Origin of the sequence: Aureibaculum marinum (assembly GCF_003813905.1) — a bacterium.
Classification (GTDB): Bacteria; Bacteroidota; Bacteroidia; order Flavobacteriales; family Flavobacteriaceae; genus Aureibaculum; species Aureibaculum marinum.
The window spans coordinates 57,672-115,342 of the sequence record NZ_RPFJ01000005.1 but is presented as its reverse complement, the minus strand read 5'-3'; the positions used below and the strand labels follow the sequence as shown (position 1 = coordinate 115,342).

49 protein-coding genes (2 of these 49 cut by a window edge) are annotated in these 57,671 nt (G+C 32.0%); 18 read left to right on the top strand and 31 right to left on the bottom strand.

Annotated features, from left to right (window positions below; all coding sequences use genetic code 11):
- From EGM88_RS04395 to EGM88_RS04325, 15 genes are all read right to left on the bottom strand, one after another.
- Positions 1-605 carry the 5' portion of a CaiB/BaiF CoA transferase family protein gene (locus EGM88_RS04395; protein ID WP_123896763.1) on the bottom strand. It extends 547 nt beyond the left edge of the window, so 605 of the gene's 1,152 nt are visible here — the first part of the coding sequence; the start codon lies at positions 603-605; the stop codon falls past the left edge of the window.
- Between the two features lie 4 nt (positions 606-609).
- Positions 610-1,755: a CaiB/BaiF CoA transferase family protein gene (locus EGM88_RS04390; RefSeq protein ID WP_123896762.1), complete on the bottom strand. Its 1,146-nt coding sequence runs from the start codon at positions 1,753-1,755 to the stop codon at positions 610-612.
- Positions 1,752-2,897, bottom strand: a complete 1,146-nt coding sequence (locus tag EGM88_RS04385) for an extracellular solute-binding protein (protein ID WP_123896761.1) — start codon at positions 2,895-2,897, stop codon at positions 1,752-1,754. Before EGM88_RS04385 ends, EGM88_RS04390 begins: the two co-directional genes overlap by 4 nt.
- A gap of 3 nt (positions 2,898-2,900) precedes the next feature.
- The gene (locus tag EGM88_RS04380; RefSeq protein ID WP_123896760.1) at positions 2,901-4,343 is read right to left on the bottom strand and encodes an aldehyde dehydrogenase family protein; all 1,443 of its coding nucleotides are present in this window, start codon (positions 4,341-4,343) and stop codon (positions 2,901-2,903) included.
- Positions 4,344-4,351: 8 nt separating this feature from the next.
- On the bottom strand, positions 4,352-5,116 hold the full coding sequence (locus tag EGM88_RS04375) for an enoyl-CoA hydratase/isomerase family protein (RefSeq protein ID WP_162497542.1): 765 nt from the start codon (positions 5,114-5,116) through the stop codon (positions 4,352-4,354).
- Positions 5,117-5,127: 11 nt separating this feature from the next.
- Entirely contained in the window at positions 5,128-7,056 is a 1,929-nt protein-coding gene (locus EGM88_RS04370) for a CRTAC1 family protein (RefSeq protein ID WP_123896758.1), read from the bottom strand.
- Positions 7,057-7,070: 14 nt separating this feature from the next.
- Complete coding sequence (locus EGM88_RS04365) at positions 7,071-8,918, bottom strand: alkaline phosphatase D family protein (protein WP_123896757.1); 1,848 nt, start codon at positions 8,916-8,918, stop codon at positions 7,071-7,073.
- A 10-nt stretch (positions 8,919-8,928) separates the two neighbouring features.
- Positions 8,929-11,172: a beta-galactosidase gene (locus EGM88_RS04360; RefSeq protein ID WP_238988373.1), complete on the bottom strand. Its 2,244-nt coding sequence runs from the start codon at positions 11,170-11,172 to the stop codon at positions 8,929-8,931.
- A gap of 591 nt (positions 11,173-11,763) precedes the next feature.
- Complete coding sequence (locus EGM88_RS04355) at positions 11,764-12,618, bottom strand: SDR family oxidoreductase (RefSeq protein WP_123896755.1); 855 nt, start codon at positions 12,616-12,618, stop codon at positions 11,764-11,766.
- 119 nt (positions 12,619-12,737) lie between these two features.
- Positions 12,738-13,400, bottom strand: coding sequence for an aspartate/glutamate racemase family protein (locus EGM88_RS04350; RefSeq protein WP_123896754.1), 663 nt, complete (start codon positions 13,398-13,400; stop codon positions 12,738-12,740).
- 2 nt (positions 13,401-13,402) lie between these two features.
- Positions 13,403-14,404 (bottom strand): L-histidine N(alpha)-methyltransferase, encoded by a 1,002-nt coding sequence (gene egtD, locus EGM88_RS04345; protein WP_238988372.1) that lies wholly within the window; start codon positions 14,402-14,404, stop codon positions 13,403-13,405.
- Between the two features lies 1 nt (position 14,405).
- On the bottom strand, positions 14,406-15,554 hold the full coding sequence (gene egtB, locus EGM88_RS04340; RefSeq protein ID WP_123896753.1) for an ergothioneine biosynthesis protein EgtB: 1,149 nt from the start codon (positions 15,552-15,554) through the stop codon (positions 14,406-14,408).
- 219 nt (positions 15,555-15,773) lie between these two features.
- Entirely contained in the window at positions 15,774-15,971 is a 198-nt protein-coding gene (locus EGM88_RS04335) for a hypothetical protein (protein ID WP_123896752.1), read from the bottom strand.
- Between the two features lie 203 nt (positions 15,972-16,174).
- Positions 16,175-16,624: a MoaF-related domain-containing protein gene (locus EGM88_RS04330; RefSeq protein WP_123896751.1), complete on the bottom strand. Its 450-nt coding sequence runs from the start codon at positions 16,622-16,624 to the stop codon at positions 16,175-16,177.
- A gap of 95 nt (positions 16,625-16,719) precedes the next feature.
- Positions 16,720-17,622 carry an AraC family transcriptional regulator gene (locus tag EGM88_RS04325; protein WP_123896750.1) on the bottom strand — a complete coding sequence of 301 codons (903 nt, stop codon included), beginning with the start codon at positions 17,620-17,622 and terminating at the stop codon, positions 16,720-16,722.
- Between the two features lie 171 nt (positions 17,623-17,793).
- On the opposite strand from EGM88_RS04325, the gene EGM88_RS15735 reads away from it, so the two are divergent.
- Entirely contained in the window at positions 17,794-17,937 is a 144-nt protein-coding gene (locus tag EGM88_RS15735) for a hypothetical protein (protein ID WP_162497541.1), read from the top strand.
- Positions 17,938-17,946: 9 nt separating this feature from the next.
- Here EGM88_RS15735 and EGM88_RS04320 read toward each other — a convergent pair whose 3' ends face one another.
- The 4 genes from EGM88_RS04320 to EGM88_RS04305 all read right to left on the bottom strand — a co-directional run bounded on the left by EGM88_RS04320 (position 17,947) and on the right by EGM88_RS04305 (position 21,268).
- Positions 17,947-18,744: a DNA/RNA non-specific endonuclease gene (locus EGM88_RS04320; RefSeq protein WP_123896749.1), complete on the bottom strand. Its 798-nt coding sequence runs from the start codon at positions 18,742-18,744 to the stop codon at positions 17,947-17,949.
- A gap of 5 nt (positions 18,745-18,749) precedes the next feature.
- Positions 18,750-19,211 carry an acyl-CoA thioesterase gene (locus EGM88_RS04315; protein ID WP_123896748.1) on the bottom strand — a complete coding sequence of 154 codons (462 nt, stop codon included), beginning with the start codon at positions 19,209-19,211 and terminating at the stop codon, positions 18,750-18,752.
- Positions 19,211-20,395 carry a pyridoxal phosphate-dependent aminotransferase gene (locus EGM88_RS04310; protein WP_394336873.1) on the bottom strand — a complete coding sequence of 395 codons (1,185 nt, stop codon included), beginning with the start codon at positions 20,393-20,395 and terminating at the stop codon, positions 19,211-19,213. The genes EGM88_RS04315 and EGM88_RS04310 overlap by 1 nt, the downstream gene beginning before the upstream one ends.
- A 213-nt stretch (positions 20,396-20,608) precedes the next feature.
- Positions 20,609-21,268 carry a CBS domain-containing protein gene (locus EGM88_RS04305; protein ID WP_123896747.1) on the bottom strand — a complete coding sequence of 220 codons (660 nt, stop codon included), beginning with the start codon at positions 21,266-21,268 and terminating at the stop codon, positions 20,609-20,611.
- 182 nt (positions 21,269-21,450) lie between these two features.
- On the opposite strand from EGM88_RS04305, the gene EGM88_RS04300 reads away from it, so the two are divergent.
- From EGM88_RS04300 to tig, 4 genes are all read left to right on the top strand, one after another.
- Entirely contained in the window at positions 21,451-22,164 is a 714-nt protein-coding gene (locus tag EGM88_RS04300) for a pyridoxine 5'-phosphate synthase (RefSeq protein ID WP_123896746.1), read from the top strand.
- Complete coding sequence (locus EGM88_RS04295) at positions 22,164-22,931, top strand: alpha/beta fold hydrolase (RefSeq protein WP_123896745.1); 768 nt, start codon at positions 22,164-22,166, stop codon at positions 22,929-22,931. Before EGM88_RS04300 ends, EGM88_RS04295 begins: the two co-directional genes overlap by 1 nt.
- 108 nt (positions 22,932-23,039) lie before the next feature.
- On the top strand, positions 23,040-23,399 hold the full coding sequence (locus EGM88_RS04290; RefSeq protein ID WP_123896744.1) for a phage holin family protein: 360 nt from the start codon (positions 23,040-23,042) through the stop codon (positions 23,397-23,399).
- An 83-nt stretch (positions 23,400-23,482) separates the two neighbouring features.
- Positions 23,483-24,805: a trigger factor gene (tig, locus tag EGM88_RS04285; RefSeq protein ID WP_123896743.1), complete on the top strand. Its 1,323-nt coding sequence runs from the start codon at positions 23,483-23,485 to the stop codon at positions 24,803-24,805.
- 110 nt (positions 24,806-24,915) lie between these two features.
- On the opposite strand, the gene EGM88_RS04280 is transcribed toward tig, so the two are convergent.
- Complete coding sequence (locus tag EGM88_RS04280; RefSeq protein ID WP_123896742.1) at positions 24,916-25,245, bottom strand: hypothetical protein; 330 nt, start codon at positions 25,243-25,245, stop codon at positions 24,916-24,918.
- A 303-nt stretch (positions 25,246-25,548) separates the two neighbouring features.
- On the opposite strand from EGM88_RS04280, the gene clpP reads away from it, so the two are divergent.
- From clpP to dnaG, 3 genes are all read left to right on the top strand, one after another.
- Positions 25,549-26,223, top strand: coding sequence for an ATP-dependent Clp endopeptidase proteolytic subunit ClpP (clpP, locus tag EGM88_RS04275; RefSeq protein ID WP_123896741.1), 675 nt, complete (start codon positions 25,549-25,551; stop codon positions 26,221-26,223).
- 53 nt (positions 26,224-26,276) lie between these two features.
- Positions 26,277-27,515 carry an ATP-dependent Clp protease ATP-binding subunit ClpX gene (clpX, locus tag EGM88_RS04270; RefSeq protein ID WP_123896740.1) on the top strand — a complete coding sequence of 413 codons (1,239 nt, stop codon included), beginning with the start codon at positions 26,277-26,279 and terminating at the stop codon, positions 27,513-27,515.
- Between the two features lie 299 nt (positions 27,516-27,814).
- Positions 27,815-29,794, top strand: a complete 1,980-nt coding sequence (gene dnaG / locus EGM88_RS04265; RefSeq protein WP_123896739.1) for a DNA primase — start codon at positions 27,815-27,817, stop codon at positions 29,792-29,794.
- Here the strand turns inward: dnaG and nadE are convergent.
- Positions 29,791-30,582: an NAD(+) synthase gene (gene nadE / locus EGM88_RS04260; RefSeq protein ID WP_123896738.1), complete on the bottom strand. Its 792-nt coding sequence runs from the start codon at positions 30,580-30,582 to the stop codon at positions 29,791-29,793. The genes dnaG and nadE overlap by 4 nt on opposite strands.
- Before the next feature lie 113 nt (positions 30,583-30,695).
- Here nadE and gldB point away from each other — a divergent pair, with 113 nt between their 5' ends.
- Positions 30,696-31,655 (top strand): gliding motility lipoprotein GldB, encoded by a 960-nt coding sequence (gene gldB / locus EGM88_RS04255; RefSeq protein WP_203229424.1) that lies wholly within the window; start codon positions 30,696-30,698, stop codon positions 31,653-31,655.
- 76 nt (positions 31,656-31,731) lie between these two features.
- The gene (gene gldC, locus EGM88_RS04250; RefSeq protein ID WP_123896737.1) at positions 31,732-32,070 is read left to right on the top strand and encodes a gliding motility protein GldC; all 339 of its coding nucleotides are present in this window, start codon (positions 31,732-31,734) and stop codon (positions 32,068-32,070) included.
- A gap of 57 nt (positions 32,071-32,127) precedes the next feature.
- On the opposite strand, the gene folK is transcribed toward gldC, so the two are convergent.
- Complete coding sequence (gene folK, locus EGM88_RS04245) at positions 32,128-33,261, bottom strand: 2-amino-4-hydroxy-6-hydroxymethyldihydropteridine diphosphokinase (RefSeq protein ID WP_123896736.1); 1,134 nt, start codon at positions 33,259-33,261, stop codon at positions 32,128-32,130.
- Positions 33,262-33,609: 348 nt separating this feature from the next.
- Here folK and sppA point away from each other — a divergent pair, with 348 nt between their 5' ends.
- On the top strand, positions 33,610-35,382 hold the full coding sequence (gene sppA / locus EGM88_RS04240) for a signal peptide peptidase SppA (protein ID WP_123896735.1): 1,773 nt from the start codon (positions 33,610-33,612) through the stop codon (positions 35,380-35,382).
- Between the two features lie 93 nt (positions 35,383-35,475).
- On the opposite strand, the gene EGM88_RS04235 is transcribed toward sppA, so the two are convergent.
- Positions 35,476-36,369, bottom strand: a complete 894-nt coding sequence (locus tag EGM88_RS04235) for an AraC family transcriptional regulator (protein ID WP_123896734.1) — start codon at positions 36,367-36,369, stop codon at positions 35,476-35,478.
- A gap of 189 nt (positions 36,370-36,558) precedes the next feature.
- Between EGM88_RS04235 and EGM88_RS04230 the strand changes: the two genes are divergently transcribed.
- Both EGM88_RS04230 and EGM88_RS04225 read left to right on the top strand, forming a co-directional pair.
- Positions 36,559-37,143 carry a hypothetical protein gene (locus EGM88_RS04230; protein WP_123896733.1) on the top strand — a complete coding sequence of 195 codons (585 nt, stop codon included), beginning with the start codon at positions 36,559-36,561 and terminating at the stop codon, positions 37,141-37,143.
- A gap of 303 nt (positions 37,144-37,446) precedes the next feature.
- A complete protein-coding gene (locus EGM88_RS04225; protein ID WP_123896732.1) occupies positions 37,447-38,031 on the top strand; it encodes a hypothetical protein in 585 nt (194 codons plus the stop codon).
- A 66-nt stretch (positions 38,032-38,097) separates the two neighbouring features.
- Here the strand turns inward: EGM88_RS04225 and EGM88_RS04220 are convergent, their stop codons facing one another.
- Together EGM88_RS04220 and EGM88_RS04215 are read right to left on the bottom strand one after the other, a co-directional pair.
- Positions 38,098-38,964 carry a dihydrofolate reductase gene (locus EGM88_RS04220; protein WP_123896731.1) on the bottom strand — a complete coding sequence of 289 codons (867 nt, stop codon included), beginning with the start codon at positions 38,962-38,964 and terminating at the stop codon, positions 38,098-38,100.
- A gap of 216 nt (positions 38,965-39,180) precedes the next feature.
- Positions 39,181-39,372, bottom strand: a complete 192-nt coding sequence (locus tag EGM88_RS04215) for a hypothetical protein (RefSeq protein WP_123896730.1) — start codon at positions 39,370-39,372, stop codon at positions 39,181-39,183.
- A 309-nt stretch (positions 39,373-39,681) separates the two neighbouring features.
- Between EGM88_RS04215 and EGM88_RS04210 the strand changes: the two genes are divergently transcribed.
- Complete coding sequence (locus EGM88_RS04210) at positions 39,682-39,981, top strand: isoamylase early set domain-containing protein (protein ID WP_123896729.1); 300 nt, start codon at positions 39,682-39,684, stop codon at positions 39,979-39,981.
- Between the two features lie 84 nt (positions 39,982-40,065).
- Here the strand turns inward: EGM88_RS04210 and EGM88_RS04205 are convergent, their stop codons facing one another.
- The 5 genes from EGM88_RS04205 to EGM88_RS04185 form a co-directional block, all read right to left on the bottom strand.
- Positions 40,066-40,890: a thymidylate synthase gene (locus tag EGM88_RS04205; RefSeq protein ID WP_123896728.1), complete on the bottom strand. Its 825-nt coding sequence runs from the start codon at positions 40,888-40,890 to the stop codon at positions 40,066-40,068.
- A gap of 214 nt (positions 40,891-41,104) precedes the next feature.
- A complete protein-coding gene (locus EGM88_RS04200; protein WP_123896727.1) occupies positions 41,105-42,802 on the bottom strand; it encodes a NupC/NupG family nucleoside CNT transporter in 1,698 nt (565 codons plus the stop codon).
- Positions 42,803-42,817: 15 nt separating this feature from the next.
- Positions 42,818-43,420 carry a bifunctional nuclease family protein gene (locus EGM88_RS04195; RefSeq protein ID WP_123896726.1) on the bottom strand — a complete coding sequence of 201 codons (603 nt, stop codon included), beginning with the start codon at positions 43,418-43,420 and terminating at the stop codon, positions 42,818-42,820.
- Between the two features lie 96 nt (positions 43,421-43,516).
- Positions 43,517-44,485 (bottom strand): electron transfer flavoprotein subunit alpha/FixB family protein, encoded by a 969-nt coding sequence (locus EGM88_RS04190; RefSeq protein ID WP_123896725.1) that lies wholly within the window; start codon positions 44,483-44,485, stop codon positions 43,517-43,519.
- Positions 44,486-44,568: 83 nt separating this feature from the next.
- Positions 44,569-45,315 carry an electron transfer flavoprotein subunit beta/FixA family protein gene (locus EGM88_RS04185; RefSeq protein ID WP_123896724.1) on the bottom strand — a complete coding sequence of 249 codons (747 nt, stop codon included), beginning with the start codon at positions 45,313-45,315 and terminating at the stop codon, positions 44,569-44,571.
- Between the two features lie 255 nt (positions 45,316-45,570).
- Here EGM88_RS04185 and EGM88_RS04180 point away from each other — a divergent pair, with 255 nt between their 5' ends.
- Entirely contained in the window at positions 45,571-46,551 is a 981-nt protein-coding gene (locus tag EGM88_RS04180; RefSeq protein ID WP_123896723.1) for a pyruvate dehydrogenase complex E1 component subunit beta, read from the top strand.
- 163 nt (positions 46,552-46,714) lie between these two features.
- Positions 46,715-49,216, top strand: a complete 2,502-nt coding sequence (locus tag EGM88_RS04175; RefSeq protein WP_123896722.1) for a DUF5686 and carboxypeptidase-like regulatory domain-containing protein — start codon at positions 46,715-46,717, stop codon at positions 49,214-49,216.
- On the opposite strand, the gene EGM88_RS04170 is transcribed toward EGM88_RS04175, so the two are convergent.
- On the bottom strand, positions 49,213-53,301 hold the full coding sequence (locus tag EGM88_RS04170) for a two-component regulator propeller domain-containing protein (protein WP_123896721.1): 4,089 nt from the start codon (positions 53,299-53,301) through the stop codon (positions 49,213-49,215). The genes EGM88_RS04175 and EGM88_RS04170 overlap by 4 nt on opposite strands.
- A gap of 238 nt (positions 53,302-53,539) precedes the next feature.
- Here EGM88_RS04170 and EGM88_RS04165 point away from each other — a divergent pair, with 238 nt between their 5' ends.
- Both EGM88_RS04165 and EGM88_RS04160 read left to right on the top strand, forming a co-directional pair.
- Positions 53,540-54,892: a Gfo/Idh/MocA family protein gene (locus tag EGM88_RS04165; protein WP_123896720.1), complete on the top strand. Its 1,353-nt coding sequence runs from the start codon at positions 53,540-53,542 to the stop codon at positions 54,890-54,892.
- A gap of 69 nt (positions 54,893-54,961) precedes the next feature.
- Positions 54,962-57,671: the 5' portion of a SusC/RagA family TonB-linked outer membrane protein gene (locus EGM88_RS04160; protein WP_123896719.1), read on the top strand. It continues 299 nt past the right edge of the window; only the first 2,710 of its 3,009 coding nucleotides appear in the window; the start codon lies at positions 54,962-54,964; its stop codon lies beyond the right edge, outside the window.

The following is a 57,671-nucleotide window of genomic DNA, read 5'->3' as shown; positions in this document are numbered from 1 at the left end:
AGCATACTTACGGATACTTTAGATCCTTCGCCAGTGGTAGCTTTTTTAAGCAAGGCGGCCAAAATGCCCTGTGCCAAATGTGAACCCGATAGAATATCGGCAATGGCCAATCCGACGGGTGTGGGACCGCTACCGGCATTACCGTTTAGCCAGGTCAAACCCGATAGCGATTGTACCAACAGGTCCTGTCCCGGTTTATTAGCCCAAGGTCCTTCCTCTCCATAGCCCGAAATTTCGCCATACACGATTCCCGGGTTTATTTTTTTAATGAATTCATAATCAAAGCCCAAACGTTCTACAACACCCGGTCTAAAATTATGAACCAGAACGTCCGCTTTTTCAATCAATTTTAAGACACGCTGTTTGTCAAGATCTCTTTTTAAATCGGCCTCAAAACTTTCCTTGTTTCTGTTAACAGGAACAAACAAAGGGGATTCGTTGTTTATTTTTAGATTAGCGGCACTCAATTGGCGACCAATATCCCCCGTTTCGGGTTTTTCTATTTTGATTACCCTTGCCCCTAAATCGGCCAACCGTAGAGTGGCGGAGGGAGCCGATAAGAATTGGCTTAAATCTATAACTAAAATATCTTCTAAAGGTTTCATGGGGCTATAGATTAAATTCTTTAATAATTGCTTCTGTATCTTGGCCTACTCTTGGGGCCGCTTTTTTGCTAAAAAGCTTTTTGTCATTCAATCGTATAGGGCAACGAGTGGTGTGTATTTCCTCTCCAGAAGGCAACGGTAGTTTCTGGTCCATTTGCAACACTTTAAAAGCTTCGTGGTTTAAGAGCGTCTCGTAATCAAAAACATCGGAACACCAAATACCATTAGGTTCCAATAGACCCAACCAATCTTGTGTGTTTTTTTGAATTAAAATACCGCGGAGAATATCCATTATTTCATCCCGTTTCCCGTACCAGGAAGTAGGGTCTTTATAAGAATCTAGGGCCGATGTTTTTAAAACCTTTGCTAAATCGGTCAGAGATCCCATTGCCAAGGACAAGTACCCATCTTTTGTTTTATAAACCCCATAAGGGGCACCTAAATAGGCATGTGCATTTCCTTGTTTTGCCCTGTTGGGTTTTTGCCCGTTGTCATATAAATACCCCGTAATAAGTTCAAACTGAATGTCTAATGTCGATTCCAATAAACTTACTTCAACCAAAGCACCTTTATTGGTCTTTGAACGTTTTAAAAGGCTCGCCAAAATTCCATGGGTTAAATGGGTTCCGGTAATTAAATCGGACACGGCGGCCCCAACGGGTATGGGGTTATCGTCTTTGTTTCCGGTCAAGTTGGCGAATCCCGACATGCATTGAATCAACAAATCCTGTCCTGGTTTTTTTACCCATTCCCCTTTTGTGCCATAGCCCGTAACGGTAGCGTACACCAATTTGGGATTGATCTGCTGTACCGTTTTATAGTCCAAACCTATTTTTTCCATCACTCCAGGTCGAAAGTTATGGGTCATTACATCGGCCTTTGCTATTAATTTTTTAACGCGGGCCAAATCTTCGGCATCCTTGAGGTTGGCGGTGTACGACTCTTTGTTTCTGTTTGCCGTATGGAAGACCAAACTGCTTCCGTCCTTGAACAGGTTTTTTAACGCAATTTTTCTACCTGCTTCTCCAGAACCGGGCCTTTCGACCTTAATGACCCTTGCCCCTAGGTCTGCTAGACGTAAACCCGCCGAGGGACCGGCCATGAATTGGGAAAATTCAAGCACCAATATACCTTCCAATGGTAACTTCATAACAGTTCCTTTAAAGATTTAATATAAAGTTCATTGAGTTGGTTAAGAAGCTTTTTAGCATCGCCGCCATTGATCATATATTCCCTAATAGGTGCACCGGCCCTATCTTGAAAATACATATGGCCATGGTAGCGGGGCCTTAAAAAAGCACGATCTAATGCTGGTAAGGTATCCATAAAGAAATTGTCCGTTAGGTCATTTGCCCGTTTGTCGAGCCAAGCCTGTCTATGCCCCGGTTGCCCCCCATTATCGAAGAACACCCCTTTTTGGGTGTTTTCAGAACCTACATACTCCACAAATTTTCCTGCAATTTCCTTGTGCTTGCTATCCGCTGAAATGGCCAAACCGGTTCCTCCCAAGGTGGTAATCAGTTTTTGTCCATCGATGGCGACCATATCGTGGAACTTTAACTGTTTTCGGGCATAGCCTTGACGGGAATAGTTGGTGTAGCCGTAAGCGAACGGACTATGAATGTAGTCATCGGTCAAGGTCATTGCCTCATATACCTTTATGGGGTTGAAGTTGTAATTTTCGGGCTTTATATATTGCCCCAGTTCGCGAAGTAGTTCCAAGGCCTTTATTCCAATTTCTTCTGAAATGACCCGTTCCTTGCTTTGGCAGACATCCTCACCTAACGTGGAGCATACCATATAAAAACTCATCAGCGTATCTTGTGGAATACCAGGAATAGCCACCTTGCCTGTTTTTGATAATTCTATTAAATCATCAAAGGTTTCTGGAAATTTTAGATTCAATTTTTCAAATAAATCTGGTCTGCTTGCTGCGACAGGTGTAGCAGCATCAATAGCCAAGGCCCATTGTTTACCATTGATGGAATAACTTTCGTGGGACTTGCCGACCGAGTTTATTTCCTGATCTTTTAAATAGGCCTCCGACAAATAATCGTTCAAAGGCAAAATGACCTCTGTTCGTGCCGCGAAACCTGTCCAAGGGTGATCAATGATTAAAAAATCGTACCGTTTTGCCAATTGATCTATGGGTTCATCGGCAAAAGCTTGTAGAGATCGCTTTTCCCAAACAATATCCACATCTGGGTTTAATTCTGAAAATCGCTGTGCACAAGCGACTATTGATGTGAAACCTCGACTGTGGTTCCATGTAATGCCTTTAAGTTGTTTCATAATTTATTCGTAACTCATGTAAATTGTTCGTTTTTGTAAGTACTGCTCAATACCATAAACACCGTCTTCCCCTCCGAATCCCGCTTTTTTGTGTCCGGAATGGTAGCCTTGTATGTACCCCACAATAGGTTTGTTTATAAATATGGTCCCGGTTTGGAATTCTTGTATGGAACGCATGATCAATTTGTGGTTTTGCGTATACAAGTATGCCGATAGGCTATCCTCCCGTTTGTTCAACAACTCTTTGGCTTCTTCGTACCCTTTTATTTTTACAATGGGTAGCACAGGTCCGAACATTTCTTCTTGAACCGTTGCCTGCCCGGGTTTAACATCGGTAAGCACGGTAGGTTCGTACCAATTGCCCTTTTCAAATTGTTTTCCTTCAGGACGTTTTCCTCCCAGCACCAAATTGGCACCCTGGGCCAGGTTTTCCTTTACAATATTTTCGATGTGCTCGAGTCCCTTGGGGCTTAAGCTAGGGCCCATATCCACATCGGTCATCGGGTCTCCAACTCTAATTTTTTTGACCCGTTTTATAAGTTTTTCGGTGAACTCGTCTACAATTTTTTCATCTACGAACACCATTTCGTTACAGATACATACCTGGCCGCAATTGGCGTAGCGGGAGATAGCGGCAGCCTCGACGGCTTTGTCGATATCCGCATCTTCCAATACGATAAAAGGGGCTTTTCCACCAAGCTCCAGAACCAAACCTGCAATATTTTGTGAAGCCGCTTTGTAAATGGCCTGTCCCGCTCGTGTACTTCCGGTCATGGAAATTAGTTTTGTAATGGGATTTTCCACCAAATAGGCCCCAACATCATGGCCATAGCCAACGACCATGCCAATAACCCCTTTTGGGAGTCCCGCTTCATGCACGACCCTACAAAATTCCGATGCTGTCACAGGCGTTAATTCGGAAGGTTTTATGACCATTGTGTTACCCGTAATCAAGGCCGGACCGATTTTGCGTCCGATCAAGGCCAAGGGATAATTAAAGGCCATAAGTCCGACCGTAACACCGTAGGGCACTTTGTGGATAGACAGTTGTTCGTTAGGGGCTTCGGAAGGAAAAATGGCTCCTTGGATCCTTCTTCCCGCTTCCGCGGAATAGGTTATATACCTAATGGTATCATCAACTTCATATCGGGCTTCTACCAAGGTTTTTCCTTGCTCCATTACCAATAACTTGGCAAAGTGCTCTTTCTCTTCCTTTAATTTATCGACGATAGCGTACAAATAGTTCGCCCTTTCCTGGGCAGGTAACATTTGCCAGGCAAATTGGGCTTTTTCGGCCGCTTCCAATGCTAGTTGGGTCTCGTCGATAGTACTCGTGTACATGGTAGCAAAGACTTCTCCCGTAGCGGGGTTTTCAACTTCTATTTTGTCGCCTGAACTTTTCTTGATCCATTCACCATTGATATAAGTATGATATATCTTTTCCATTTTTTGAACTATTTATAGGTTGGTTTTCTTCTTTCAACAAAGGATTTTAATCCTTCTTTTGCGTCATCGGTGTCGTATAAGGAGTTGGCCAATTCGGTTTCCAATTGCAATCCTTCTTCCAAAGACATTTCGCTGCCCTGGTAGACTGCTTGTTTTATGGCACTCATGGCCTGTGCAGGACCGGAAGCCAATTTTTCCAAATATTCTGCGGTTAACGTATTGAATTCCGATTCGGGATAGAACTGATGCACCAAACCGATTTCGAAGGCCTGATCTGGAGTTATAGGATCTCCGTTCAATAAAAACTCCAAGGCCCTGCTTAAGTTGATGCGTCGAATCAACCTTTGGGTTCCACCATTTCCGGGCATTAGTCCCAATTTCACTTCGGGCAACCCAATTAAATATTCGGCATCGGAAGCCAATCGTATGTCACAGGCCAAGGCCAGTTCCAAACCTCCGCCCAAGGTGTGCCCGTTTAAAAGGGCAACCGTGATCTTAGGACTTTTTGACAATTTTTCGGCTACCAAATTGGCGTACTTGACCATCTCTTTGTTCTGGTCGGTCGTGTTTTTTTGAAACATATTGATGTCCGCCCCGGCACAAAAGAACTTTTTCAGTTTGCTCTTTATCGCTATTACCTTAACTTCATCATTGGCAACGGCTTCATCAATAATGTCCGCCATTAGCTTCATAAAGTCTATATCGTAACTGTTTGCCTTTGGCTTATTGATTACTATATAGCCTATCCGATTTTTTATTTTTAAACCTATCATTTTCATATGTATTAATTGCCTTTATTTAATTCGTTGGGAATTTGATACGCTGTATTCACATCGATATTTGAAAGGGATTCTCTTTCCCCGTTCCTCCAAATTATTTCGGCAGTTTCTATCTTATTATCCCTACCCAGACCAAAATGGACCATATTCAAAAAGCTTTGGGCGTGCGAGGCACTTCCCGAACCAATTAGTTTGAATTGACTTCCAGAAGCCGTTGTTATCTTTACTTTAGCTCCGTAAGCATCAACCCCCGATTTTGAATTTCCTACCCAAAAGAACACATAGTTATTTTTTGAATCGGTTTTGTTTTGGTAGAGAAGCCATTGGCCATTGTCGTCATCACCGCTTAGAACATCAACCTTACCGTCTAGATTATAATCGAAGGCCGCTCCCATATCACCATGGGCCTTGGCGGGGATGTGATTGGCACCGTGATCGGTAATGGCTTCAAAATGTAGGTTGCCCTTGTTTTTTAAAAGAACGTCTTCCGTTCTTTGGATCAATCCCCCAAAACGATATAGGAAAAAATCGCTAAGTCCGTCGTTATCAAAATCTGCCGTTGTAATTCCCCAGTTATTTTCAAGACTTTCCTTGGGCAGGCTGCTAGAAGCATCTTTAAAATGAGTTCCTTCATTGACCAACAATATATCCGGCACGCCCAGGTTCTGTGGTTCCCAGTCCGGTTCCACTTTGGTAACCCCGATAATCGAGGCCCTAACATCCCAGGCCAAATCCAATTTTAGCAACCATTCCAACCGCCATTTGCCTTCTCCCAAATACCCCAGATACCAACCGCTTTTATCTAGGTTTTCAGGAAAACCCTTTGCTTCGGTCTGGGTTACTTTTTGAACTTCATAAGGCATTTTATATTCGGTTTTCGAGTTACCTATAAACAAGGGAATACGCGGCTTTTCCGGGCCTCTTGGAAATCGATAGAAATCCGATAATTCTATATCGGCATCGGCGTAAAAGGTAATGCCATCATGACTTTTATTGCCTTCGTCCCTTAAATCCAAACGTTTTTCATCTTCGTTGAACGAAATGGAGTTGTTTGCAATTTGATAGTAGCTTTTCCCCCGGGCCAAGTAGTAGTCCATGTCGCCGTCGTTGTCCAAATCGGCCTCGGCAACGGTGCTTACCTGTGCCATGCTTTGCAGATTTTCTGGCAACCATTCTTGGGAAAGATTGGTAAAAGTGAAATCGTTGTTTCCTTTCCAAAATTGGAAAGGGGAGTACGGTGAAAAGGTCAACAGGTCCAATATGCCGTCATTGTTAAAATCTGTAATCAATAAGCGTTCGGCATCAATGTTTTCAAAAACCTCACTTTTTCTGTAGGTAAAGGTTCCGTCACCATTGTTTTCAAACAAAATGTTCCTTGGAATATCTTCATTGACCATCTGTTGGGCGTTAATCTGTAGAAAGTCGAGATCGCCATCGTTATCCAGGTCTATCCAACGTACCGAGCGTCCACGGGCACCCATTTCGGAGAGTCCCGCTTCTTCGGTGGCATCGACAAAATTGCCATTGTCGTTCCTCAATAAACGTTGGGGCTGTGGCGTGGTACCATTGCCACCCCCCAAGGAAATTAAGATGTCCAGATCGCCATCCTTATCATAATCGCCCGCTGCCATACCATGTAAATCCGCTTTGGGAAAAAGTCCTTTTTGCTCTACGAACGTATCGTCTTCCTGTGCCCAGAATAATTGAATCGGCGAAGTATCGTGATTTCCCAACAACAGATCATATTTACCATCATTGTTGATGTCGGCAATAGTTGGCCCCCCATATTTCCAATTGTTTTCGGTTTTTAAGCCCACCTTTTCAGTGACTTCGGAAAACTTTATGGAGGTATCAGCAATACTCGGACGCTCCTTTTTAGAGCTTGTACAGGATATGATTACCAAGAGACAATAGATATATGGCCTTATTTTCATTTTGCGATATCAATTTATTTTATCGTGACATTTATTTCCTTTTTGTTTCGTTTAGCAGCCTTTACGTATTCAAATTTTTTTATGTTGTTGTTTTCACCTACAAGAATGATATATTCACCCTGATGTAAAACTTTTGGTCGATACTCTTTTCCCTTAATTCTAATAGATGAAATCACCTCGCGAGTATATTGTTCCTTAATAGTTACCACTTGGTCCGGTTTAGAAATAACCAATTTGGGTAGTTGATAACCATCCTTTATACTGAAATTATCTTCTTGTGAAATGGTGATTGGCCACCCCGGATATTGTTTGGCATCCGGTTTATGTATATCTACATTTCTTGGCCAACATTCAAAGGTTATTGTTCTTTGTGGTTTGTTATATCTGACAATACCATAACCAGCTGCCCTAGTTGATAAATATCCGCCCTCTTTAATTTCTGGTAATGTAGGATTTGCAACAGCCTTTACGGTAATTTTATTTTTAAATCCATCCAAAAAATCACCTGTATAGTTAGGTGCATTTTTATCCCTGTTTTTACCGGGGGTTTTTGGGTGCCACCATCTTAACCAAAAATTAGCAATGGCCGGAGTCGTAAAATTATAACTTGCATCTCCCCATTTTTCAATTCCCATTTTAGCTACGGCACCTAAATGTGTGTCTCCGGTAATGGTAGGGGAAAAACTTTTTCTAATAACTTTTAAGGCCCTGTTTCTTCCTGCTTGTGGCCAAGCATTGGAATCAAAATCCGCATAAAACTCTTTATCGTATTTTCCTGTATAATTGTCCACCATGGCCAATGCCGTTTGTGATAGAACGGTTTTCATTTCGGCATTTTCCCAATCGGTAGTCCAATCTTCCAAGAATTTTAATTGGCGTTCGCCTAACAAGGTCAACCCGTCTAAATCGAATTTACGGGTATCAATATTCTTATCAAAAATAGCTTCATACGGTCCGTTGGGGAAAATATCGGGATAGGCCTCCGCTAGGGCCGTTAAACCTGATTTGAATTTTCTGTCCTCTAAAATGGCAAAGCTGATACCTCCCCATTTTAAATCGGTATAATAAACCCCTATTCCCTGTTCTATAGGAGTTGGGTCATAAGGATCTGGAAGGTGGCTGGTCTGTGCACGTTCAACCTCTTTAATGTATTCGGCGGGCATATAGTAGCCACCATAAATACCTCTTCTTTCGTCTGTTTTTTTACCACCTTCGCCCCAAAAATTTCCTTGCCCAATATCATGATCGTCGGGAGTTATGATAACAGGGGTGTTTCTAAAAACCTCGCTAAATTCCCTTCCGAATTTTAACCACGCCAAATAATGTTCGTTATGTTCGTACACTTGGTCTCCGGAGAAGAATATTAAATCTGGATCTAACTTTAAGATGTTATTTACGATATCGTCTTTAGGTAAATCACCACCATGCTCTGGATACATAGAATTACAGGTCAATGCTACCAGTACAAACTCATCTTTATCTATTGGGTTCTTCTTGATTATTCCTTCATAAAAAGCTTCATTATTATAAGCTACGCGGTATTTTTTCTCTTTGGTATCATCCCAATTCTCAATTCTAAAAGGGGCAGTGTACCCAGGATAAATAATTTCGGTTTTCGCTTTTTCTACCCATTTACCATTTTCTTCAATCTCTAAAGAGGCATAAATAGGCGTATAGTTTTTAAGTGGATGAAATTGAGCTGTTACTTTTAATGTATTCTCATGTACGGTATACATTGCAAAAGCAATGCGGTCTTTTGGTTGAATGTTATCGGGCAACCTGATAATACTTTCATCTTGGGCATTACTCAAATGGAAGTAAGTAAGCAGTAATATCAATATTATGGATTTAATAGTCTGCATTGTAAAAAGATTATTTTTCTTCTGTTTTTATATTTCCAAACCGTCTCGTATATAAGTTAGAGTTGATTTCCTTGGCTTTTTTGATCATCTCCGGATAAGGGATATCGGTCGTGGAAACAAAGCCCACATTGTAATTTTCGCCGTCATGTGCACGACCTGTAATAGGTGAATCTAAATATTGGAACCAATGGGCCCCGACCAAATAAGGGTTGTCTATGGTAGAAAGGGCATAATCGGCCCACATATTGGCCCTATCCTCTTGGTTTGCGGCATGGACCAAACCGGAGTGGAACAATCCGGAATCGGAGGCTCCCATGTGGTATTCACCAATTAATGTTGGCATGTCTATCTCTTCCAAGAACTTCCAGTATTTTTTGCCGATACCTTCTTTGTAATAGTTGTAGCTAAAAACATCGACAAATTTTGCGGCCGATTTTCTAACCTCGGGCGTTATGCCCCAAACCGCAAACCGGCACCCTAAATACATATGGTTGGGCATGGCTTTTTCGAGGGCATCGTGAACTACCTTAAAATACTTTGTGGCGAAGGTTTCCAGTAAGACCGAAAAATCGGCCAGCATGCCTACGCTAAAATTCTCATGCTTTTTATAGTCTACTCCCTTTTCCAGTTCTTCCCATGAGGTAATATTGGTTTCCCATGATTTGTTTAAATCGGCTATGGATTTATATTTTGATTTTAAGATGGTCATGAATTTTTGTTTTAAGAAACTGTTCATGTCCTTGGATAGGCCGTCCAACACCAACCCATAATGGGTGTTAACCGAAGCCTCGGAGCCCCAGCTTCTTTCATTGTCTATAAAAACACCAACACACCATGGGTTGTCGTTAACTTCCTTGGCCACCACATCGATCGATTTTTTGGCCCTACGCTCAAATTCGGGGTCAAAGGGATCGGGCATGGGCCCCCAATAATCTTGGCCCGAATATACTTTTTGAAAATCACCGATAATCCAACCATTGGCAAAATAGGGCAGTTGGTTTCTGTGATAGAAAGCAGGGTCGATCCAGTTTCCAAAAGAGGTGAACCCCCAATTACGCATTCGGATTTCCGTTACTTCCACCCATTTTTCAAAAAATGAATTCCCATATCTTCTCTCTAGGTTGGCCCTGTAAAAACTATAGGTCTGCCCATGTTGTATAGGCCCTATATGCGATTCTTTTCTATAACTGTAATGTTTGGCCAAAGGACTGTCGTAGGAGGGCAACTCCAGAAACATGTCGTTTCTTAATTTGTTTGCCACATACCCGGTTTTCATAATTTCCAACGGCACTTCAACAATGCCCTTTGAGTCTTCGGGGGTAACATCTTCGGGATCTCTATATTTGATCTTCTCATCGGTATAGTCTATTCCGGTATAGGTGGTAGAGTTGGCCATTCTAACATTGGCCAGCCCTATGGAAAAGAACAAGTAGCCTTCAGGGTCTACCAAGGCCCATTTACCATTATACTTTTCTTTTCTAAAATATCCGGTAGCTTTCAGTTTTGGTCCGTCTTTCCAACCACCATATTGGCTTCTATCGGGCATTAAGGTGTACTCTGCCAACGATTTTAGTTCTTCGTCGGCTATTGCTTTCAGCTCTTCGTCGGAATGTACCTTTATAGGAAACTCCCTTTTTGCATTCTGCCCAAACTTGTCTACGATACCCTTTAGAAAATTAGGGTCCCTTTCCGGACTTTCAACAAGACGGATGTTATCTATTAAAACCGTTTTGTCTTTGAGACCTTGAGATCGATAAAAACTCACTTTCGCCACTTTTGAAAAATCGATTTGATACAACAGACCACTAATTTTCATGTGAATGGCATCCGTTTTCCATGCTGGGGGCGTATCCCTTAAACCACTCTCTATATCCTCTTTTTGAGTGGTGATCTCAAAGAAATAGGAATTGAACTCATTGGGATGGATATTGACGATTCTTCGTGTAGATTGCCCTTTGTCGTTTTCGACCTCGACCGTTATAAAAGAAGATTCACCGTTTAGACTTTTTGCATCGTAAACGAGGCAATATTTTTTATTGGGGTCGATGGACCAAGGTGTTTTTGGGGCAATTACAAATCCTGATTCCTTTTCATCCCCTTTAAAGAAAACTTTTAAAGATTGTTTTCCTCTTGTAGCCTCTTTCGAATCTAATTCTACCTTCGACTTAAAAGTATTTAAACTCTCGTTGATCGTTGTGTTTTCAAAATCATCTAGAATTATTTCGGAATTGTAACCCCAAATTTTATGAGTCATTGGCTTACTCGTTTTATTACACGAAAGTAATAGTATAAAACTTAGAGTGAATGTTAAAAATAATGGTCTTAAATTGGTATAAAATGTTGTTGTTTTAATCATTATTTTAAAAATTATATTATTTAAATTGAGTCTTTTGAAAAAAAATATTTTAGTTTTCGGAGATTAAATTATACAATCTTTTTATGGTAATCATGGAATTATTAAACTAATCTAAGCTTGTATAGTTTTTGTCTAGTAATTTCAAAAGAAATGCCTTGTGGTTAGTGCTTGACTTGACGTTTGATGCGTTTTTTTGCTTGGGATGTTGAGATTTTTTTATTCTGTAATTTGTTATATTTTATCCTTATTTTGGATTTATTATTACTCAAATTTAGAAACTAATTGTTTGTTTTTGTAATAGAAAATTATGCCTTCTATTTCTGAAGATGCAAGCTTTTAAAATGTATAAAGAATTGAGTTTGATTAGATTTGTAGGTGTTTTTTATTAGGGTGTTAGATGTTAAAGTGTAGAAACCCTGATATAACACTACTAAATAGAGTCTATTTTAATTTTTTATATAGGAATTTTACTACTAAAATTCTAATTTGTTATCCTTCTTGAATAGTGTAAGTTTTAATCATTTCAAGAAGAGATTTATGTGGTCTTCCAGCTGCAATTTCAAAATCAGAAGTTACATCGTTAGCACCTTCTTTTATTCCTTGATAAATTCCAGCTATTATTGTTCCCAAAAAATCACCTAAAGCAGCTTTTCTTTCTGTAGCATAATCTTCTACTGAAACCGAATTATAAATAAGGTTGGTGTGATATACTTGATTAATAATATTTGTAAGCTCTTTTTGAGTAACAGGATTTCCTACAAGGTTGTAGGTGTTACTATTGTGCTTATCATTAATAAGTAAATTAGCATAAACAAAACCTAATTCTTCTCTGCTTGTATACGTACATTTGCCTTGGTCAGCACAGTTTCTAATTTCACCTTCTTCAATATAAGTATCTAAGTACTCTAAATCTGGTTCTATATAAATACCGTTTCTACCAATAACCCAGTCTAAACCAGAATTTTTTACATCTTTTTCTGTTTGTCGATTACTCTGAACTATTGGGCTAAAAGCATTGTTTTCTTCAGCTCCAACAATACTTGTGTATACTATTTTTTTTACACCGTTTTGTTTAGCGGCTTCAATTACATTTCTATGTTGTTGAATTCTTTTTTGTGGATTATCCATACCTGAAACCAGTAATACAGCATCAATATCTTGCAACGCTTTGTTAAAATGCTCACGGTTATTATAATCGCCTTCTCTTATTTCTACACCTAAATGTAATGCTTTGCTTGGTGTTCTCGCTATTCCAACGACATTGTCTTTACCAATTTTTGAGATTAAGTTTTTTACTATAGAAGCTCCTAATTTGCCACTTGCTGATGTTACTGCAATTTTCATAATATTTAAATGTATTCTGTTGTGTATATAATAGTATGTATTTTACTCTACAAAAGTGAAAATTTGTTTAGAATTACTGTAGGTGAATCATAGTTTAAAAATGGTAGAAATGAGATAATCTATAAAATACTCTTTATAGCTTCTGTAATTTGAATTTCTGCCATATCTAAAACATTATTACTCGCTGTTTTAAAAATAGATAATTCGGTACATGCCAATACCACAGGGTAATTTTTAGAATATTTAGAAATTATAGACTGATAATTTTTAATCGTTTTTATAGTTTCTGTTTCATTATACACCTGTTTTCGAAATTCATCAATGTTAAACATATCTTCTTTAGAAGGAAGTGTTACTTCAATTCCATTTAGTTTAAAGTTTGAACCAATATAAGTTGATGTCATGGAGTGTAACGAACCGAACAGTACAATTTTAGTCCACTTGTTTTGTGTAAGTTTAGAAGCGGTTAAATGAATTGGATGAATTATTTTTTTATGAATTATTAACCGATCTATGGTTTCATGAAGTGTAATGTTAGGAACTAAAATTTGTTCAATATCTAATTTTTCAATTTCTTTGATGTAATGATGAGTAATTGTGTCTAATTTTTCTGATGGATTAGGTAAAAGTGAATTTATTGTATTAAAATCTGCATTTAATAAAATAAACGGGCAGGTACTATATCCTTTTTTTTGATTATTAAATAATCTATTTAATTCTTTTATGTAGTATAGAGTGGATCTGCTACCAAGTCCAAAAACGGCAAGATTTGTTTTTTTCATTATTAACTTCTTGTAAGGATATAATCAGCAAAGTATGCTTTGCTATCCATAATTTTGTGTTCAATAGTTAATTGAGTGTTTGAAATAATATTTTTTATAATTGAATCATTATATTTTCTTGATATTTCGGTGTGAATTTTTTCACCTTTAGTGAAATTATAAGTTTTCTTTAGTGCTTTTATTTCTACATGTTGATTTTTTTTACTTACAATAAAGCTTTTAGCGATACCTTCTTTTTCGTTGTACTCTGGTTGGTGCTTAAACTGTTTTAAATCAAAATTACCTTTTAGTTCATTATTAATTCTATTTAAAAGATTAAGGTTGAATTTGGCTGTTATTCCTTTATTATCATTATAGGCAGGTAATACTATTTCTTTAGGTTTTATTAGATCAACACCTAATACTAATTTATCTCCATGTTGTAGGTTCTTTCCTAAATTATGAATAAACTGTTTTGCCAATTGGTCGTTCATGTTTCCAATATTTGAGCCTAAAAATAAAATAACTTTAGGCTTGTTACTATTTTTTAATGAAGCTAATACTTCAAAATAGTCGCCTTGTTTTTTCTTTACAGAAACATTTGGGTATGTGCTAGCTAAGTCTTCTTCTAATAAATTTAAGGAGTTTGCTGATATATCAATTGGAAAATAATCAAAAACAAAGTTTTGTTTATCTAATAAATCTAGCAACTTTTTTGTTTTTAAGCCGTCACCAGCACCAAGTTCAATTAGTTCGAAATAAGTATTAGGTTTTAAATCAATAGCATTTATTAACTGTTGGGTTTTATTTTTAAAAATATCTAATTCACTTCTGGTTAAGTAGTATTCAGGTAGATTCATTATTTCTACAAAAAGGGCATCACCTTTTTTATCATAAAAATATTTAGACGGTAGAGTTTTAGGGGTAGAATTTAGGCCTTCAGCAACTTCATTCTTAAATGTTTCAATCATTTTAGAGTTTTCTTTAGGGTAGTTATTAACTCTATTTTTATAGGTTTCAGTCATGTTATTTAGCTAATCTAATTCCAGTAAATTGCCATCTTTCAGTTGGGTTAAAAAAGTTACGATAAGTAGGTCTGCTATGGTTTTTAGATGTGGCAACAGAAGCACCTCTCAATACCATTTTATTGCTCATAAACTTACCATTATATTCACCTAAGGCTCCATTTTCTTTTTTAAAATTAGGATAAGGTAAATATGCACTATTAGTCCATTCCCAACGTTTGCCCCAGTCCATTTTTTGAGATGCAATTTCCCATTCAAATTCCGTCGGTAGCCTCCTGTTTTTCCATTCAGCAAAAGCATTAGCTTCATAGTAATTTATATGACATAAAATGGCGTTTTTATCAACTTTTTGTAATCCGGAAAGGGTATAACAATACCATTCTTCTTCCACTTTATGCCAATACATAGGTGAATTAATTTGATGCCTATTTAGCCATGACCAACCATCGTCTAACCAAAGATTAAAATCAGCATAGCCTCCATCTTGCATAAAGTTTAGATAATCGCCATTGGTAACTAAATAATTATCTATTTCAAAATCATCAATGTAAACCTTGTGAACGCCTAATTCGTTATCATAACAAAAGTTGTTTCCTTGATAACCAATTTCATATATTCCTGCTTTTAGTTTTATGGTTTCTGTTTTTGTATTTTTATCTTTAACAAGATTGTATGATTTATCTAGTAGAGGAAAAATTGGGTTGTGTCCAAACATATATTTAACATCAGTAATCAATAATTCTTGATGTTGTTGTTCATGATTTAATCCTAAAATTATTAAATCTGTTAATTGTTTGTTAGGGGTCCCTTTAAGTAATTGTAGCATATTTGTATCTACATGTTGTCGGTACGCGTATATTTCATCAATAGTTGGTCTAGACATATTGCCTCTGTTGGCTTGCAATATTCTTTTGCCGACATTATTATAATAGCTATTAAATAGAAAGTTATAATCTTTATTGAACAGTTTGTAGTCTTTTACATATTCTTTCAATATGAATTGTTCAAAAAACCATGTTGTGTGAGCCAAATGCCATTTAGGTGGGCTTGCAAACTTAACTACTTGTATTGAATAGTCTTCAGTTTGTAAGTAACTACAAAAAACTGTTGTTTGCTCTCTTATCTGTTTATATATTTCACTAATATTCATGTATTCAAGTCCCTAATTTGTTGGATTCCAAAAGTGGTTTATTTTAATCTGTTTGGCTTTCCAGGTTAACTCTTTCTTTAAAATAATTGCTTAAAGCTACGTAAACTCTATAATATTCGGCTATGTAAACCGCTTTTTTACCTTTTTTTGTTATGATAGTATCATGTAAAATTATATTTTATAATAGATTATCATTGTTAAATAATGGTATTTCTTCTACTATGATTTAGCTTTAATTTCAGCTAATTCTTTTTCAAGTTTTTCAGCTTTTTCTTTATACTTGTGCATGGCTTTTTTAAGTTGCACTACTTTTTTTATTAGCTCATCATCTTCAATGGCTTGATAAGTTATTTTGTTATTATTTTCTTTAAATTTTGATTTTCCTCCACAAGTTGGGCAGCTTGTTACTTGACTCATAATTTTATTTTTTTTAAGTTATTAGTAACTCTTAGTTAAGTTTAATTGATCCTTGTTATTTTAATCGACTATTAAAAAATAACTGATTATTGTAGATTTTGACATTATTATTGGTTGTAGTATGAAAAAAGGGAAAAGTATAATCTAACCTCAATAAAATTGTCTTGTTTACCTTTTTTTAGAGGTTTTATTTTTGATTAAAACTATTCTGGTCTTTTCAAATGATCAATAATTCCACTTCTGAATACTGTTTTTAATTGTCTTTCTGGTTTGTTTTCATAACCAATAATTATAGAGCTATGAACAATCATTTTTTCAAAATCAAAAACTATAGTTAAATAGTCTTTTATACCCGTTTCATGCCAATTTATTAAATAAAGATTGTCTCCAATTTTACGAGAACGATAAGGGATATTAGTATTTCCATTTCCCTTAGTTGGACCAGCAATCCATTCATATTTTGCTTTTCCATGTTTAAACTCCATGTGTATTGCAGTGCCATTTTGGTACTGAAAATTTAAAGTATAACCATCTAAGAAATGTTCAGGTTCTCCGAATTGATATTGATTTTTTTCAGTTGTTTTACTTTGTGAGAAACTATATCCAACATTTAATAAAGCAAGAATAATTAATGTAACCAATTTTATTTTCATTTTTTTCTGTTTTAAAGTTGGGAGCAAAGTTGAAATAATGAGAAGAAAAAAAGTAGGTTAATGTTAGGGAAAGAATGGTAAAAGTAATCCAGAGATTATTTTATAGTCTTTTTAAATTGTTTAGGGGTAATGCCAGTGTGTTTTTTGAAGAACTTTGTAAAATTTGTTATGTCATCAAACCCAACAGCATATCCTATTTCCTTTAAGCTATTATCTGTACTTACTACAGCTCTTTTTATTTCAAGAATCACAAAATTATCAATAAAATGCTTGGCCGTATTAAAGGTGAATTCTTTAACTACTATATTTAGGAGTTTTGGAGATATTGATAACATTTTAGAATAATCTTTTACATTTCTAGTTGCGATGTACTTTTCTTCAACAAGATTTTTAAATTTGGTAAATAATGAATATAATTTATTTTGTAGTAGAAGATTGTTGGTTTGTGAAAGTCGTTCTAATCTAAGTAAGTACAATTCAAGCATTGCTGCTATAATATTTTTTTGTGCATAACTGTTTTTGGTTTCTAATTCAATGTAAAGTTGGGTAATGAAGTCATCATTATATTGGATGCCATTTACAGCTGTATCGGATATGTGATAATTGTAAAGATGTGAGATAAATTTAATGGATGACTTTGAAAAATAATTCAGTACAAATTTTTCTGTAAATAATACTAGATAACCTTTGTATTTAGGATTTTGCTCAAACGAATGTACTTGTCCTTTTGCAATTTTTAAAACTGTACCTTTTTTTAAAGAATAATCTATAAGATCAACTTTATGAGTGCCAACACCATCTGTAACAATCAAAAGTATAAAAAAGTCAATCCTATGTGGTAAATTGGGATTATGATCTAAGCCAGCCTCTATTTTAGCAAATAAAGTAGATAAATTGAGAATTTCAAATTCCTTTTCATCATTATCGCTTTCAAAGGTTATGTTAGGTATGTGATTGTTCTTTTTGACTGTATTTAATTTAGAATTATATAAGCACAATATACAGAATTATTCTAACAGATTTGCTGTTTTTACAGTAAGTAAATTTTATTAATAAGTTTTAAATTAATCAATAAAGGTCTTTCATAAGAAGCTTTCTTTGTTATGTTAAACAATTTTTTTTTGATAGTTTACGTTACTATTTCTAGTAGTTGCTAAACAGACCTAATTATGAAAAAAAGAATTGTTAAAATAAGTATAAGATTTATTAATTATTTGATTGCTTTACCGTTATTAGCTTTATTGCTTTTTACAAATCAGAATGAAGAGATGACCAGATTGCTAACCATATTAAAATCGAGTACAGAAATTTAATAATTTCTTCTAAAAACTCCAATCTTTATAACTGGAATTAGATTCTAATTTTTCTTCAATAGTATCTGGCAAAGTAGGAAAGAAATCTATACCTGTTATAGTTTCTAAGCTGTCAATTGAAACTACAAATTTGTATAGTGGTGCTTTTGACTCTTCATGTGGAACTAAAAAAGCAATGGCTTTTATTTCTGGTTCAGAATAGTCAAGTAAAATTTTGTAAAATTGTTCAGGTACAGCAACTTTTTCTTGGCCAATAGTTTTGAGGTTGTTTTTTAAAATACCACCCGTAACCACAAAAAGTTGTTCGTCTTTATTAGCCCAATATCGAGTTTTTCGTTCTAATCTATTCCAAATGCCACTATTAAAATCACCTTTTTGAGGAGATATATTTGAAGTTAAAAAAGTTTCGTCATAAGCATTTTTAGAAAATTTTCTGTCTGCTGCAGGGCATAAATGTCCTTTTGTATATCCTGAATTTTTATAATTTCTATAGTCTGCCGACTGAGTTTTTACCTTTTTATCTTGAATAAAATAAGGACGTTTTCTATTAGAATTACTTAAATCTTCTTTTTTCAATTCATAAGCCACCCATTCGGCTTGTTCATAATCTTCGTGGTAAGACAAGCTGTAATACTGATGTTTAATTATGGTATTTGTGGTTGATGTAGGTAAGTAATTAAAATCAGAATTAATAACAGTGGTAACATTATCATTATTTCTATCCTTATTGGGAAGAAATAAATAAATGACTGCACTTATTAAAAGTAATAGTAAAAGGTAGACAAAAGGTTTGTTTTTTAAATGCAAAACTTTTAATTTTTAACCCCTAAAACAATTTCTTCAAAATTTTCTGATTTTGTCAAGGTTTTAAACGTAGTTACTAAATCGGCAGGTGGTTGGGTAAGTTTTCTCTTAATTAAATCTAGCCAAGCTCCTAAAACAATAATTTCGGCACTTAAAACACCGTTTTCTTTATAAATTTTATGCAGAAATTTAAAACGTTCTCCGTTTTCTGATAAACCTTCTAGAAATAATTCTATAGTAATGTCTTCACCCATAGTTATTTCTCTGTAAAAAGTGGTTTCTTCTTTGAATAAAATCGGACCAATATTTTCCTTTGAAAATCTAGCCATATCAAATCCATGTTCGTTTAAATAACGAACTCTACTTTCTGCGGCATAGTCATTATAAGCTGTATGTCGAAGGTGTCTATTCGGATCAAAATCAGACCATCTTGTTTTAAAAGAGTATTTAAATGTTTTATTAATTTCCATTAATTTAATACGTTTTTAATTCGCTTAAATGCTTCTTTTAACTCTTCAGTTGATGCTGCATATGAAAGTCTAATGCAATTTGGAGCTCCAAAAGCTTCACCTGTTACAGTGGCTACATTTGCTTTTTCTAAAAGAAACATTGAAAAATCTCCAGCGTTATTAATAGTAACACCATCAATAGTTTTTCCAAAATATGACGATACGTCTGGAAAAACATAAAAAGCTCCTTTTGGTGTATTTATAGATATTCCTTCAATTTCTGATAATAAATCTAATACCAAATCACGTCTTTTATGAAACTCATCGACCATAAATTGAATTTTAGAAACAGGAGCGTTTAATGCAGCAATTGTTGCCCGTTGAGCAATACAATTGGCACCAGAAGTAATTTGTCCCTGCATTTTGGTACACGCTTTGGCAATCCAATCAGGAGCACCCATATAACCAATTCTCCAACCAGTCATGGCAAAAGCTTTGGCAACGCCATTTACAGTAATGGTTCTGTCGTACATACTCTCAATACTTGCAAAACTGAAATTAGGTTGGCCGTAATTAATATGCTCGTAAATTTCATCAGATAAAATGTAAATATTTGGATATTTTTCTAATACCTCTGCAAATGCTCTATATTCACTTTCAGTATAAACTGTACCACTAGGATTGTTTGGAGAATTAAAGAAAATTAATTTTGTTTTTGGTGTTATTGCTGCTTCCAGCTGTTCAGGAGTAATTTTAAAATCTGTTTCAATACCTGAAGGAATTTCTTTGTAAGTGGCTTCTGCTAACGTAGCAATAGCTGAATAACTTACCCAATAAGGTGCAGGCAATAATACCTCGTCCCCTGGATTTAATAATACCATAGCAACGTTTGCAATAGACTGTTTCGCTCCAGTAGAAACTACTATTTGATTTGGGCTATAAGTAAGATTGTTATCTCGTTTAAATTTTCTGCAAATAGCTTCCCGTAAATCTAAATAACCATCAACTGGTGAATATGAGTTGTAATTATCATCAATTGCTTGTTTAGCAGCTTCTTTGATGAAATCGGGAGTATTAAAATCAGGTTCACCTAAACTTAAACTAATAATGTCTTTACCTTGTGTTTTTAGCTCACGAGCTTTTGCTGCCATAGCTAATGTTTGAGAAACAGGCAGATTGTTAATTCTATTTGACAGTTGTTGCATAATTATTAATCAAATTATAAATTAGGTAGCAAAATTAAAAATTAAAATGTAGAAATAGTAGTAAATGTTTATTAATTCATTAAAAGTTATAATTTAAACGAAACAGATTAAAAAGTATAATATTTTATGTAACTACAACGTGTAATTTATAATGTGTAACACGGAATAGAGGTTAGAAGTGTTTGGTGATTAGACTTTGTTTAAATGCTTGTTTTACATATTTAAATACTTTTGCAAATAATCTGACCGCTCTTTCAACGTATTAAGATACTCGTCAAAATGGAAGTTATTTAAAATGCTATAATTGTATCTTCTAAAAGATTGAATGGTGTTATTTAAGTCATGATCACTTATTTTTAGAGTCACTTCAACAAATTCTTTATCTATTTTTGAAATAAAAGCTCCAAGTACTTTTGCATTATTAGATTCTACTATTTGAGAAATTTCACTAAAAGAATAATCATTAACATCCTTAGAAATAACCACAACCGCACCACTTTGATTTAAAAATGGTGTGTTGTTAAAAATATTTAAAATATCAGCCAATTCATAATATCCTAAATACTTTTGTTTGTTAGTTACAACAGGAATAATGGTAGTCTCATTTATTGCAAATATTTTTAAGAGTTCAAACCAGTTGGCGTTCTCTAAAGCAAAAAAAGATTGGATTAGGTAGTAGTATTCAGAAATAGATTGATTATCTTCAATAATAGTTTGAATATCATTTTCAGCAATTAAACCAATAAAATTACCTTCTTTAATTATTGGCAAGTGCGTGCAAGTAAGTGAGTTAAATAATTTTTTAGCATTACTTATTTTGTCTGTAAGTAGTAAAGGTTTTATATCTTTAGATATGTAATTTGATGTATTCATATTATATTGCAAAATAACTAAAATTATACAACAAATACACTAATTTTGTTTTTGTAAATTTTAATAAATAACAAACTGAGCTTATTAACTATGTAAAAGTATGTTGTAACTTCTTATCAACTAAACCTCTGAATGTAAACGGTACAAAAGTTAATGAGAATCAGAAAATTAAAAAAACTATAATGACAAAGTTAAGTGTAAATATTAATAAAATTGCAACTTTACGTAATTCAAGAGGTGGTAATACGCCTGATTTGTTAAAAGTTGCAGTTGATGTTCAGGAGTTTGGAGCACAAGGAATTACAATACATCCAAGACCAGACGAAAGACATATTAGATATAAAGATGCATATGATTTAGTACCTTTAGTTGTAACAGAATATAATATTGAAGGAAATCCTATTCAACAATTTATTGACTTAGTATTGGCTGTAAAACCTACTCAAGTTACATTAGTGCCTGATGCTATTGATGCTATTACTTCAAATGCAGGTTGGGATACTATTAAAAATCAGGAATTTTTAACTGAAGTTGTAGCAGAGTTTAAAAGAAATAAAATTAGAACTTCAATTTTTATGGATCCTGATTTAAAGTTAATTGAAGCTTCAGCTAAAACTGGTACAGATAGAATTGAACTTTATACAGAAGCTTACGCTACAGAATATGCAAAAGGCAATAAAGATGCAATTATTCCTTATGTTGATGCTGCAAAATTGGCAAATGAATTAGGGTTGGGGATAAATGCTGGGCATGATTTAAGTCTTGATAATGTAGAATATTTTGCTGATAAAATCCCTAATTTATTAGAGGTTTCTATAGGTCATGCGTTAATTTCGGAAGCATTGTATTTAGGTTTGGAGAATGTAGTAAAAATGTATTTACATAAATTGCAATAATGGAAATTTTAAATTCAAATGTAAAGGGTAGTGGAGATCCGCTTATTATACTACATGGATTCTTAGGTATGGGAGATAATTGGAAATCGCTATCAAATAAATTTTCAGAACATTATCAAGTTCATTTAGTAGATCAACGTAATCATGGAAGAAGTTTTCATTCCTCTGATTTTAATTATGAGCTTATGGCTGAAGATTTATTACGTTATATTGAGTATCATAATCTGAAAAAAGTCAATTTAATTGGTCACTCAATGGGAGGTAAGGTAGCAATGTTGTTTGCTGTAACCTATCCTGAAAGAATGAATAAATTAATAGTGGCTGATATTGGACCGAAGTTTTATCCACGACATCACGATACAATTTTGGAAGGATTGTTAGCTATAGATTTTTCAGAACAAAAGACAAGAGGAGAAGTAGAAGAAGTGTTAAAAAAATATATTCCAGAATGGGGAGTGCGGCAATTTTTACTAAAAAACGTATACTGGAAAACAAAAGAAGAGCTTGCATTTCGGTTTAATTTGGAAGGGTTAATTGAAAATATGGATGAAATTGGAACTCCATTACCTTCGTTATCTGTATTTGAAGGAGAAACATTATTTTTAAAAGGAGAAAATTCAGGATATATTTCTGATGGAGATGCTACATTAGTTAAATCGCATTTTCCAAAAGCGATAATAAAAACTGTCAAAAATGCAGGTCATTGGTTGCATGCAGAGAATCCGACTGATTTTTATAACTATGTTGTCGACTTTATAGCGAAATAATATTTTGGCATGTTAGTTGAATAAAATCAGATGCATATTATTATGCAAAATGTAATAATTTAAATTTCTTCTCTTTTAATGTAATCAAGAGAATTAAAATGAAAATATATGAAACTAATTTTAAAAGTACTGTTAACTGCAATTGCTGTGGTTATTTTAGCAAAAATTTTACCAGGAATTGAAGTGGCGTCTTATACAACAGCAATATTAGTTGCTATTGTTTTAGGTATATTACGTGTTTTTATAAAACCTTTAATAATTTTATTTACACTACCATTAACTATTGTAACACTTGGGTTGTTTTTATTTGTAATTAATGCAATTATTATTTTGTTAGCAGGTAAGCTAGTAGATGGATTTGCAGTTTCAGGATTTTGGTATGCACTGCTATTTAGTTTGTTGCTATCATTTTTTCAATCCATTTTATTTTCCTTGTTAAAAGAAGATGAACAAAAGCGTGTTTCATAACTTGTTATATAGTAGAAATTTACTAATTTTGCACCCGCTAAGGAGATATTACATTTCCCAAATTTAAAGTAAACAAAAATAAGATGAATATTACTAAAGAAAATATTGATGATTTAAATGCTGTAGTGAAAATTGATATTACAGAAGAAGATTATCAAAATAAAGTAGCTGAAATTTTACGCGATTATCGTAAAAATGCAAACATACCAGGTTTTAGAAAGGGGCATGTACCTATGAGTTTGGTAAAGAGACAATACGAAAAACCTGTTCTTATTGATGAGGTAAATAAATTATTACAAGAATCATTGAATAAGTTTTTGATTGAAGAAAAATTGGATATTTTAGGTAATCCTTTACCTAAAACGCAAGAAGATTTTTCTTGGGATGCCGATAAGTTTTCTTTTGAGTTTGAATTAGGTTTAGTTCCTGATTTTGAGGTAAACTTACAACCTAAAAAAGCCATAAATAGCTATAAAATTGTTGCCGACAAAAAAATGTTGGACGATCAAGTAAAAAATATTCAAGAGCGTTATGGTAAAATGATTTCGCAAACAGAAATTTCTGAAAATTCTAACATTACAGGAACTTTTGTTAATGAAGAGAAAGAAATTGAGAAAAAAACTACATTTAAATTAGATAAGGTAAAAGGTAAAACCAATGCAAAACTTTTTAAAGGAGCTAAAGTTGGGGATGTAATTACCTTAAAAACTAAAGGCCTTTTTGTTGATGATCATTTATTGCAAAATCATTTAGGTGTTGAGCATGACGTTGCACATGATTTAGATGTTGAAGTGCAATTTACTGTAAATGAAATTTCTGAAACTGAGCCAGCTGAGTTGAATCAAGAATTATTTGATAAATTATTTGGTGAAGGTATTGTAAAAAGTGAAGAAGAGTTCAAAAATCGTTTAAAAGAAGATGCTGAAAAGCAATTTGAACAACAATCAGACCAGCAATTATTAAATGCTGTAACAGAAGCATTGATTGAAAATACTAAATTTGATTTGCCTGCAGAATTTTTACAAAAATGGATTGCTGTAGCTGGTGAAAAACAACTTTCAGAACAAGAAGCAAAAGATGAGTATGAGCGTTCTGAAAAAGGATTGCGTTATCAATTGATTGAAAGTAAAATTAGTAAAGACAATAATTTGCAAGTAACCTTTGATGAGTTAAAAGAATTTGCAAAAGGTTTTATTAAAAGCCAAATGGCTCAATATGGAAATGTAAATCCAGAAGAAAAAGAATTGGAAGAAATTGCAGGAAGAATTCTTAGTAATCAAGAAGAAGCGAAACGTTTGTCTGAGCAATTAATGAGTCAAAAATTATTAACATTCTATAAAGAAAACGTAAAGTTAAAAATTAAAGAAGTTTCTTTTGATGAATTTGTAAAAGAGGTTTATAAATAAACTTAACTTTAATCTATAAGAAAAATCCCGAAATCTTAATTTTGGGATTTTTTTTGCTACTTAATTTAACCAGTGCTGATTCTTGAAAAGTAAAATCAATAAAATTGCTATTATTTTTTAGATAGAATTTCTTTTATAGTAACAATTTGTTTACCTGTAGTGGTTTCTCCTGTGGGTTCACCACTTTCGTCTGTTAGTTCTATTGTGATAACTTTCCATTTAATTTCGAACTTTTTACCAATAACATTTTCATCAAATAAATCTATGGTAACATCATCGGACATTTCATTAAATTCAATTATTTTCCCGTCAGTATCCTTAAAATTAAAGTAATAATTATCGGTAATACCAGAAAAAGTTCCGGTAAATTTATGTTGGTCTTGAGCATTAATGTTTGCAAAAGACATTAGTATAAAAACTAATATTACAAATGTTTTCATATTCTTAATAAGTTTTAAGTTAAATTTTTTTACTAAAATATTCAGAAAATATGCTGTGGAAGCAGTCATATAAAAGACTGTTTTGCTATTACCGTTGATGTTAAGGTAAAAACACAAAAGTGGATGTAGGAAATTATTTTTCCATAACTGTTTAATTTAAGTATAATAAAGTTAGCTAATTTTTTAATTGGAAAAACATTTGTTGTAAAAAATTATGAGTAGCACAACATCAAGTTCTTACTTTCGTAATTAGTTAGTATATTTACCGTCTTAATTAATAACATATTTATTAAAATAAAACATATGAATTACGGAGAAGAGTTTAAAAAATTCGCTATAAAAGATCAAGGGATAAACAGTTTGTACTATGATAAAATGATTAGTGCAATGTACCCTATGAATCTTACCCCAAATATTATTGAAGAGCGTAAAATGAACATCGCTATTTTTGATGTTTTTTCACGTTTAATGATGGATAGAATAATTTTTTTAGGAACAGGGATTGATGATTATGTAGCTAATGTTATACAAGCACAATTATTGTTTTTAGAAAGTACTGATGCATCTAAAGATATTTCTATTTATGTAAATAGTCCAGGTGGAGGAGTATATGCTGGCTTAGGTATTTATGATACTATGCAATTTATAAAACCTGATGTAGCAACAATTTGTACAGGTATTGCTGCTTCAATGGCTGCGGTTTTAATGTGTGCTGGAGCAAAAGGAAAACGCTCTGCATTACCACATTCAAGAATCATGATTCATCAACCTTTAGGAGGAGCCCAAGGACAAGCGTCAGATATTGAAATTACTGCTAGAGAAATTCTAAAATTAAAAGATGAATTGTATCAAATTATAGCTAAACATTCTGGCCAAGATATAAAAAAGGTACATGACGATTCTGATAGAGATTATTGGATGAAAGCTGAAGAAGCAAAAGAATATGGAATGATAGATGAGGTTTTATCAAGAAATTAATAATAAAAAGTAATAAAACCAGTTTTAGTAAAAGATTTTAAGAAGGCTTAATTATGGCAGAGAAGAAAGAATTGGAATGTTCGTTTTGTAAACGTAAAAAATCCGAAACCAATATGCTTATAGCAGGATTGGAAGGACATATTTGTGACAGATGTATTGAACAAGCACATGGACTCGTAGTAAAAGAATTGGCAGAAGTAGAAACTAGTGGATTGTCTGGTGAGCTAATTTTAAAAAAACCACAAGAAATTAAGAGCTTTTTAGATCAATATATTATTGGACAAGAACAGGCTAAAAGAGTTTTATCGGTAGCTGTTTACAATCACTATAAGCGATTATTGCAACCTTCAAAAAGCGAGGAAGAGATTGAAATTGAAAAAAGCAATATAATGTTGGTGGGTGAAACAGGTACAGGAAAAACATTAATGGCAAGAACTATTGCCAAAATGTTAAATGTACCATTTGCTATTGTAGATGCTACTGTGTTAACTGAAGCAGGTTATGTTGGTGAAGATGTTGAAACTATTTTAACACGCTTATTACAATCAGCAGATTATAACGTTCAAAAAGCAGAAAGAGGAATCGTTTTTATCGATGAAATTGATAAAATAGCAAGGAAAAGTGATAACCCTTCAATTACCAGAGATGTTTCTGGTGAAGGAGTACAACAAGCATTATTAAAATTGCTTGAAGGTACTGTAGTTAATGTACCTCCTAAAGGAGGAAGAAAACATCCTGATCAAAAATTTGTTGAAGTAAACACGAGAAATATTTTGTTTGTTGCAGGAGGAGCATTTGATGGTGTAGATAGAATTATTAGCAAACGATTAAACATGCAAGCCGTTGGTTATAGTGCTTCAAAAAATGAAGAACGTGTAGATGAAAAAAATCTATTGCAGTATATTGTGCCAACTGATTTAAAAGATTTTGGTCTTATCCCTGAAATAATTGGACGTTTACCTGTATTAACGTACATGAACCCTCTTGATGCAGAGACTTTACGTGCTATATTAACAGAACCTAAAAATGCCATAATTAAACAATATAAAAAATTGTTTGCTATGGATGATATCGAGTTTTCTATAGACGATAAAGCTCTAGATTTTATTGTAAATAAGGCCGTGGAATATAAGCTTGGTGCTCGAGGATTACGTTCTTTATGTGAAGCCATTTTAACCGATGCCATGTTTGAATTGCCTGGTAGTGAAGAAAAGAAATTAAGGGTTACCAAAAAATATGCAGAAGAAAAAATGGAAAAATCTACATTGAGTAAATTAAAGGCAGTTTCCTAAGGTTAATTAGTTACAGAGTACTCTATTTAATAGACCTATTTAAAATAATAAATGTTATACGTTTATAACCTTTAAACGTATAGCATTTTAGTTATTATTGTAAATATTTAGAGTTTGTATTCTTCCTTAAATTTAGAAAAACTTATCAAAAATAATGGAGACTAAATGTTAAGAAGGTTAAAAGGTAGTAGATTGTATTTTTCTATATGGGTCAAAGATTGAATTCTTAGCAATTTGAATTCGAGTTAAATTAAAGATCAAACTTTAAAAATTAAAACAAACCAGTTGGGTTATAAATTATGATAACCAGAAATACCATAGACAAAGTTTTTGAAATTGCTCGTGTTGAAGAGGTTATTGGTGATTTTGTACAACTAAAAAAAGCAGGGAGTAATTATAAGGGGTTAAGTCCTTTTGTTAATGAAAAGTCGCCATCTTTTATGGTGTCTCCTGTAAAGCAAATTTGGAAAGATTTTAGTTCAGGTAAAGGGGGTAATGCCATTTCTTTTTTAATGGAGCACGAGCATTATTCGTACCCTGAAGCAATCCGATACTTAGCTAAAAAATACAATATAGAAATTGAAGAAACGGAGCAGTCTGATGAGCAAAAAGTTCAGGCTAGTGAGCGAGAGAGTATGTATTTGGTCTCTGAGTATGCCCGAAATTATTTTCAAGACATCTTATTAAATACTCAAAAAGGGAAAGCCATCGGGTTAAGTTATTTTAAAGAGCGTGGCTTTACTGATGAGACTATTAAAAAGTTTGAATTGGGGTATGCTTTAGATGAGTGGTCTGCCTTTACGGATACAGCTTTAAAAAAAGGATATAAACTCGAGTTTTTAGAAAAAACGGGACTTACAATAGTAAAAAGAAATCAATCAGACCCAAATCAAACAAAAACTTTTGATCGATTTAAAGGACGTGTTCTTTTTCCAATTCATAGTATGTCAGGGCGTGTGTTGGGGTTCGGAGGAAGAATATTAACTACAGATAAAAAAGCAGCAAAATACCTTAACTCACCAGAAAGTGAAATTTACCATAAAAGCAAAGTACTTTATGGGATTTTTAATGCAAAGCAAAGTATAGCTAAAAAAAACAATTGTTATCTGGTTGAAGGATATACTGATGTTATTTCTTTTTATCAAAAAGGAATTCATAATGTTGTGGCTTCTTCAGGTACCGCATTAACTTCTGATCAAATTAGATTAGTAAGCCGTTTAACGCCAAATATTACGGTGCTTTTTGATGGAGATGCTGCGGGTATTAGAGCTTCTATTCGTGGTATTGATTTAATTTTAGAGCAAGGTATGAATGTAAAAGTGGTTACTTTTCCTGAAGGAGACGACCCAGATACCTTTGCTAGAAAAAATTCTTTAGATCAAATAGAAGAATATTTAGAAGTAAATGCTCAAGATTTTATTCGATTCAAAGTCTCTTTACTGATGGATGAAGTAAAGGATGATCCTGTTAAAAAAGCAGGATTAATCCGTGATATTGTGGCTACAATTTCAAAAATTCCTAATCAAATTCAACGTGAAGTTTATGTGCAAGAATGTGCTAAAATCATGGATATTTCTGAGCGTGTATTATTTAGTGAATTAGCACAATTATCTAAAAAGGAAGAACGAGAGGCGTCTAAACGTCCTAAAGAAGAGCAACAACAAGCATTTACGGTAGAAAAGTCAGAAAAAACTGCTTTTAAAAAAACAGATCAGTTAAATAAATTAGAAAGAAAACTGATAGAAATACTCTTGCTGTACGGAAATAAAGAAATTGATTTTGAAGATTATGTAGAGGTTGAGGATAGTGAAGGAAGAACTAAATTGGTAAAAGAAAATTATCAGAACACCATAGCAAATGAGATTTATTTACATTTACAAGAAGATGAAATTGAATTCAGTAATGAAATTTTTCAAAAAATATATTTTGATATCATTCATCAATTAAATCAGGAAGAAAAGATAAACCCAGAATTTTTTATCAATCATGAAGATACTGAACTAGGTAAAGTAGTCACTGATATTTTAATGGATGATGAAAAATATAGTTTAAGCGATTGGGGACGAAAAGAAATTTATGTTCGTACAAAAGATAAAAATCTTTCCAAGTTAGTTATGGATGCTATTCTAAATCTACGCAGAATTTTAATTGAATTAAAAATTAAGGAGCTTGTAGAAGAAGAGACCTCAGAAGAAGAGCGTAATAGCATGTTGGAAATGATTGTAAACTACACTCAACTAAAGAAGTTACTTTACGAAAAATTAAATAGGGTAGTTTAATTTATTAACTCTTCTGGTATCTTACAAACCGGAATTTCTACCATTTTGTGTTTGTTTGCTTTATGACGTTGTAAGTATATTTCAATCACTTTTTTAGCTCGCCCATCAAATTCATCAACAGTTTTACCTTGAGCAATCATTTTCATGGCCCATTCTAATTCGTCATAACTTGCACCAATTTGATCTTCATCGGTTCTCGAATCGCCAAACAAACCATCAGTTGGTTTTGCTTTTAAAATAGATTCAGGCACTTTTAAATATTCTCCAACTTTATAAACTTCTGATTTCATCAAATCGGCTATTGGACTTAAATCTACACCACCATCACCATATTTAGTAAAAAAACCAACACCAAAATCTTCTATTTTATTACCGGTACCGCATACTAAAAGGCTATGTATTCCTGCAAAATAATATAATGTACTCATTCTTAATCTTGCTCTGGTGTTTGCCATTGATAGAGCTACTTTGTCACTTGAAGCCTCATCGGGTAATAAATTATCAAAGGCATCAAAAACAGTAGTTAAATTAATATTCTTTGAACTAATATTCGTATAACGTTCTTTAAGTTGGGCAATATGTTCTTGTGCTCTTGAAACTTGGTTTTCTTCTTGGTGTATGGGCATTTCCAAACAAAGTACTTTTAACCCAGTTTCGGCACATAAGGTAGAAGTAACTGCAGAGTCTATACCTCCAGAAATGCCAATAACAAATCCGTTTACGCCAGCTTTTGTGGCATATTCAATTAACCAATTTACAATATGTTTTGTTACTTTTTCTGTTTGCATTGTAAAACAATTTAGTAGCTTTGCACGTTAGCGATAAGGTTAGAATTTGTTTATTCTAAGTGCAAATCATAAATTCATATTTCCGTTTCAGCGAAAATACTAAATTTTAATAGATGTTTAAATACGTTTCTTTTTTAATTTTACTATTAACTTTTGTCAACTGTACAAAAAAAGATAAGTTAGATGTTGATGTTTCAGACATCTCAGTAGATTTGGATATTCATCGTTTTGATCAGCTTTTCTATACGGCTAATGCAGAAAAATTACCCGAATTAAAAGTGAAATATCCCTATTTGTTTCCAGAACAGACGCCTGATAGTATTTGGTTGCAAAAAATTGAAGACAAAGACGAACGAGAATTATATACTGAAACTCAAAATGTTTTTAGTGATTTTTCTGATCAAGAAAAACAGTTAAAAAATTTGTTTAAACATATTAAATATTATTATCCCGAATTTACTTCGCCAAAAGTAATTACATTAATTTCAAATGTAGATTATGAAGCAAAAACAGTTTATGCAGATAGTTTGTTACTAGTTTCTTTAGATGTGTTTTTGGGTAGTGATAGTAAAATTTATGAAAGTTTTCCAAATTATATTAAGCAAAATTTCACAAAGAATCATTTAATAGTTGACGTAGCTAAAGCGATTACGGACGTACAATTATTATTTTCTACAGACAGAACTTTTGTATCTAGAATGGTACAACAAGGTAAAAAAATGTATCTGTTAGATGCCTATTTGCCTAAAGTTAATGATGCTGTAAAAATGGGATATACTCAAGAGCAAATTGATTGGGCAGAATATAATGATGAAGAGGTTTGGAAGTATTTTATAACAAATAAGTTGTTATTTAGTACAGAGCAAGAGTTGTCAAGAAGGTTTTTAGACAATGCACCTTTTTCTAAATTTTACCAAGCTAATGATAATGAAACTCCTGGAAGAATTGGTGTTTGGTTTGGTTGGCAAATTGTAAGAGCTTATATGAAAAATACCAATACTTCGTTGCAAGAAATGTTAAAAGCTGAGAACGAAGAAATATTTAAAAAATCAAAATATAAACCAAGTAAATAGTATTTCGGTGAAGCTAAATCTTTGCTTTAACTTTAGTATTATATACACAAACTAATTTTTATTAAGCCATTATTATATGTCAACAAAACATACTTCTGAAATAAAATTTACCGTAGGATTAGATGAAAATAAAATACCTGAAAAATTATCTTGGGATGCCAAAGATGGAGGTATAGAAAATGAATCTACCAAAGCTGTTTTAATTTCTGTTTGGGATGATAAAAAGAAGGAAACTTTAAAAATGGATTTATGGACAAAAGATATGCCTCTTAACGAGATGCAACATTTTTTCCATCAAACCTTATTGTCTCTTTCTGATACTTTTTATAGAGCTACTAATGATGAGAAAATGACAGCTACAATGCGTGATTTTTGTGATTATTTTGCCGAAAAGCTTGAATTACTTGAGAAATAATCTTGTAATTATTTACAATTGAATTATTACGAGTTATTTTTTTTAAGGAGGTATAATTTATACTGGGTTATATTTATTAATTTCAGCAATAACTTTTTGATAATCTGTAATATTTTTCTCGAAATTCATTTCAGAAACATCTATAATTAAAGTGTTTAAATCTTGTTCTGTTTTTATAAAATTGACATAACCTTGATGAATTTGTTCCAAATAATCAGGTTTTATATTTTGTTCGTAATGTCTTCCTCTATTTTTGATATTATCAAGTAAACTTTCAGTATTTTGATATAGATAAATATACAAGTCAGGTTTTGTAATTTCTTTATACATCACATCAAAAATACGTCTGTATAATTTGTATTCATCTTTAGATAAGGATACTTGTGCAAAAATTAATGACTTAAAAATATAATAATCAGAAATTATAAAGTTTTTAAATAAATCAAACTGAGCTAAATCATCAGATAGTTGTTGGTAGCGGTCAGCTAAAAAACTCATTTCTAAAGGAAAAGCGTACCGTTCCATATCGTTGTAATATTTAGGTAAAAAAGGATTGTCAGCAAATCGTTCTAGTACTAATTTGGCATTATAATCTACACCTAACATTTTTGATAATGTTGTTTTGCCTGCTCCTATATTACCTTCAATAGCTATGTAATTATATTTTTCAATTATAGAAATAGGTTTTTTTAAAGTCAAATCAGTCTTTAATATTTCAGAAGTGTCTGTGCAATTTTCTAAACATTTTTTAATAGTGTTTTTTGTTATGGGATGTTTAACATCTGGGGCAATTTCTGCTAAAGGTGCTAGAACAAATTTACGTTCCAACATATGAGGATGGGGAATGGTTAAATTAGTATTTAAAATAATTTCATGGTCAAAAAGTAATACATCAATATCAATGATTCTGGCTTTATATTCTGATAAATTTCCTCGTTCTCTCCCTAAGTCAGTTTCTATTTTTAAAACACTTTTTAATAATGATTCTGGCTTTAAGTTGCTAGAAACTTCAATACAAATATTTAAAAAGTCGTCACTTTCAAATCCCCATGAAGCTGTTTGATAAACAGAAGAAACGTTACTAATTCTACACCCAATCTGTTCAATTAAATCAATTGCCATTTGAAGATTTTTCAATCGGTCACCAAGATTGCTACCTAAAGATAAATATGTAGTTTTTTGAGTTTTCATAAAACGGACATAAAAATTATTTTAAATGTAAATGGTTGATAAATAGCGAACAGCATGAGATTGATAAAAAACCATATATATGAGTACATATAAAGTGGTACAAAGAAAAATAAAATCATTAGATAAAAGATTATCTTTGTGGCTCTATTTATAAACATTTTAAATGTTAATAGGATTTCTTTGTAACATTTTAAATGTAAATCAGACTTATTTGGAATAAAAACAGGATAACAATCCTCAATTAATTTATAGGAATTAAGCAAACATGTTAAAAAATTATCATAAATATAAATGATAAAATATCTTTTGTTAGAGACATTTGTAAAATAATAAATAATAAAATAATATATGAAATTTTTAAGAGAGTTATTAGCTGCCATATTAGGTGTTTTTATTGCTACAGGTATTATGTTTTTAATTTTTATACTCTTTATGTCAGCTGCAGCTTCATCTTTTGGAGATGATAAAAAGGTTACAATTAAAGACAACACGATATTAGAATTAAATTTAGAGAATGTTATTAAAGATTATGCTCCAAAAAGTGATGATCCGTTAGCAGAAATTTTTGGTATTCAAGAAGAACAACTTGGATTGCAAGAAATTTTAAATGCTATAGAAAATGCAAAAACAGACGATAGAATTAAAGGTATAAGTATTAAAACCCTATTTGTAAATGGTGGAAAGGCTCAAATGCAAGCTATTAGAAATAAATTGATTGATTTTAAAGAATCGGGTAAATTTATAATGGCTTATTCTGATTTTTATTTACAAGATACTTATTACTTAAGCTCTGTTGCAGATTCCATTTTTGTAAATCCTGTTGGTCAAATTGATTTCAGGGGACTTTCAACAGAAATATTGTATTATAAAGATTTGCAAGAAAAATCTGGCGTAAAAATGGAGGTTATACGTCATGGAAAATATAAAAGTGCAGTAGAGCCGTTTCTAGAAGATAAAATGAGTATAGCCAACAGAGAGCAAATATCATCTTTTTTAAATTCTATATGGTATGAAATGGTGGGTGATATAGCAGATAGTAGAAATAAATCAATTGATGAAGTAAATGCTATAGCTGATGATTTATTAGCAAGAACACCTAAGTTGGCAATTGAAAATAATATGATAGATGATCAATTGTTTAATGATGAATATGAAGACAAATTAAAGGTATTGGCTGGTGTTGAGAAAGATAAAGAACTAAATAGTGTTAGTATTGCGGATTATATTTCTACAGGAAAAGGAAAAGTAAAGTCATCTTCTACTGATAAAATAGCTGTTATTTATGCTCAAGGAGAAATTATATATGGTAAAGGTACAGTAGATGTGATAGGGCAAGAGAGCATTATTAAGGCTTTAAGCAAAACACGAAAAGATGATAAAATTAAAGCTATTGTTTTAAGAGTGAACTCTCCAGGAGGAAGTGCTTTGGCTTCAGATTTAATATGGAGAGAATTGGAATTGACAAAAAAGGAAAAACCATTAGTGGTTTCTATGGGTAATTATGCCGCTTCAGGAGGATATTATATTGCATGTAATGCGGATGAAATTATAGCTGAGCCTACTACTATTACTGGTTCTATTGGTGTTTTTGGTATGATTCCGAATTTTAGTGAATTGACTGAAAAAATAGGTATAAATGCGGAACAAGTGGGAACAAATAAAAATTCATTTGCCTATAGTCCTTTTGAGCCCATTTCTGAAGAATTCTATAATGTAACAAAAGAAGGTGTAGAAGACATTTATAAAACTTTTGTCAGTAGAGTTGCTAAGGGTAGAAAAATGACAGAAGCACAAGTAGATAGTATAGCACAAGGGAGAGTTTGGACAGGAGCTGAAGCTATAGAAAATGGTTTAGTTGATAAATTAGGTAGTTTAAATGATGCAGTAACTAGAGCAGCAGAATTAGCGGAGTTGTCTGATTATAGTATTACTAATTATCCTCGATATAAAACCGATTTTAGAGATGCTTTTAATCCAATTTCAATTATAGAATTGAATAAAGAAAAGATATTAAAAGATGAATTGGGACTTGAGAATTACAAAATTTATAAAAATATTAAAGATTTTACAAAATTAAAAGGGGTGCAAGCAAGAATGCCTTTTGAGTTGAACATAAAGTAATTTATAGGTTTATTTTACTATAAAAAAGACCGCAACAGGTAGCTTGCGGTCTTTTTTTTGTTTAATATCACGATGTTTGTTAGAAAAACTGAATTAATCTTGTTGTAAAAAATGCTTTATCTCACTTCTATACTTTGATGCACTTTTTCCTGTTATCTCATTAAATAGTTTATTAAAGTGAGAAAAGTTGTTAAAACCACACTCAAAACAGATGTCAGTTATACTTGATTGGCTTTCTGATAACAATTTAGTTGCATGAACTACTCTGTATTCATTTACCAATTTAGTAAATGTTTTTCCAGTTGCTTTTTTAAAATATCTACAAAATGCAGGTACAGTCATGCTGACTTTTTCTGCTATTTCATCTAAAGGTATAGGTCTTTGAAAATTTGTGTTAATATGCTTAAAAATAATATCAATTTTTGCACTATCTTGTGCTTCAGTTTCAAAGGCAAAACCATCTACATTTAATAAGGTATAATCTTCAGCAACGGCCAAATCATTTAAAATTTCTAATAACATAGAAATTCTATGAAATCCTTTCAAATCTATTAAGCTTTGAATTTTTGGACCTACTGTTTTTTTTGTTTCAGGTTTGTATAATAATCCTTTTTTAGCTTTTTCTAATAAATTGGTAATTGCACTCATTTCGGGAATCTTAAAAAAAGTATCCCCTAAAAAATCAGGTTTAAACTGTATAATAGTTTCTGTACCTCTAGTGGTTAGGCGATCAGCAAAACCATTATGAGGTAAATTAGAACCAATTAGAATTAATTGACTGTTATTAAAATATGATAAATGATTTCCAATATGTCTTTTTCCTTTTCCTTTATCTACGTAAACTAATTCAATTTCTGGATGGAAATGCCAAAATGCAGAATTTTTATTTTTTATTTTTTTTGTGTGTTGTCTTACTAATATGGAACTACCAAAGCCAGGGCTAATTTTTTCAAGAGTAGGTTTTTTATTTACTGTTAACTTTTCCATAACACAAAATTACAAGATTTAATAATACAAAACTATAGATAGTTAACAGTAAAGTGTTCTATTTTAACCTTAACAGTTTGTTAACGCATTTTTGATGATAATTAAGCACATAAATTGATTAAAATTTATGTGTTTTATGATTGTGAATGCCTCTATATTTGTCCCATAATTTATTTAAAAAATTAAAATATGAAAAAGATAATTAAAAATAATATATTAATAATAGCTTTGTTTTCTACTATTTTCAGTTATGCAAACGACTTTACTTATTCTAATAATGATAAAGGTGGCGTAACTCAAGTTACTTTTAAAAACGTAAATGAAGGAAATATTTTATCTATAAAAGATATAAATGGTTTTGTGCTTTACAAAGAAACAATTAAGAGTTACGGAAAATATTCCAAAAATTTTGATTTATCAGCTTTACCCGATGGAGATTATCTTTTTGAAATGGAAAAAGAATTTGAAATTAAAATAATTCCATTTAAAGTGAATCTAAAAAAAGTTGATTTCAATAAAGAATTAGAATCTGTTATTTTTAAACCAGTAGTAATTGTAGAAAATGGATTTGTGAAAGTTCAACAGTCATTATTAAACAAAGAACCATTAGCTGTAAATATTTACTATGAGAATGGTCAATTGGTACACTCTAATAAATTTGAAAATACAGAAATTTTAAGTAAATCATATGATTTTTCTTCAAGTGTAAAAGGTAATTATAGAATAGAATTTTCTAATGGCAATAGAACTTTTGTAAAAGAAATTAAAATTTAAAAGACATTTATGGATTTAGTTAGTTCATAAATATTTGATTAGTTAGTTAAAGTTTGAGTTTAAAAGTGAGCCAGTAGGCTCACTTTTTTTATGCTGTAGATTTTGGTTTTTATTATTTAAATGAGTACAAAGTAGATTGGTTGTGATATGCATATTTAACACAAATGTATGTAATATTAACATTATAAAGTTTTTATAAGTGTCTGTTGTGTTAATATGCCATATATATTTGTCAAAATTGATGTTTTTAAGATGAATGATTGCCTATACATTTGTAACATAATAACCTTAAAAAATTAAGACATGAAAAAAGTAATTAAGAATGGTTTAGCAATGGTAGTAATGTTAACTACTATGTTCAGTTATGCAAATGAATTTGTTGGTGCTGATCTTTTAAAAGATGATATTACAAACGTAACATTTGAAAATGTTACAGAGGGGTCTGTTTTAACTATTAAGGATTTAAACGGATTGGTTCTATACAAAGAAACAATTTTAGAACAGGGTGTTTATTCAAAAGAATTTGATTTAACAGCGTTACCTGATGGAGATTATATATTTGAAATGGACAAAGAATTTGAAATTAAAATAATTCCATTTAAAGTTAAAATGAATAAAGTTCATTTTAAAAAGGAATTGCAATCAGTTACGTTTAAGCCATCTGTTGTAATAGAAAAAGGACTTGTTAAAATTCAAAAATCTATGCCGGATAAATCACCATTACAAATTAAAGTTTTTTACGAAAATGGAGATTTAGTTTATACAGAGAAAGTTGAAAATAAATTCGTTTTTAATAAAACTCTAGATTTCTCTTCAAGTTTAAAAGGTGAGTACAGAATAGTGATGTCAACACCTAGTAGAATTTTTGAAAATAGAATAAACCTTTAATCGAGGGGTAACAGCAACAATCATAATTAGATTAGTTAGTTTGAGTTAAAAAGTGAGCCAATTGGTTCACTTTTTTTTGTATTCTACAAAGCTATAGTTAAAGTCATGATTTTCATCAGCTTTATGGTCTTCACGTTTTGTTTCTTTCCATATTTTGCTATTAATTTCTGGAAAAAATGCATCGGCCTCAAAAGAGGCATCTACTAATGTTAAATCTAATTTATCTGCAATCTGTATAGCTTCAGCATAAATTTGAGCACCACCGAGAATATAAGGATTAGGGTCTCCAGATTGGTTTAAAGCCTCTTCTAAAGAATTCACTACCACGCATAATGGAGCTTTATAATCTTTATTTCGAGTAATAATTATATTGGTTCTACTAGGTAAAGGGCCTTTTAAAGATTCGTAAGTTTTTCGTCCCATAATTACATCGTGGCCTGAAGTAACCCTTTTAAAACGTTTTAAGTCATTAGGTAAGTGCCAAATGAGTTGATTATTTTTACCGAGTTCTCTATGTTTGCCTAATGCAGCAATTATTGTAACTTCTCTTTTAAGATTTTTTTTTTCAGGATTGGCGGCTTCGGTTTTATTTGGGGATATTATACCTGTCTTAATCAACTTTTTCTCCAACTTGTCAATTTTCTTTTTATGTTTATTTATTAATTTTTCAGTTTCTACTTGTTCCCATTCTTTGCCGAAAAACTTATTTGTAATAAAGACATTAATAAAATGAAAAATCCAAATTAACAGCCATCCTGCAACAGCGTATTTAAACCAATCACCAAATTTTTCACTTCCAACGTTAAAAATGATGTTTAATACAATTAAAAAAGCGGAACCTATTAAAAAGACAATAAAGTGATAATATAATCGCTTTTTTTGTTTTATGCGTTTACGAGCCTTTTCGTATAATTCTATTTGTTCTTTTTCCATTAATTTTAGTTGATTGGTTTGCTCTTTTGTTTCGTATTCTAGAAATTCTTCTTCTTTTTTAGTCTTATATCTAGTATTGATATATGTTTTATTCTAGAAAATAAACCTCTTAATTCGTTCTACGAAATAGAACTCCTAGATTTAATTTTATTACAAAAAAAGCATCTTTTTTTGTTTTGAGTTAGTAAAATAAGAAAACGATTAAGACAGAGTTTATTACATACTTTTTAACCACTCTTTAATGTAACCAGAAAAGTCTTCAGTTTCTAGGGCATTATGGTAATTGTCAAATTCAATATGTTCGTTTTCAAGAGTATTTAAAATTGCCTGTATTGCATTTAGCTTATTTTCATTTTCAATTTTATTAATTCTTTCTATTAACTGTTTTTTTAATTCTTCTTTTTTCATTTTATTTTTTTTTTAGAGTTATATCTTATCTTAGAGTACTATATAATGAGTAATTTATCAAATCAATATAGGATTATAGGAAAACAACATAAACTCACTACAAAAGTATCCATAAAATTACAAATTTTATTCAATCTAATATTATTAAAACCAATAATTATGTAAATATTAACGCTTTATTTTATGTTTTTCATTTTTAAATTATTTTTAATTAAATAATCACTAAATATACTTAGTTATCAAGTGTTTAGGTTTGAAGTGTAGATTATATTGTATAATTTTGTAACAAATTTTAAAAACACAAAAATTATGGCAATTACTAAAAATTATTTAAAGACAAGACCGGTTTGTAAGGTAACTTTTACCGTTGCAGAGCCCGATGCAGAAAAGGTATCTGTTGTTGGAGATTTTAACAATTGGAAACCAACAAAAAAGTATGAATTAAAGAAATTAAAAAACGGCAATTTCAAAGGAACTATAGATTTAGAAAAGGATCAATCTTATCAATTTAGATATTTAATAGATGGATCATATAAGAATGAAGAACAAGCGGATTCTTTTGCTTGGAATGATTTTGCTGGAGCTGAAAACGGAGTATTAGAATTGTAGTAAACCTAGGACTAGAAATATAAAAAATCCCAAATTAGCTTAAGCTAATTTGGGATTTTTTATATTAAAAAGTTGTTCTAATAGTTATACAGCAACATCTCCTTTGATATGCGGGTGCGGGTTGTAATCTAGCAATTCAAAATCTTCAAACTTAAAGTCAAAAATATTTTTAACTTCATAATTAATTTTCATTTTTGGTAAAGGTCTAACGTCTCTAGATAATTGTAATTTTAATTGTTCAATGTGGTTGTTGTAAATATGTGCATCTCCAAAGGTGTGAATAAATTCTCCAGGTTCATATCCACAAACTTGTGCAATCATCATTGTAAATAGAGCATAAGAAGCAATATTAAATGGTACGCCTAAAAATATGTCAGCACTTCGTTGATAGAGTTGGCAAGAAAGTTTACCGTCAGCTACATAAAATTGAAAGAAAGCATGACAAGGCGGTAAAGCTGCTTTACCATTAGCAACGTTTTCACTAAACGATTTTGAAGTGTTTGGTAATACTGAAGGATTCCAAGCAGAAACTAACATTCTTCTACTATTGGGATTGTTTTTTAATGTATCTATTACATCACTTATTTGATCAATTTCATCATTATTCCAGTTACGCCATTGATGGCCGTAAATAGGACCTAAATCACCATTCTCATCTGCCCAAGCATTCCAAATACGTACACCATTTTGTTGTAAATAGTTAATATTAGTATCTCCATTTATAAACCATAGTAGTTCATAAATAATAGATTTTAAATGTAATTTTTTAGTGGTAACCATGGGAAAACCATCTGCCAAGTTGAATCGCATTTGATATCCAAAAACACTTTTTGTTCCTGTTCCTGTACGATCCCCTTTTTGGTTTCCATTTTCTAATACATGTTTTACTAAATCGTGATATTGTTTCATAGAAATCTGTCTTGTCCTTTTTTTGTGTTGAAAATAATTTTGAGAAGCAACTATTTAAATAAAATGTAAAAATAGAGAAAACCAATAATTTTTGATAATGAAAGATTGTTATTTAACAAATAGTTATTAACGAAGTATTATTAAGCATTTAGGGTAGGTTAACTTGTTTTTATGTTACTTCAAGAAATTGGGTTTATAAACGAAACAATGTTTATTATCCTAGAATCATACCTGCTATAGTAGCCGAAATTAATGAAGCAATAGAACCACCAATTAACGCTTTTATTCCAAATTCTGATAGCGTTTTACGTTGTCCTGGAGCTAAAGATCCTATACCACCAATTTGGATACCAATAGATGCAAAATTGGCAAAACCACACAACATATAGGTAGCCATTATAATAGATTTTTGATAGTGTAAATGTGTTGTGTTAACCACATTTTTTAATTCAGCCAATTGAATGTAACCTATAAATTCGCTTGCTGCTAATTTTATACCTAAAAGTTGCCCCATTAACATCATATCTTCTTTTGCAACACCAATTAACCACATTAACGGAGCAAAAATGGTTCCTAGAATTGCTTCTAAAGAAAACGTAGGGTATGGCGTATTTCCTGCCATCCAAGTATTTAGAGTTGTAACCTCTCCAAACCATCCCAAAATTCCATTAATCATGGCTATAAAAGCTACAAATACAAGAAGCATAGCTCCTACATTTACAGCTAATTTTAAACCTTCCGTAGTACCATTGGCGATGGCATCTAAAATATTTGATCCTATTTTTTCTGAAGAGACATGTACATCAGTATCTATTTCTTCTGTTTGAGGATATAAAATTTTTGAAACAACAATAGCACCTGGAGCAGCCATAACGGAAGCTGCTAATAAATGTTTGGCATACATCAATCGTAGTTCGGGGTCGTCACCTCCTAAAAATCCAATGTAGGCAGCAAGAACTGCACCAGCAACAGTAGCCATGCCTCCAACCATGACTAAGAGCATTTCAGATTTATTCATTTTTTCAAGGTATGCCTTTATTAATAGAGGAGCTTCAGTTTGACCTAAAAAAATATTACCTGCAACTGACAAACTTTCAGCACCAGAAATGCCCAAAAATCTAGTTAAAAGCATTGCCATAAATTTGACTACTCTTTGGATTATACCTAAATAAAATAAAACAGAAGTTAAAGCAGAAAAGAAAATAATAGTTGGTAGTACTTGAAAAGCAAAAATAAATCCGAAAGTGTCCATGTCAACTACTAACCCTTCAAATAAAAATTTACTTCCTGCACGGGTAAAATCTAATACACTTACAAAAATTTGTCCAACAAAATTAAAACCTTTTTGAATAAATGGAACCTTTAATACTCCAAATGCTATAATGAGTTGAAGAAGTAAACCAATACCAACTGTTTTCCAATTTATTCCTTTACGATTGCTGCTAAATAGGTAGGCTATTATTAACAATACCAACATTCCTAAAACGCCACGCCATAGAGAGTTTAACGAAAATCCTTGATTTGGTATAATAGCATTTGCATCAGTCATTGCAATATTGCTGGCAGATAAATCGTTGAACTCTTTAAATTTAAATAATGCTTGATTCGTACTAATTACTAACGTAGAGTCCGTTACTTCACTAATTTTATGTTTAATTATGGTATCTTTAGGACTGTCATAAAAGAAAATTAGTAAATTGTTCTGATGAATATAATTTCCAGAGCTTAAAGTGCCGTAAGTGTGGGTAAATGTTCCTTTATTTAAGGTTAATGAATCTCCAATTTTACCTATATAGTTTTCTTTTGCATTATTTTCGATTGAATTTAGTTGCCACTTTTTTTCAATTTCTTGTGCTGTACTGAAATTTAGGCTTAAAATTGCTATACTAAGTAAAAATAGATTTCTAATCATAAAATTGAGGTTACGCTATTTTTTTCTTTTAGAAATTTCATCTCTTATTTTTGCAGCTAATTCGTAATCTTCATTGTCTACAGCTTCATCTAATTGTTTATGCAATTCATTTAAAGAAATTTCTTTTAGAGATGATTCTTCGGCAAGCTCAATTGCCATTTCTTCAACTTCTATTTTTGTTCGAGTAAGAGATGAATCATCTTTTATTTTTAAATAGATGCCAGCTTTGTCTAATATGTTTTCATACGTAAAAATTGGAGCATTAAAACGTGTAGCTAAAGCTATAGCATCAGAGGTGCGAGCATCAATAATTTCTTCTATTTTGTCTCTTTCACAAATTAGGCTAGAATAGAATACTCCGTCAACTAATTTATGAATAATAACTTGTTTTACCTTAATATGGAAGCGGTCAGAAAAAGTTTTAAAAAGGTCATGTGTGAGTGGTCTTGGAGGTTTTATTTCTTTTTCTAACGCAATTGCAATTGATTGAGCTTCAAAAGCACCAATAATTATAGGTAAAGTGCGTTCCCCTTCAACTTCACTTAAAACCAATGCATAAGCACCACTTTGTGTTTGGCTGTATGAAATACCTTTTATGTTAAGGCGGACTAAACTCATATTAAAATTTAAATAGATAAAAAAAAACTGTCTAATTCAAGGACTTACATATCCAATAGATTAGACAGCCTTTTTAAGAGGCACAATTTACTAAAATTATGTGTTTTGAGCCTTAAATTCTTTTAACTTTTCAATTAATTTTGGAACAACTTCAAAAGCATCACCAACAATACCATAGTCAGCAGCTTTAAAAAATGGAGCTTCTGGGTCATTATTGATAACAACTTTTACTTTTGACGAATTGATTCCGGCTAGGTGTTGTATTGCTCCTGAAATTCCTATTGCTATATATAAATTAGAAGCAACAGGTTTTCCTGTTTGTCCAACATGCTCGCTGTGTGGTCTCCATCCTAAATCTGATACAGGTTTAGAGCACGCTGTGGCCGCACCTAAAACATCAGCTAGTTCTTCTATCATGCCCCAATTTTCAGGACCTTTTAAACCACGACCACCAGATACCACAATATCAGCATCAGCAATAGTAATTTTTCCTTTTGCTTTATCTACTGAAGTTGAATTGATATTAAAATCACCATCAGTAAGTGTAGGAGAAAAAGTTTCTTCAGTGGCTGTAGATTTGTTTTCTACCAACCCAAAAGAGTTTTTAGCTAATCCGATTACTTTCTTATCAGTTTTTATTTCAGTTGTATTAAATGCTTTGTTAGAAAAAGCTTTGCGTTTTACAGTAAATGGTGAAATTGAACTTGGTGCTTCAACAACATTTGAAGCGTAGCCAGCTTCTAGGTTTACTGCTAGTAAAGGAGCAAGATATAATCCGTTATTACTAGAATCGATAATGACAATATTAGCACTTTCCTTTTCTGCCACTTGCTTTAAAACATCAGCATAGGCCTTAGCATTAAAAGTGTTTAATTTATCATTATTAACAGTAATAATTTTTTGTGCTCCATAATCAGATAATGAAGATACATTATTAGCATTTATGGTAACTACGCTTAAACTTGTTTCAAGTAGTTCGGCTACTTTTTTACCATAAGATACGGTTTCAAAAGCAATTTTTTTAAATTTTCCTTCAGAGGATTCTGCGTATACTAGTACAGACATATATTTTTAAACTTTAGATATTAAACTTTAGATGTACTGAATTTTAGAATTTCAGCATATTAATGTGCGTTGTTTTCGCACTTTTAGATTACTTTGGCTTCATTGTGTAACAAATTAATCAATTCGCCAACATTGTTAGCATCTATTAATTTTACTGCACCTTTAGCTTCTGGTTTTTCAAATTTTATTGATTGAGTGGTAGCATCAAAAGATACAGGCTCTACAACCGATAATGGTTTTTTTCTAGCCATCATAATTCCTCTCATATTTGGTATACGTAAATCCTTTTCTTCTACTATTCCCTTTTGACCTCCAATAACCAGTGGTAAATTAGTGTTTAAAGTTTCTTTACCTCCATCAATTTCTCTAATGACGGTAGCAGTGTTGCCATCAACTTCTAAGCCAATGCAAGCATTAACAAAGTTAAAATCTAATATACCAGCAAGCATACCAGGAACCATTCCGCCATTATAATCAATAGATTCTCTACCGGCTAGTATTAAGTCAAAATCACCATTTTTAACAACTTCGGCTAATTGTTTTGCAACAAAATACCCATCCGTAGCATCTGCATTTACACGAATAGCTTCATCAGCACCAATGGCTAATGCTTTTCGTAAAGTGGGCTCATTGGTAGCATTACCTACATTAACAACAGTAACTGAAGCACCTTGTTTTTCTTTAAACCACATGGCTCTAGTCAATACAAATTCATCGTAAGGATTTATTACAAATTGAACACCGTTAGTATCAAATTTTGAGTTTTCATCTGTAAAGTTAATTTTTGAAGTAGTGTCAGGAACATGACTTATACAAACTAATATTTTCATCTGTTAATTTTTTGATTTTTAATTGTAAAACCTAATCTTAAATTAGTTTTGTAGGTTAAAATGAATACCATAAAATTAAATTAATTCTTGCTTAATATGAGTTATAGTAAATCATTTATAAAACAATTAATATTATTTAAAGCGAAGTTACTACTTTTTTTTCAATTTACTATGCATGCATAGTAAAATATTTAAAACATAACCTTATAAACTAGCCTTTATTTTCTATTTTTGCATGGTAATTATATAATAACTATGAGAACAATTCAATTTAGAGAAGCCATTTGCGAGGCAATGAGCGAAGAAATGCGTAGAGACGAGTCTATTTTTTTAATGGGAGAAGAAGTTGCCGAATACAATGGTGCTTACAAAGCTTCAAAAGGGATGTTAGACGAATTTGGTCCCAAACGTGTTATTGATACGCCAATTGCCGAACTTGGTTTTGCGGGTATTGCTATTGGTTCAGCCATGAATGGAAACAGACCTATTGTAGAGTATATGACCTTTAACTTTTCGCTAGTAGGTATTGATCAAATAATAAATAACGCAGCTAAAATTAGACAAATGTCTGGTGGTCAGTTTAATTGTCCGATAGTATTTAGAGGTCCAACAGCCTCTGCAGGACAATTGGGTGCTACTCATTCGCAAGCGTTTGAAAATTGGTATGCAAACACACCTGGGTTAAAAGTAATTGTACCATCTACACCATATGATGCTAAAGGATTATTGAAAGCAGCTATCCGTGATGATGATCCCGTTATTTTCATGGAATCGGAACAAATGTACGGAGATAAAGGAGAAGTGCCAGAAGGTGAATATGTTTTGCCAATAGGGGTTGCAGAAATTAAAAGAGAAGGTACAGATGTTACTATTGTTTCTTTTGGTAAAATTATAAAAGAAGCTTTTAAAGCAGCAGAAATTTTAGAAAAAGAGAATATATCTGTTGAAATTGTTGATTTACGAACAGTAAGACCGATGGACCATGATACGATTTTGAAATCAGTTAAGAAAACAAATAGACTAGTAATTCTTGAGGAAGCATGGCCGTTTGCTAGTGTTGCATCTGAAATTACTTATCAAGTTCAAGAGCAGGCTTTTGATTTCTTAGATGCTCCAATTCAAAGAATAACTACAGCAGATACTCCAGCGGCATATTCTCCTGTTCTTTTAGAAGAATGGTTGCCAAATGCAAATGATGTTGTAAAAGCCGTTAAGTCTGTGATGTACGTAAAATAATGGCATTAAATTTGTAATAATCAAACCTTTTACAAATAACTTGTAAAAGGTTTTTTTATGAATTTAATAAAGAATATCTACTAAAAAGATACTTTAATCCCTAAATAAGGCGTTTGAAAATTAGATGTTTAGTGGGGCTTTTATGAACTTAAAACTATAACTATTGAGATATCTAATAATATTTTTTTTATTGTTAACCTCTTTTGCTTTTTCGCAAGTAAAAGTTAGTGGTCATATTGTTGACGAGCAGGGAGAGCCTATACCCTTTGCTAATATTATTTTTAAGGGGTCTACAGAAGGTGGGGTTTCAGATGAAAATGGGAAATTTTACATTGAGTCAGAGAAAACTTATACTGAGTTGTTAATTTCTTTTATTGGATATGAAACCAAGATAATTCCATTAAAATCTAGAAATTTTGATTTAAAAATTGAATTAAAAGAGGATGCTGCTACTTTAAAAGAAGTAATGATTTATACCGGTAAAACAAAAAAGAAAGGAAACCCAGCAGTTGAGATATTGAAGAAAATATGGGCTAAGAAACGACAAAATGGATTAAGTCTTTACAAACAGTATGAGTATGATAAGTATGAAAAAATAGAGTTTGATCTTAATAATATTGATGAGAAATTTAAGAAAAAACGACTTTTTAAAGGCATGGAGTTTGTTTTTGAAAAAGTAGATACTTCAAATATAACAGGAAAACCTTATTTACCAATTTTTATTAATGAGGCTTTATACAAAGTTTATGGCAAAAATGAACCTATTAAAAAATCAAATGAAGAATTAATTGCAAATAAAAATTCTGGATTTGACACTAATCAAGAATTAATAGAGTTTGTTAAACAGTTGTATGTAGATTATAATATTTACGATAATTACCTCAAGTTTTTTGATAAAAGTTTTACCAGTCCTCTTTCTAGAACAGGCGTTTCTGTTTATAATTATGTGTTGGCAGATAGTGCATATATTGGCAACAAATGGTGTTACAATATTGTGTTTTATCCAAGACGAAAAAATGAACTTACTTTTAAAGGTGATTTTTGGGTAAACGACACCACTTTTGCTATCAAGGAAATTGAAATGAATGCCTCCCGAAGTGCTAATATAAATTGGGTTAAAGAGATTTATGTAGAGCAAGAATTTGACGTTTTAAATGACTCTGTTTTTTTATTGAAAAGAGATCATATGATGTCTGATTTTGCTTTTACAAACAAAGATAAGTCTAAAGGGGTTTATGGTAGAAGAACCACGTTATTTAATAATTATGAATTCGAAAAAGAACGTGACGAAGAAGTGTATAAACCAAAAGTTTTTGCTTATGAAAAAGAAATATACAATAGGCCAGACAATTTTTGGAAAGAAAACCGAATGGAAAAATTAAATGATGATGAGGTAGGGATATATAAAATGTTAGATACATTAAAAACTGTACGTAGATTTAAGCAACTCTATAATGTAGGTGCTACGTTAGCTACTGGTTATTGGGAACTATTTGAAGGCTTTGATTATGGACCTTTATTTTCTTCTTTTGGAAGTAATGATATTGAAGGATTTAGAGTTAGGGTAGGAGGTAGAACTTATTTTACTCAAAATGATACTTGGAGATTAGAAGGCTATACGGCTTATGGTTTTAAAGATAATAAATTTAAATACGGCGTTTCTGGTAAGTGGCTAGTAGATAAGCAAAATAGAATTATTCTTTCTGCAGGTAATAGAAGAGATGTTGAACAAACTGGAGTGAGTTTAACAACAGCAAATGATGTGCTAAGTAGAAGTTTTGCATCATCATCGTTTTTTGCTAGAGGAGAAAATTATAGATTGACAAATATGAATTTGTCAAATTTTGCAGTTGATGTTGAGCCTGTAAAAAATCTTAATTTTAGACTTGGAGCTACTTATAAAACCATGCGTTCTGCAGCTCCAGACTCTCTGTTTAACATAAGTTATTTAGATGAAAACGGTAGTATCCAATCAAAAATAAAACAAACAGAATTAGATATGGCCATTACATACACTCCTGGTCGTAAACCAGTAGGGTATGGAGTGGAAAGAAGTGTAAGTAATGAAGGTAGATATCCTACCGTGTATTTAAGTTATACTAAAGGTGTAAAAGGGTTTTTAGATAGTGATTTTGATTATGATAAATTGCAATTATATTACAACCATAGAGTGTTAATGGGAGGCTTTGGGAAATTAAAATATTTCTTAGAAGTTGGTAAAACCTATGGAGATGTGCCGTTAACCATGTTAGACGTAGTTCCTGGTAATCAGGCAATTTTTACTGTGCCTCGTACTTTTGATCTTTTGAATTATTATGATTTTGTGACTGATGAATATGCTGCAATTCATATTGAACATAATTTTAATGGTAGAATATTATCAAGAATTCCTTTATTACGTAAATTAAAATGGCGTGAAATTGTTGGAGCAAGAGCTGTAGTTGGTAATCTCTCTCAGCAAAATATAAACAAAAGTGTTTTTCTTTCAGAACGAAATGTTGCAGGAAATTTATACATTCCAACAAAACCTTATTATGAATATTTTGTAGGAATTGATAATATTTTTAAATTTATAAGAATAGACTTTGTTTTTAGAGGCAATTATATGAATATGCCAGATGTAACCAAGTTTGCTATTAAAGGCGGATTTGGATTTTATTTTTAAATTTGTTCCAGTTCATAGTTTTCAAGAAGTTTATTTACCCCAATCAATTGAGATTCTTTTAAGAATTTACGAGGGGTTTTATTAAATTGTTTTTTAAAGCATTTTGAAAAATATTTAGGATCGTTAAATCCTGTTAAGAATGCAGTATCTGAAATTGTATGCTTGTATTTGGTTAATAATATAGCTGCTTTTTTTAGTCTCAATTCTATTATAAAATCGGATACATTTTTTCCTGTAATTGCTAAACATTTTCTGTATAATGTAGAGTAGCTCATATTTAATTTTTTAGAAATATCTTCAACTTTTAAATTTGAATCTTCAAGTTTTGAATTTATTGCATAAACAAGTTCTTCTAAAAATTTTTCATCTTTAGATTTTTCATTTGCTACACTAGGGGTGTTTATAATTCCTTTTCTGTATTCTGTGATAATATGTTCTTTACTGGTTAGTATATTGTTTATTTTAAGAAATAATTCTTGTGTGTTAAAAGGTTTGTACAGGTATTCAATTGCACCTGATTCAAGGCCTAATATTTTTGAATATGTTGAATATTTTGCAGTTAGTAAAATAATAGGAATATGTTGAGTTGCTTTATTGCTTTGTAGCTTTTTACACATACTAATTCCGTCAAGTATAGGCATCATTACATCGCTAATAATCAAATCAACAGTGTGTTTGCTCGCTTTTAGATAACCTTCTTTTCCATTATCGGCTAAAAGAATATTGTATTGTTGGTTTAAGCTGTTTTTCAAAAAGTTCTGTAATTCTATGTTGTCTTCTACAATTAGAATGGTTTTTGAGGACTTGTTGGTTTCTAATGCTTTACTTAAGGTGTTTTGTAATAGAGGAGGAGTTCTGTTTACAAGTTCTTTTTGTTCATGTAATATTATTTTTTCATCCTCGGTGTAAGCATCTTCGGTAATTGGAATAACAATGGTAAAAATGGTACCATTTTTTTTATTTGATTTCACTTTAATTTCTCCTTTGTGAAGTGTGGTCAACTCTTTGGAAAGTGCTAAGCCAATTCCAGTTCCATTACTTTTAGAAACTTGATAAAACAATTTAAAAATTTTATCTAATTCTTTTTTTGGAATTATAGATCCTGAGTTTTTTACAGAAATTTTAATTTTACTATTATTTTTTATTGTACTAGCATTAATTAAAATTTTTCCATCATTAGGTGTGAATTTAAATGCATTGGATAAAAAATTATAAACAATATGCTCTAATTTCTCTTTGTCATACCAAATGTTTGTAAGGTCACCTGCATGTTGTATATCAAAATCTATATGTTTTTGTCTAGCTTGTTCTTTAAAAGAAAGTTTTATGGTGTTTAAATGAGCAGAAAGATCGTTTTTAGATACTGTTAACTTTAGTTTATTGGCTTCATTGTCTCTTATGAAGGTTAAGTTTTGAGCTATTTTTGATAACCTTGTGGCATTATTAGCTATAATTTGCAATTGTTCTTCTAATAACAAATTTCCACTCTCTGTAGCCTTTTTAATCATGTCTCCAATTGGGCTTAAGATTAAGGTTAAAGGAGTTTGAATTTCATGTGACATTTTTGTGAAAAAGTCTATTTTAGACTTGTTGACTTCTTTCTCTTTTTTATGTACTATTTTTTGTAAAAACAATCTTTTCTTTAAATTGTACCAACGTCTTACTAGATAAATAAAAATACCTAGTAGTAATAGGTAAGCTATAATGGCTGGTATACTAAACCACCATGGTTGGTCAATTATAATGGTAAACCTTTTTACTGGAATATTCCATACGCCAGCTTTAGTACCCGCTTTAACCTCAAATGTATAAGTACCTGGAGGTATATTTGTATAAGTTGCTACACGTTCAGAATGATTGGTAATCCAATCGTCATCAAAACCTATTAACCGGTATGCATAAAAATAATTGGGATTAATAATATTACCTATAGCAGAGAATTTAAAAGAAAAAGAAGATTGTTTATTTTTTAAATTTATAGTGTTCAAATTTGTTAAGGCACTGTTTTTTTTAAACTCAGGAAATGAATCAATAGGGCGGTTTAAAATTTCTATATGTTGTATCTGTAGTTCAGCAGTTGATTCAATTTTGTCAATTTTTGTGGGTGAAAAATAGTTTAGTCCTTTAACGCCTCCAAAGTAAAGTAAATTAGAACTATCTTTATAGACGCTTCTATTCATAAAAGTATTACTTTGTAATCCGTCGGTAAGTTGATAGATTTTTACTTGTTTGTTGTTAGGATTAAAATGGTAAATCCCGTTATCTGAAGTCATCCATATTTCGTCGTTATTGTCCGTTAAAATGCCATTAAAATTCTGTTCAGAACCATTTATGAAATCATTGTAATCATGATAGATATTAGTTGTTGGGTCAAACGATAAAAATTTACCATGCCCAGTAATTAACCATAGTTTGTTTTTTGAGTCAATACTCATTGATTTAACAGCAGTAAACATAAAATCATCATCTTTAACATAATGTGTATAATCTTTAAATGATGAATAGTTGAGGTTTCCTTGGTTTTCTTCAAATTTATATAAACCACTATTAAAAACACCTAACCATATATTGTTGTGACTATCTTCTACTATAGATTCAATTATAGTGCCATCCAAACCTTTTGTGTTTTTCTCAAATGAAGCTAAAATTTGCTTGTTAGAATTGTAAATGTTTAAAGAAACATTTGAACTTACCCAGATTCTATTTTTTGAATCTGTAAATACTTTTCTTACATCAGTTGCTCTGTGATTTTGAGAATTATAAATAGGTAATTGAGAAAAAGTGTTTTTATTAATATTGTAAATCCATAAACCGTTTTTATAGGTACCAAACCATAAATTACCATTATTGTCATTTGTTATAGATTGAATGTAAAATCCTTTTTTTTGTCCTTCTCTTTTAAAAAACTGTTTTTTTTCGGTACTTCCATCTTTATTGAAAGTTACCTGTGTAAGTCCCCAACCATCTGTGCCAATCCATAAATAATCTTGAGATTTGTAAATACTAAGTATTCTTAAGGGTTTATCACTGTCAGATCCTGATAAGTAATTAATGTTTTTATTGGTATGAGCAATAATATTTAAACTGCCATAATTTGTAGCAACCCAAATATTGTTATTGCTATCTTCATTTATGTCTAATACAGTATTACTGCTTAAAGAAAAACTGTTTTTTTCTTTTTTTGTGTAAATAGTAGTACGTCCTGTTTTAGTATTTATAAAATATAACCCATTACCATCCGTTCCTGCCCATATATTACCAGAGCTATCTTTAAATAGTGTTAAGAATAATTCTTGATTAATATCTTGTAAATTATCTGCTAATAAACTTTTTTGAACGAATTCTTTTTTTAAAAGGTCATACACAAAAAGTCCGTGAGTTTCTGTTCCAATCCAAAGTCTATTAAAATCATCTATAGTTAAAACAATACTACCAGGGTAATTTGTAAACGGACCAACAATTTCTGTTAATACTTTATTTTCTGTTGTGTACTTAAAAACTTTCCCATTTTTAGTGCCCAAATAAATTTGGTTATTAAATTCATTAACAACTAAATCATTAATATTGGCAATGTGACCGTCATTACTTTTAAGGGTGGTTATGAGCTCTATTTTCTTGTTTTTATGACGATATAATTCTCCTGTAGTAGAAATTAACCAACCAATATCATTTTTGTAATATATTGCAGAAATGAGTGTGTTATTTAATACTCTTTCGCTCAAATTATGATAATAGCCAGTCTTGTGATTAAATTCAGATAGCCATCCCAATTTAGTAAGAACCCAGTATTTTTTATCATTAATTTTTATAATGTCTTTTATAGCATCGTTAGGCTTTATATTAGGGAAGATGTGTTCTTTTTTTGTTAGATAATAATCATAACCATCATATTTTAGAATTCCTTCATTACAAACCATTAATATGTTTCCTAAATAATCTTGAATGGTTTTTTTAACCGCTATTGGCTTATTATTAATAGAGGGCGAAATATGATTGAAATTAACAGTATTTTGTGTGTAGCCTATTGTAAAGAATAATAAGCTGATAATTAGAATGGGTTTAACTTTTAGTAATTTTTCTAACATTTATCTGTTTAGTTTTTTTTGAATTAGATAGCTACTTATTGTTTTTAGATATGAGTTTATTATTGAGGGTATTAAAGAAAAGATAAATATTTATCATAATTATATAATATATCTGTCAATATATGAGAATGAAATAAAATTACGAAAAATTGCATGATTATTCCACTTTTTCATCAATAGTATCATGCAACTTTGAATAATACAAAGATTGTTAACTTTTCTTAATTAAGCCAATTTTATGAACTCAAGAAGAAATTTCATCAAGAAATCTGCCATTGTTGGTGCTGGTATATCAGTATTACCAAACTTAACGTATGGTTATAGTAGAAAAAAAAATAAGCTAAAGGTTGCTCTAATAGGAGTAGGTCTTAGAGGTACTAATCATTTATCAAATTTATTAAATAGAGATGATGTTGTTATTACAGCTATTTGTGATATTGATCCTCGAAGAATAAAAATAGCAGAAAAACTTATTAGCGATAAAAATTTTCCTAAAGCGAAGGTTTTTGGAAAAAATGATTATGACTATAGAAATTTACTTGCATTAAAAGATGTAGAGGCCGTAGTAATTTCTACTCCATGGTTGTGGCATACAAGGATGGCTGTTGATGCAATGAATGCCGGGAAATATACAGGCTTAGAAGTGTCTGCCGCTAATACCTTAGAAGAATGTTGGGATTTGGTAAATACACATGAAAGAACAGGCTCACACTTAATGCTTCTAGAAAATGTGAACTATAGAAGAGATATTTTGGCTGTTCTTAATATGGTAAAACAAAATGTTTTTGGAGAGCTAATTCACTTTAGATGTGGTTATCAGCACGATTTACGCTTTGTAATGCTAAATGATGGTAAAACTGCTTATGGAAAAGGGGTAGAATTTGGTGAAAAAGGTATCTCTGAAGCTGCATGGAGAACACAACACTCGGTATCTAGAAATGCAGATGTGTATCCTACACATGGAGCTGGTCCAATTGCTGTGATGTGCGATATAAATAGAGGAAATAGATTTGTGTCAATGACCTCTCATGCTACAAAAAGTAGAGGCATGCACAATTATATAGTAGAACATGGCGGTAAAGACCATCCTAATGCAAAAGTTAATTTTAAAATGGGAGATGTAATTACTTCTACTATTGAAACTGCTAATGGAGAAACCATTATTGTAACTCATGATGTTCATTTGCCTAGACCTTATTCCTTAGGGTTTAGAGTACAAGGTTCAAAAGGTCTTTGGGAGGTTGATGGTAATAGAATGTATATAGAGGGGGTATCTAAATCACATCAATGGGATAAGGCTGATGAATGGTTAAAAAAATATGATCATCCTTTATGGAAAAAGTATGGTGAATATGCTCAAGGTGCAGGTCATGGAGGTATGGACTATTTTGTAATGAATGCATTTGTTGAATCAGCTAAAGAAAACATTGCTCCGCCAATGGATGCTTATGATGCGGCTGCATGGAGTGCCATTACACCATTATCTGAATTGTCGATAGAAAATAACGGAGAACCTCAAGATTTTCCGGATTTTACCAGAGGAAACTGGATTAAAAGAGAACCTTATAACTGGATGAAAGACACGTATTAATTAAATTAATTATGTAAAAATAAAAATTACTAATACTACTAATATGAACACTAACTTAAAATTATAATTATGAAGAAACTATTATTTGCGACATTCTTATCGTTGTTTCTTGTTTCGGCTTATGCACAAGAATCAAAAATTATGGTAAGAGGTACAGTAAAAGAAACTGATACTGGAAATTCAGTTCCTGGAGCTACTATTTTAGAAAAAGGTACTGCTAATGGTGTAGTATCTGATTTTGATGGAAATTTTTCTATTGAAGTAAGCAGTGATGCGACACTAATAATATCCTTTGTGGGGTTCGCAAATACAGAAGTTCAAGTAAGCGGACGTTCACAAATTGATGTACTTTTAAAAGAAGATATTGCGAGCTTAGAGGAAGTTGTAGTAGTAGGGTATAGTACACAAAAAAGAGAAAGTTTAACTGGTTCATTAAAAACCGTTAAAGGTGATGATTTAAGAGATGTTACTACGCCTACAGTTGAAAATATGCTTAACGGTAAGGCTCCAGGGGTATATGTAGCTCCTGGATCTGGGCAACCAGGTTCTAGAGGTGGTGTTGTTATTCGAGGACAAGCAACTTTAAGTGGTACTACAAGTCCGTTGTGGGTTATTGATGGTGTTATTGTAGGTTCTAATGCTGGTGATTTAAACCCAGACGATATAGAAACAATGACAATTTTAAAGGATGCTGCCTCAACCGCAATTTATGGTTCTCAAGGTGCAAATGGAGTTATTGTGGTTACAACAAAAAGAGCGAAATTAGGAAAAACTACTGTAAATTTTTCTTCCAAAATAGGTTATAATCAACTTAATAATGGAAATTTGGAAATGATGGATGGAGCAGAATTATATGACTATTATGCTTCTTTTTCTAATGCTGATCAAATTTCTTTTCCTCGTTGGAATTCAGAATTGCGTAACAGCAATTTCAATTGGTGGGATTTAGCTACTAAAAATGGTTTTACGCAAAATTATAATGTTTCGATTCAAGGAGGCACAGAAACACTTCGATCTTTTATGTCTCTTGGGTTGTATGATGAACAGGGAGCTGTAAAAGGTTACGATTATACACGTTACAATGTTCGTTTTAAAACAGAATACAAGCCATTTGAATGGTTAACTATTAAACCTTCAATAACCGGATCACTTCGTGATGTAGATAACAAACAATATTCTACAACAGCAATGTATTCTAATTTACCATGGGATAGTCCTTATGACGAAGATGGCAATCTTGTTCCGCACCGCAGTAGCAGTTGGGTAAATAGTGCTAGTACTAATTATCTGTATGACCTTCAATGGAATCACTCTTCTAATAAAAATTATGAGTTTATGGGGAATTTTGATTTCGATATAAAATTGACAGATTGGCTTACTTTCTCTTCTGTTAACAATCTACGTTATGTTAGTTATAAATCTAAAGGATATACTGATCCACGTTCTAATGGAGGTGAAAGTGTAAACGGACGTATATCAGAATATAGATTTGAATCAACACGTAATTACACCAATCAAATTTTAAGATTTAATAAAAGTTTTGATAAACATGATGTAAATGCTTTGGTGGCTTACGAGTTTAATGATTATCGAGGTGAAAGCTTAGACGTATATGGCACTGGATTTATTCCTGGTTTTGAGGTGTTAGATGTGGTTGCCAAGCCTGAGCGTACAAAAGGAGGAATTAGTGAATGGGCAGTTCAATCTGTTCTTTTTAATGCAAATTATTCTTATGATGATAAGTATATGGCTCAAATTTCTTTCCGTAGAGATGGTGCTTCAAATTTTGGTGACAATGCGAAATATGGAAATTTCTTTTCTGTAAGTGGAGGGTGGAATATTGATCGTGAAGATTGGTTTAATGTAGAATGGACTGATGCTTTAAAGCTTCGTGTGGCTTATGGTTCTGTTGGAAATCGTCCAAGTTCACTCTACCCGCAGTACGATCTTTATTCTGTATCTACAGGAGCAGGGTATAACGAAAATTCTGGAGCTCTTATTAGTCAAATTGGAAACAAAGATTTAACTTGGGAAAAAACTTATACTACTGGTGTAGGTATTGATGCAAGTTTTCTTGACAACAGAATGAGACTTACCCTTGATTATTACCTAAAAAACACCGATAATATCTTATATAGTGTGCCTATTACAGGAATAACAGGTGTAACAAGTATTTGGCAAAATATTGGTGAAATGGAAAATAAAGGGATAGAAATTGCCATTGGTGGAGATATTATTCGTACGCAAGATTTAACTTGGAGTTTAGACCTTAATTTAGGTCATAATGCCAATAAATTGACTAAGCTCTATAAAACCAAAGACGCTAGTGGAAATTATGTGGTTAGACCGATTATAACTGGAGACGGATTAGGAATTGCTGGTTCTGCACAGCGTATGTTAGAACCAGGAAAACCGGTAGATACTTATTATTTAAAAGAATGGGCTGGCGTAAATCCAGATAACGGATTACCAATGTGGTATGTTGTTGAAAGAGATGATGATGGAAACGAACTGTCAAGAACTACCACTTCTAATTATTCAGAAGCAACCTATGAAAAAACAGGAAAAGTTTCACCTGATCTTTTTGGAGGTTTCTCTACAGCTTTGTCTTACAAACAATTTGATTTTAATGCAGTATTTGGTTACGCAATTGGAGGTAAAATTTACAATTACTCTAGACAAGAATACGATTCAGATGGAACCTATACTGATCGGAATCAAATGAAGTTGATGTCGGGTTGGAGCCGTTGGGAACAACCTGGTGATATAGCTACACATC

What these genes read in the sequence shown, in the direction of transcription:
- EGM88_RS04390 (WP_123896762.1), bottom strand. Translation starts at nt 1,755, where the DNA reads ATGAAGTTACCATTGGAAGGTATATTGGTGCTTGAATTTTCCCAATTC.
- EGM88_RS04385 (WP_123896761.1), bottom strand. Translation starts at nt 2,897, where the DNA reads ATGAAACAACTTAAAGGCATTACATGGAACCACAGTCGAGGTTTCACA.
- EGM88_RS04380 (WP_123896760.1), bottom strand. Translation starts at nt 4,343, where the DNA reads ATGGAAAAGATATATCATACTTATATCAATGGTGAATGGATCAAGAAA.
- EGM88_RS04375 (WP_162497542.1), bottom strand. Translation starts at nt 5,116, where the DNA reads ATGATAGGTTTAAAAATAAAAAATCGGATAGGCTATATAGTAATCAAT.
- EGM88_RS04370 (WP_123896758.1), bottom strand. Translation starts at nt 7,056, where the DNA reads ATGAAAATAAGGCCATATATCTATTGTCTCTTGGTAATCATATCCTGT.
- EGM88_RS04365 (WP_123896757.1), bottom strand. Translation starts at nt 8,918, where the DNA reads ATGCAGACTATTAAATCCATAATATTGATATTACTGCTTACTTACTTC.
- EGM88_RS04360 (WP_238988373.1), bottom strand. Translation starts at nt 11,172, where the DNA reads ATGACTCATAAAATTTGGGGTTACAATTCCGAAATAATTCTAGATGAT.
- EGM88_RS04355 (WP_123896755.1), bottom strand. Translation starts at nt 12,618, where the DNA reads ATGAAAATTGCAGTAACATCAGCAAGTGGCAAATTAGGAGCTTCTATA.
- EGM88_RS04350 (WP_123896754.1), bottom strand. Translation starts at nt 13,400, where the DNA reads ATGAAAAAAACAAATCTTGCCGTTTTTGGACTTGGTAGCAGATCCACT.
- egtD (WP_238988372.1), bottom strand. Translation starts at nt 14,404, where the DNA reads ATGACTGAAACCTATAAAAATAGAGTTAATAACTACCCTAAAGAAAAC.
- egtB (WP_123896753.1), bottom strand. Translation starts at nt 15,554, where the DNA reads ATGAATATTAGTGAAATATATAAACAGATAAGAGAGCAAACAACAGTT.
- EGM88_RS04335 (WP_123896752.1), bottom strand. Translation starts at nt 15,971, where the DNA reads ATGAGTCAAGTAACAAGCTGCCCAACTTGTGGAGGAAAATCAAAATTT.
- EGM88_RS04330 (WP_123896751.1), bottom strand. Translation starts at nt 16,624, where the DNA reads ATGAAAATAAAATTGGTTACATTAATTATTCTTGCTTTATTAAATGTT.
- EGM88_RS15735 (WP_162497541.1), top strand. Translation starts at nt 17,794, where the DNA reads ATGAAAAAAAGAATTGTTAAAATAAGTATAAGATTTATTAATTATTTG.
- EGM88_RS04315 (WP_123896748.1), bottom strand. Translation starts at nt 19,211, where the DNA reads ATGGAAATTAATAAAACATTTAAATACTCTTTTAAAACAAGATGGTCT.
- EGM88_RS04310 (WP_394336873.1), bottom strand. Translation starts at nt 20,395, where the DNA reads ATGCAACAACTGTCAAATAGAATTAACAATCTGCCTGTTTCTCAAACA.
- EGM88_RS04305 (WP_123896747.1), bottom strand. Translation starts at nt 21,268, where the DNA reads ATGAATACATCAAATTACATATCTAAAGATATAAAACCTTTACTACTT.
- EGM88_RS04300 (WP_123896746.1), top strand. Translation starts at nt 21,451, where the DNA reads ATGACAAAGTTAAGTGTAAATATTAATAAAATTGCAACTTTACGTAAT.
- EGM88_RS04295 (WP_123896745.1), top strand. Translation starts at nt 22,164, where the DNA reads ATGGAAATTTTAAATTCAAATGTAAAGGGTAGTGGAGATCCGCTTATT.
- EGM88_RS04290 (WP_123896744.1), top strand. Translation starts at nt 23,040, where the DNA reads ATGAAACTAATTTTAAAAGTACTGTTAACTGCAATTGCTGTGGTTATT.
- tig (WP_123896743.1), top strand. Translation starts at nt 23,483, where the DNA reads ATGAATATTACTAAAGAAAATATTGATGATTTAAATGCTGTAGTGAAA.
- EGM88_RS04280 (WP_123896742.1), bottom strand. Translation starts at nt 25,245, where the DNA reads ATGAAAACATTTGTAATATTAGTTTTTATACTAATGTCTTTTGCAAAC.
- clpP (WP_123896741.1), top strand. Translation starts at nt 25,549, where the DNA reads ATGAATTACGGAGAAGAGTTTAAAAAATTCGCTATAAAAGATCAAGGG.
- clpX (WP_123896740.1), top strand. Translation starts at nt 26,277, where the DNA reads ATGGCAGAGAAGAAAGAATTGGAATGTTCGTTTTGTAAACGTAAAAAA.
- dnaG (WP_123896739.1), top strand. Translation starts at nt 27,815, where the DNA reads ATGATAACCAGAAATACCATAGACAAAGTTTTTGAAATTGCTCGTGTT.
- nadE (WP_123896738.1), bottom strand. Translation starts at nt 30,582, where the DNA reads ATGCAAACAGAAAAAGTAACAAAACATATTGTAAATTGGTTAATTGAA.
- gldB (WP_203229424.1), top strand. Translation starts at nt 30,696, where the DNA reads ATGTTTAAATACGTTTCTTTTTTAATTTTACTATTAACTTTTGTCAAC.
- gldC (WP_123896737.1), top strand. Translation starts at nt 31,732, where the DNA reads ATGTCAACAAAACATACTTCTGAAATAAAATTTACCGTAGGATTAGAT.
- folK (WP_123896736.1), bottom strand. Translation starts at nt 33,261, where the DNA reads ATGAAAACTCAAAAAACTACATATTTATCTTTAGGTAGCAATCTTGGT.
- sppA (WP_123896735.1), top strand. Translation starts at nt 33,610, where the DNA reads ATGAAATTTTTAAGAGAGTTATTAGCTGCCATATTAGGTGTTTTTATT.
- EGM88_RS04235 (WP_123896734.1), bottom strand. Translation starts at nt 36,369, where the DNA reads ATGGAAAAGTTAACAGTAAATAAAAAACCTACTCTTGAAAAAATTAGC.
- EGM88_RS04230 (WP_123896733.1), top strand. Translation starts at nt 36,559, where the DNA reads ATGAAAAAGATAATTAAAAATAATATATTAATAATAGCTTTGTTTTCT.
- EGM88_RS04225 (WP_123896732.1), top strand. Translation starts at nt 37,447, where the DNA reads ATGAAAAAAGTAATTAAGAATGGTTTAGCAATGGTAGTAATGTTAACT.
- EGM88_RS04220 (WP_123896731.1), bottom strand. Translation starts at nt 38,964, where the DNA reads ATGGAAAAAGAACAAATAGAATTATACGAAAAGGCTCGTAAACGCATA.
- EGM88_RS04215 (WP_123896730.1), bottom strand. Translation starts at nt 39,372, where the DNA reads ATGAAAAAAGAAGAATTAAAAAAACAGTTAATAGAAAGAATTAATAAA.
- EGM88_RS04210 (WP_123896729.1), top strand. Translation starts at nt 39,682, where the DNA reads ATGGCAATTACTAAAAATTATTTAAAGACAAGACCGGTTTGTAAGGTA.
- EGM88_RS04205 (WP_123896728.1), bottom strand. Translation starts at nt 40,890, where the DNA reads ATGAAACAATATCACGATTTAGTAAAACATGTATTAGAAAATGGAAAC.
- EGM88_RS04200 (WP_123896727.1), bottom strand. Translation starts at nt 42,802, where the DNA reads ATGATTAGAAATCTATTTTTACTTAGTATAGCAATTTTAAGCCTAAAT.
- EGM88_RS04195 (WP_123896726.1), bottom strand. Translation starts at nt 43,420, where the DNA reads ATGAGTTTAGTCCGCCTTAACATAAAAGGTATTTCATACAGCCAAACA.
- EGM88_RS04190 (WP_123896725.1), bottom strand. Translation starts at nt 44,485, where the DNA reads ATGTCTGTACTAGTATACGCAGAATCCTCTGAAGGAAAATTTAAAAAA.
- EGM88_RS04185 (WP_123896724.1), bottom strand. Translation starts at nt 45,315, where the DNA reads ATGAAAATATTAGTTTGTATAAGTCATGTTCCTGACACTACTTCAAAA.
- EGM88_RS04180 (WP_123896723.1), top strand. Translation starts at nt 45,571, where the DNA reads ATGAGAACAATTCAATTTAGAGAAGCCATTTGCGAGGCAATGAGCGAA.
- EGM88_RS04170 (WP_123896721.1), bottom strand. Translation starts at nt 53,301, where the DNA reads ATGTTAGAAAAATTACTAAAAGTTAAACCCATTCTAATTATCAGCTTA.
- EGM88_RS04165 (WP_123896720.1), top strand. Translation starts at nt 53,540, where the DNA reads ATGAACTCAAGAAGAAATTTCATCAAGAAATCTGCCATTGTTGGTGCT.